The following is a 57671-nucleotide window of genomic DNA, read 5'->3' as shown; positions in this document are numbered from 1 at the left end:
GGTCCAAGATAAAATGATCATCGGGAAGAACGTAATCGTTAAACCTTCGGTCAGGCCGATTTTGAAGGCAACCACAGTGAACATTGAAATGATCAATATCACCGAGATGATCACCGCCGATATTCGAGCGACCAGCAATAAGTTTAGCTTGGAGAGGTAACTGCGAATGATTAATCCTGTGCCGACAATCAATAAAAATCCGATGATCCCAGTGGTTAATTGGGTCTGTACAAACGCGACGGCAATCAAAACGGGCATAAAAGTCCCCGAGGTTTTTAAGCCAATGATCACTCGTAAAAAGACCACAATCAGTGCACCGATAGGGATCAACATGATATTTTTGAACATCGCTTGTTCTTCAAGCGGTAAGCTATGAATAGACAGATTTAATAATCCATCGGCGCTGACTTTGCTGTTGGTCGCCTGTTGAGGCGAGACATCTTGCGCAATCATCGTGAAATGCACTTGGCTGTTTTGTCCACCCATCACATCAAGTAAAGAAACATTCGATTCATCCCACACCAATAAATTGGGTTGAGTCGGTTGAGTGCCAGTTTCTGGATTAAATAGCACCCACTTATTACCATCCCAGACTTGATTCATATGTTGGATCGATTGGCGACGACGCCCATCTTCAAGGCGAATGACGCCGACCACTTTATTGGGGATTTGTGCATAAGAGAGGAGTTTTTGCGCCGCATCCACTTTACTCATTTTATTAAGCAGCAATGCAGCATTTTGATTTTCTGCTTCGTTGAGCGCTTTAATCAGTTCGCGAGTAAAGGTTACGTCATTCGCGGAGCGGCGGTTAGCTTGCTCGATAAGTGCAATGGCTGAGGTTTCATCCGGACCGTCAAATGTCGGCCTAACAATAGGCGTACTCGGAGGGACGGGCAGCGCGTTAGCTTGTGGGTCTACTAAGAACTGAGTTTTGTAATAAATGGTCTGTGGACCTTTGGCCTGACGAATGGTCCACTCTGCACGTCGGCCACTTTCTGTAGTGACATAAGAGATACCGTAACCCGGAGAAGAGGCATTCTCTCCAATCAACGTAAAGCCATCTTGGGTATGAGGAGCGGCGAGAGAGACTTTGACTTCCCGACCTTGCGCGTTAAATTCAATTCGCGCTTCAATGTCCCAGACTTGGCGAGTTTCACCGGGTGTCCATGGTACACCATAGCTTTGATGACGCATGACACTTAAAGTAATCCCCACCACAATCAACAACAATATGGATAGATAAAACGGAATTCGTGACGTCATAATGGGCCTTATTTTTCTTTAGTTTCTGTCTGAATGTATTGACGGCTTACATCCACCACGGCGATATCGCGAATAAATTCCCGACCTAATAAAATAGGATGGGTCATTTGTGAACGATCAGCGAGGGTAAATTGAGATTTTTGATGAATAGGCCCCAATTTCACCCATAATTCGACCACAGCACGACGCTCTGTTTGCTCGTTGGTCGCTTGACGAATACGAACATAACGGAGAATAGGCGCTTCTATCCAATTGCTATCGTCTTTGACGCTATTATCACCGGTGAGGTGAAAACGTACCCAATTCTTGCCATTGCGTTCAAACTCTTCAACGTCGACGGCATTCAGTGAAGAAGTCGCTGCGCCAGTATCAATTCGAGCATCAAACGATTGTTTAATACTGTCGATGGTCACGCGTTCGATTTCACCTAATACCAGATCCTGACGAGGGATAGTTTGAGTGGCATTCACCGTGGCGAGGGAATCAGCAGATGGTGATGGTTCACTGATGATGATCGGTCGGTTGGCGAGGTCTTTTAGCTCGTACATTTCATTCTGTAAGCTAGAGACTTTACCTTCAAGGCTATCGATATAATCCATCTGATTGCTGATATGGAGTTCTAAATTAACGATTTTATTAGCAATGTTTGACTCGGATTGGTGAAGTGCGGCCAGCGTAGCCTGATGATATTCATCCCCCTTTAATAGTGTGCAGCCTGAGAGTAGGCTCAGTGCAACGATGGGAGCTATTCGCTTAAACATTGGCAACCTTATTGTTATGTGATGGTTTCATTTGTTATACCCTCGATGACTTAAAGGACGATCAGTGACTTTAAGTCATCGATCAGCGCACGAGGGCGCTAATCTCATCCGTTAGGGTAGACGTATCCGTAGCCTGACGAGTTAAGGCTGTGTCAATTATGGTTTCTGAGCAATTAAAATTGCTCGACGTGGTGCTGGATAACCTTCCACGGTTTTACTTGGATCGTTATTATCAAGGTAATCGGGGAGCGAATTATGAGTCATCCACTCGGTACTGCGTTGCTCATCTTGTGAGGTAATGTTCTCATCGACAATCCGTACATCCACAAATCCGACTTTTTCTAGCCAGCCTTTTAATGCCAGCGCTGATGGGAAAAAGTACACATTTCGCATCTGGGCATAGCGGTCAAAAGGCACAAGAACCGCATTTTCATCCCCTTCAATCACCAGAGTCTCTAAGACCAATTCACCCCCACTAACCAGTTGATTTTTTAATTGGATGAGGTGATCTAATGGTGAGCGACGATGATACAATACTCCCATACTAAATACAGTATCAAATGCTTGTAATTCAGGGAGTTGTTCAATACCAAGCGGGACTAAATGGATACGTTGATCGTTATCCATCAATTTTCGAACGGCTTCAAATTGGATTAAAAACAGTTCAGATGGATCGATACCCATCACCTGATACGCTCCTTCGCCGAGCATACGCCACATATGGTAACCATTACCACAGCCGACATCCAATATTGAACGCCCCTGAAGGGGTGAAATGTGAGGTAGAAGACGATCCCATTTCCAGTCGCTGCGCCACTCGGTATCGATATGAATGCCATGCAGTTGATAAGGACCTTTGCGCCATGGATGGAGCGTTTTTAATAGACTGGTTAGTTTTTTTTGCTCACCTTCAGGCAAGGGGTGTGTATTGCTCACCGACACCGACTCTTTTAAGTCAATATGATCAGGGCTGGCATCCGAGATTTTTTTTAAGGCGCGTAGCCAGCGTTCCATATCCCCATGAGGTTTCGCCTGCCATTCAGCAAGCTGCTTAGGTAACACTTCTAACCAAGGCTGTAAGCGGGTGTCTTGCGCAATGCGCTGATAAAGTGGACCAAAATTAAACATAATCGTCTATTCCTAACTAGTACAAACCCACGATGGTAGAGAACCCATATCTACCTTGCAGGAAAAAAGTGTGGTTATTATTTGAGGTAATCATGCCAAGTCAGCACACGATGAGATTATTTGATGGCGAACATCGACCCAAAATTAAAGCATTGGAACCACATTTCGTAGCTCGAAAAGCCTAAGGCTTTGAAGCGTGCTTTGTGGGCTTCTATTGAGTCTGGGCGCATCACATTTTCAATTGCACTGCGCTTTTGGCTAATCTCTAATTCGCTGTAGCCATTAGCACGTTTAAAGTCATGATGTAAATCGATCAGCAGCTCGTGAGCCGTTTGATTAGGGAAAATAAACTTTTCAGAAATAATCAATATTCCGCCACTACGTAATCCAGCATAAATATTTTCCAGTAGGCGATAACGATCGTCAGGGGACAAAAATTGCAGTGTGAAGTTAAGCACCACCACAGAGGCATTTTCGATCTGAATATCACGAATGTCCGCTTCGATAATCTCGACTGGCGTATCAGAACGGTAAGCATTCACGTGCAATTTACACCGTTCTACCATCGCCGATGAGTTATCGACGCCGATAATTTTGCACCCTTCTTGTTGAATATGACGACGCATGGATAAAGTGGCAGCGCCTAATGAACAGCCAAGATCATACAAATTAGAGTGTGGCTTAGCAAAACGTTCGGCAAGCATGCCAATCGCGGAAATAATATTACTGTAGCCCGGAACGGAACGCTGAATCATATCGGGGAACACTTCAACCACTCGCTCATCGAAGGTAAAATCACCGATTTTATCGATAGGAGCGGAGAATATGGTGTCTTTGTTGGCCATGAGTAACCCTTATACACACTTGATTTTACCTGTCCTTTTATCATCACGACGCGAATAGAAATGAGCGCTCGCTAACATCGAGGAATATAAAGGACGGGTTAGATAAAAAAGTGCCGTATTTTATGAAAAATTTACTGGTCTGTCATTATATACCCAGAGCTAGTGACAAAACATCGTCAAAATATCGACATTTGTTGACTGTTTTGGGCCGGAAATGGAGCTAAATCGGGTAACGTTGTTTGTTTGGCGATTCCATCGGCAATAAGCGCAAGTTGGACGCTGGTTTGTAATTGCCGATACAAATCAACCGCGAGTTCTGGGGCATAAAAGTTATCCGGCGTATGAATCATCAGATAGGGTTGTTTTCCGGCGGCGATCCATTGGGGTAACTTTTGTAGCCAAGGCTTAAAAAAAGCATCATTCGCGGTTAAATCAGGATGGCCGATAAAGCGAATCATGGGGTTATCGGCAGTGGCTAATGCGTGGACGGGCACTTTCGGCTTTTTCTTTTGTGCATCAATAATGGTTTCGTTGCTTGGCTCGGCGGCAAAAACAGGGCGGCTATCCATGATAATTCGATTGATCCCCTCTTCAATCAGCCATTGGTTAAAACGGCGCTCTTCTTCACCTTTAGCAAAATAGTCACGATGGCGCACTTCTACCGCTAATGGGAAATCTTTGGGGAAATAGCGGCAAAATTTTTGTAAATGACTCAACTGAGCGGTACTAAACGAAGCCGGCAGTTGTATGGTCCATAAACCAATTCGTTGATGCAGTGGAGCCATTAATTGTAAAAACTGTTTGAGTTCACCTTGGCATCCAACCAACTGATGTTGGTGGGTAATACTTTTCGGTAGCTTAAATGTGAACCTGAAATGGTCATGGGTTGCGGCTCGCCAATTATTCACCGTTTGTGGCGAGGGCGACGCATAAAACGTCGTATTGCCTTCGACGGTGTGAAAAACGGTTGCGTAGTGCGCTAAACGATCGGTCGCTGAACTACCCGAAGGATAAAAGCGCCCTTGCCAGCCGGTATGTGACCATAGGGTCAGTCCTAGACGTAGTGGTAAGTTTGTCATCGTCACGGTTTATTTGCTTCTTACTTCAAGTGGTTTGGTCATTGCTGCGATGATGAATTTTTTCTTGTTGGTAAGCATGAGTTCTTTGAAGAATACGTTATTTTAACGTTATAATCAGCGCCAATTTTATTACTGTTGATGCTTTGTACATATTTTGCTGAATTATTGTACGGAAAAAGCAGGGCAGAAGAAAACACAGCAAAATTGTATTCTGGAAGGTCGATTTTCAACTTTTTTCAGCGTATAAATGGAATCATGCGCCGTAGCTAACATTATCTGCGGCTAGGAATAAGATGAATTAAATAGAGGTTGGGAATTTCATTATGCGTAGCCATTATTGTGGTCACCTGAACAAGTCCCTTGTTGGACAAACAGTAGAACTTTGCGGTTGGGTTAACCGCCGTCGTGATTTAGGCGGTCTGATTTTTATTGATATGCGAGATCGTGAAGGTATCGTTCAGGTTGTTGTCGACCCCGATATGGTGGATGTGTTTAACATTGCCAACCAAGTGCGTAATGAGTTCTGCATTAAATTAACCGGTGAAGTCCGCGCTCGTCCAGACAGTCAAATCAATCAAGATATGGCAACGGGCGCAGTAGAAGTACTGGCTCAAGATTTGCAGATCATCAACCGTTCAGAAGCCTTACCTTTAGATTCCAACCAAAAGAACTCGGAAGAGCAGCGCCTAAAATACCGTTATTTAGATTTGCGCCGCCCAGAGATGAGCGATCGGATTAAGCTGCGAGCCAAAGCGTCAAGTTTTGTTCGCCGTTTCCTTGATGGACATGGCTTTTTGGACATTGAGACGCCAGTATTGACCAAAGCAACGCCAGAAGGTGCACGTGATTATCTCGTTCCAAGTCGGGTGCACAAAGGCAGTTTCTATGCTTTACCTCAGTCTCCTCAGTTATTCAAACAGTTACTGATGATGTCTGGCTTTGACCGCTATTATCAAATCGTTAAGTGTTTCCGTGATGAAGACTTACGTGCCGATCGCCAACCAGAATTTACTCAAATCGATATCGAAACCTCATTTATGACGGCGGATCAAGTTCGTGCGGTTACTGAGCAAATGATTCGTGAGATGTGGTTGGAGCTATTGGATGTTGATTTGGGTGAGTTCCCCGTCATGCCGTATAGCGAAGCGATTCGTCGTTTTGGTAGTGATAAGCCTGATTTGCGTAACCCAATGGAACTGGTTGATGTAGCGGATTTACTGAAAGACGTCGATTTTAAAGTTTTCTCTGGTCCTGCCAATGATGAAAAAGGTCGTGTTGCTGCGCTTCGCGTCCCTGGTGGTGCAGCGCTATCGCGTAAGCAAATTGACGAATACACCGCGTTTGTCGCTATTTATGGCGCGAAAGGTTTAGCGTGGTTGAAAGTCAATGATCGCGCTGCTGGTTTGGAGGGGATCCAATCGCCAGTCGCTAAATTCCTAAATGCAGAGATTGTGCAAACTATTATTGAGCGTACTCAAGCAGAGAATGGCGACATCATTCTTTTTGGCGCAGATAATGCCAATGTTGTCGCGGAAGCGATGGGTGCTTTACGTCTTAAAGTAGGCAAAGATTTGGCCATCACCAACGGGGCAACTTGGGCACCATTGTGGGTTGTTGATTTCCCTATGTTTGAAACCGACAGCGAAGGCAATGTTGCGGCAATGCATCACCCATTCACTGCACCATTGAATATGACGGCAGAAGAATTAAAAGCCAGCCCAAGTAATGCGTTGTCTAATGCTTACGATATGGTGTTAAACGGCTATGAAGTCGGTGGTGGCTCTGTTCGTATTCATGATGCGACCATGCAATCAGCGGTATTTGATTTGCTGGGTATTGATGAGCATGAGCAACGTTTGAAGTTTGGCTTCTTGTTGGATGCACTAAAATACGGCACACCACCACACGCTGGCCTTGCGTTTGGTTTAGACCGTTTAGTGATGCTGTTGTGTGGAACGGAAAACATCCGCGATGTGATTGCTTTCCCGAAAACGACCGCAGCGGCTTGTTTATTGACGGATGCTCCAAGTGTCGCTAACCCAGCCGCTCTTGAAGAATTAGCGATTGCCGTGAGGGCAGCTAAAGAAAAAGCACAGTAAACGATGGTTGTTTGATGATAAGAAGAGGGTGGCTTTGAGCCGCCCTTTTTTATCGTAGAAATGATCCGTTAAGCTCACGAACAAGCCTTATCGTCGCTAATAAGCATCCACATTTGATGAGGGTTTGCTACAATGGCGCGCTTTTTAGTTTTAATAGGAAACCTCCCCGTTGGCTCAGATGTATTTTTATTACTCCGCAATGAACGCGGGTAAATCAACCACCTTGCTGCAATCGTCGTTTAACTACCAAGAGCGGGGAATGACTCCGGTGATTTTTACTGCCGCGATTGATAACCGCTTTGGTGTTGGTAAGGTCAGCTCGCGTATTGGCCTTGAAGCGGATGCTCATCTGTTTGATGACACCACCGATTTATTGCACGCGATCACTCAATTAAATACCGAACAGAAACGCCATTGTGTACTGGTTGATGAATGCCAGTTTTTAACTCGCGAGCAAGTGTATCAGTTAACGGAAGTGGTCGATAAGTTAGATATTCCGGTACTTTGCTATGGTTTGCGTACCGACTTTTTGGGTGAGCTGTTCGAAGGAAGTAAATACCTGTTATCGTGGGCGGATAAATTGATTGAACTGAAAACCATTTGTCACTGTGGCCGCAAAGCGAATATGGTGATCCGTACCGATGAGCACGGTCAGGCTATTTGTGAGGGTGACCAAGTCGATATTGGTGGTAATGATCGCTACGTCTCGGTATGCCGTCAACATTATAAACAAGCGCTTGGGCGTTGAGTTCTGTTCGCGATATTCCTTGCCGTCAATCATCTCAGTAGACGAGGGGCAAGCCTTCATTTGCCCCTAATATACCCTTCCTACTTAAAGCTGCAGCGGTGTTGGCTACGTTCGTTCACTCCAATCACATAGTTTGCCTATGCTCATGGGGATTTACTCACTTGCCGCCTACCTGCAACTTCAACTCGTTTGGGTATAATGAATGTTTAAAACAACCGCTTAAGGGCTTGATAAGCTTGCTGTACTTCATCTGGGATCGATTGGGGAACCTGAAAACCCTGCGCAGGGTAATCCAACAAACGTTGAAAATCGTCCAGTAAGGCGTGGAGTACTACATCGAGCGTCAGGGATTCGGTCAAGTAACCAAAAAAATCTCCGCCAGAAGAGGTCACTTGCAAAGACGTTAACGTTGCTGGCCACTGTTTAGTAAAGGTCGCGAAAGCGCGTCGCTCCATATATGGTTTATGCACAATCAGTAAACGTTGAGCCTGAATACCTTTCTCACTGAGCAATTGATGACTCAAACACACATTCTCACCACTATGGGTGGCTCGGGTTTCTAATAAGATCGCAGAACTGGGTAAGCCGCACTCTTTAGCGACCATCGCGAATGTTTCAGCTTCACTGTACTCAAATAAATCTTCCGTAAAGCGCCCTTTATCCCCAGAAAAAAGCACCCACGGTGCTAGTCCTCTTTGGTATAAATCCGCGGCCACTTCGGCAACGCGTATATCATTACTACCAGGGACAACGATCACATCAGCAGGTTTTAACTCGTGTCCCATTTGCATAAACTGCCAGAGAGTTTCTAAATGTTGATAAAGACGTTTACTCATAACCGTGCAGCGCCTCTAATGTATTAGCGTAGTGAAAATGAAATCCCATCGTGATCAGCTTATCACTGACAATTCGTTTATCGGGTAAATGAACAATCGGTGGTAACGGATGAGGTGATTGAACCGCAGACAAAGCCGCTCGGTAAAACTCCGCTTTACTGACCGTTGTCGGCATAGTGACATTGATAATGTGGTTGTTAATCTCACTCAGCGAAAAAGTAATCGCTTGTAAAACATCATATTGATGGACCATATTGGCGGGCGCTTGATCGCTGACTTGAGAAAGACGAAGCGCAAAGCGAGCAGGGTGGCGATTGGGACCGATTAACCCACTGCAACGCAAAATAGCATACTCGATACCGCTATCGATAACGGCTTGTTCGGCGCAGAGCATGATTTTGGCTTTCTCTGAAAACATAGGGTTTTGTTCACACTGAACCAAAGAGGCATCTTCTTCACGCATCGTTTTTGCTTGGTCAGGATAAACACTGGTTGAGCTGATCATGATAATTTTGCGAATGCCCGCTTGTTGTGCTGCGTTAACTAACGTTTGCCAGCTTGCTTGGTAGTCGGTGCCGTGGCCTTTGCGAAAACCGGGAGGAAAACAGCCAATCAACGCATCGCAGCGAAAGTTTAAGAGCGCTTCGACAAGCTGGGGGGCATCTGGTAACTGACAAACAAACCCCTCCACACCTTGTGCGTGCAATTGCTCAACGCCTGATAGGCTGGTGCGGCTGGCACAAACGTAATAATTTTGTTGTTTGAGATGTTGAATCAGTGGTTGGCCCAGCCAACCTGCACCGATAATGGCGATACGTTGCATACAATTACCTGTTGGATAGTGGTTATTAGGAGCTTGTCACTGAGAGAGCAATAACGTTAACTCCAAAACCACCGTGAATGATGAGCCGAAAGTTAACGTTATTATCGCATGGTTTGATGGAAGAAGATTAAGCGTGAGTTAACACGTGCAAAAGACGTTGGGTAAGTTCGGCCATTTCAATCCCTTCGTGAGTCAAATAACCACCATCGGGTAAGCTGCATAAGCCTTTTTCATGAAGTCGCTGTGCAGCGGCTTGGAGTGCTTCTGGAGCATCGCTGTGTACTTTTATACCCGTTGCTGCGCTGCTGACATCAAATTGAATAAGCAGGTTTAATTCATCAAGGTGCTGTGGAGAAAATTTCATCGTAAACCCTTACTATGGTTGATTTAAATTCACCTTAATCGGCGAAAGAAAAAGACGCAATCACAAACATAGAGAACTGTTATCTTAATCCATTATGGGCTTTTTTTATGCAGTTAAAGGAAGGAGAAAGAAGCTGAGTGAGGTAGTCTTTAAAACATTTTTAGTAAACATCAATAATACCCCTTGAACAAAAAAGGAAATGGAGCGATTATCCGCCACTCTTTTACCTGTATCAAAATGTAACATTAATTATGGATCTGAACCAGTTCGACTCTCTGCTTCCTCCACAAATGGCGGAACGTGCTGCCGTCACCGGAGAAAGCAAAGCCACTAAACCTATGTATAAATCGTTTTTACTGGCGATTTCTGCAGGTATTCATATTGGTATCGCTTTTGTGTTTTACACCGTGGTTACTACGGGCGCACAAGATATTCCTTACGGTATTGCTAAGCTGATTGGCGGGATAGCCTTTAGTCTTGGATTGATTTTGGTGGTGATTACGGGGGGAGAGCTCTTTACCAGCTCTGTATTGACCTTGGTCGCCAAAGCGAGTGGGAAAATTTCTTGGCCACAGTTAGTCAAAAACTGGATCGTGGTCTATTTTGGTAACTTATGTGGTTCTGTTTTATTGGTTGGGATCATGTTATCAACCAAGCAGTTTATGGATGATGGCGGACAACTCGGTTTAAATGCAATGGCGATTGCCGAGCATAAGCTGCATCATGGTTTTCTGCAGGCTTTTTCTCTTGGTTTGATGTGCAATATTTTGGTTTGTTTAGCCGTATGGATGACTTTCAGTGCTCGCTCTTTAACAGACAAAGTCATGGTACTCATTTTACCCGTAGCGATGTTTGTTTCTTCTGGGTTTGAACACTGTATTGCTAACATGTATCAAGTGCCGTTAGCCATTGGTATCAAATACGTTGCCCCTGAGGCTTTTTGGCAGATGACTGGGGCGAATATCGCCCAGTATGCCGACTTAACCATGATGAACTTCATTGTCGATAACTTAATTCCTGTTACCTTGGGCAATATTGTCGGTGGTGGTGTGTTTGTGGGGATTTGGTATTGGTTAATTTATCTCAAAGAGTAGGTTTTTATCGTTGGGCTGGTTATCCACATTTTCTGTGGATAAGTGCTTTCAAACTCAGTGCGTAACATTAACTGAATGATTTTTCGTATAAATGATGCACGATATTCGTGCAGTGATAGCTCGGCTAAGGTGCAGCGGCAGCGATGAGTATGAATGTGATGTTGTCGTGGCGGCGCAAACGGAGCTGGCGTAATGATTAAATTACGGTATGATCTTGGGCTTAAAAAAAGCGGAGAATATTATGTCTAATTCACTTAGCGCGGAGCAAATCGCGGCCGTCAATCAGTATGATTCTGAACAGCGTTTAACGTATTGCATTAAGCACATTGTTGCTAATCAGCAAGTCTGGATTTTAAAAGACCAAGATGGCTGTGTGATGCTCAATACTGAAGACGAAGAGTGTGTGCCCGTTTGGCCGCATCGTGAGCTAGCCGAGGCGTGGGCCACTGGCGAGTGGGCAGAGTGTGAAGCTCAGTCTATTCCTCTTAATCAATGGCGCAGTCGCTGGACTCCTGGATTGGCAGATGATGATCTTTCGGTTGTAGTTTGTCCGAATGAGAATGAAGAAGGGGTGGTCTTATTTCCCGATGAATTTGATAGGGAATTGAATAAGCAAAAGTCCGCCCAATAAAGTGAGTTAGAGAACAAAGGCCCAATGATTTGGGCCTTTTGCTTATTCGAGTAGGCATTCAATCGTTGATCTTAACCGCTCAATGATACTTTATGTTACCGGCTAAGCCGTTACTTAAAGTTTGGCGCTTTTTGAAAATGGCTTTCAATCATCCGTTGAGTGATGGGGTGCTGGGGATCAGCTAAGACTTGTAAAGTGTTACCTGACTCAACAACTTCACCTTCATGCATGACCATGATTTTATCCGTGATATGTTTAACAATGCCAATATGTTGCGAAACATAAATAAAAGACACGCCCATTTCTTCTTGTAACTCTAAGAAAAGGTTGATGATTTGTGATCGCATGGCCATGTCTAAACCGTTTAATGCTTCATCGGCAATGATCACCGAAGGTTGCAAAATCAGCGCCCGAGCCAAACAAACCCGCTGTTTTTGCCCAGTGGCTAACATTTGTGGATAAAAGTAAGCATGTTCTGGAAGCAGTCCTACGCGCAGCAAGGTGTCTCTCACGCGATTCATCCGTGCTTCTGGTGTCATGCTGGTATTACGTTTCAGCGGGCCTTCTAAAATTCTACCTATTTGTAGGCGCGGATTTAGCGAGGTATTTGGATCTTGAAAAATCATCCGAATTAATTTGCAACGTGTACTGTAATCTTGATGTGCTAGACGCTCACCATTGACCAAAATTTCGCCGCTGGATGGCTCGACTACGCCCGCTAACATACGTGCAAGAGTCGATTTACCTGAGCCATTTTGACCGATGAAACCAATAGTCTGTCCAGCCTCTAAGCTAAAACTCACTGGCTTGACCGCATGGTGAATGGTTTTACGAAACAGACCAGAGCGATTCACAAAATCTTTGGATAACTGATGAACTTCTAGCAGTGAAGCACTCATGATTATGGCTCCATATTCAGTGGAAAATGACAAGCAAACTTATGGCTTTTAATGAATCGAGTGGCAGGCACTTCGACACATTGACGCTGAGCATAAGGACAACGAGGTCCTAAGCGACAGCCGATCGGGAGATGTTGCAATGGGGGAATGGAGCCTGGCAATGATTGCAGCTTCTGTTTGTGAGGTATCCAATCACTGAAATCGGGCATCGCTTTGAGAAGCGCAACGGTATAAGGGTGCTTAGGCTCAGTCATGATCTTAGGTGTATCGGCGGATTCCACGGATTGACCACAATACATAACAGTGATGCGCGTTGCCCATTGGGTAATGGTGGTTAAGTCATGGCCGACTAACAAAATAGAGGTATTATTGACTTGGTTCATCCGACTGAGTAAACGTAAAATTTGTGACTGAGTAATGGGGTCCAAGTCATTTGTCGGTTCATCGGCAATCAACAATTTCGGTTTTGCTGCAATCGCCATGGCGATCATCACTTTTTGGCATTCACCATCGGTTAGCTCATAAGGGTAGCTTGCCATGATTTTACGATGGTCTTTAATACCGACTTTATGCAGTAAAGCAATGGCTTGTTTTTTCCGCCAAGTAAAACGCTCCCACCAACGCCCTTCAAAGGTACGCGAGGGGATGGATTCAATCAACTGTTCACCGACTTTATCAGAGGGGTCAAGGCAGGTTGAGGGTTCTTGAAAAATCATGGCAATATCACGAGCAATGACTCGTCTGCGTTCACGGGGGGTCAGTTGGAGCAGATCAATATTGCCAAGACGCATCCTATCGGCAGTAATTCGCCAGTTATCTTTGCTCACCCCCACAATGGCTTTAGCGACTAAGCTTTTACCTGATCCAGACTCGCCAACTAAACCTCGAATCTCGCCTTCATTCATGGTTAAGCTCATACGGTCGACCGCTTTAACTAACCCTTGCGGCGTATCAATTTCAATCGTGAGATGGCGAATATCTAACAGCGGCATTATTCCACTCCTGCATTTAAGGCTTGACGGACGCCTTCACCGACTAAGTTAATCATCACCACAGTAAACATAATCGCGATGCCGGGTAGCGTCACCGTCCAAGGTGCTAAGTAAATCAGCTCCACAGAATCACCGAGCATGGCTCCCCATTCGGTACTGGGTGATTGAGCGCCTAAACCTAAAAAACCGAGGGCTGAAATATCTAAAATCGCCACCGACAGCCCTAATGTGATCTCGGCGGCAATGACCGGTAGTACGTTAGGTAATATGGAATACCACAAGAGATAAATATCACTCGCTCCATCAAGGCGAGCGGCCAAAATATAATCTTTCTCTACCTCGTTATGTACTGCGATATAGACTGAGCGAACAAAACGCGGGATCAGGGCTAAGCCGATAGCCAATAAGACATTAAATTCGCCAGGCCCTAAGAAAGCGACGAAGATTATTGCCAGTAGCAAGGAGGGAATGGACATGACCGTATCTAATAAATGATTGAGGGTGCTTGAGAGCAGCCCTTTGGTCATGCCCGCTAAAATACCAATTAAACATCCGATGAGCGCTGCGATAAAGGTGATCAATAATGCAGAACCCAAGGTTGAGCGAGATCCATCAATCAGACGAGATAAAATATCACGCCCGAAATCATCAGTGCCTAAAAAGAATTTGACGGTCCCACTGGGATCCCAAGATGGCGGCATTAATAATTCTCCTGACTGACTATGAGGATCGTGTGGTGTGATCCAATAAGAAGTCAGCGTGAGAAAAAGAACGATTAATAAACACCATAACCCAAACATAGCGAGATTATTGGCTTTAAAACTCCGCCAAAAACGCTCAAATTGGGTCGGGATGTGCTCTTCTTGGTAAATACTATTTGTTAGCATACCACTCTTTCCTTATCAGAGGGTTGACGAGGGTTCCGACGAGGTCTGATAAAATATTGGCGGTTAATACCAATACACCAATCACAATTACCCCGGCTTGCATAGATACGTAATCCTTGTTGGAGAGCGCTTCCAGCAGCCAGCGGCCGATGCCAGGCCAGTTAAAAATCGATTCGGTAATGATCGCCAGCGTCAGCATACTGGAGAGTTCAAAACCAAATTTAGGGATAATTGGTGGAATCGCGTTAGGCAGAACATGTTGGGTAATGATCCGATAATACGATAGCCCCTTAATACGAGCGGCACGAATATAGTTCTGAGCCATCACATCAGAGACAGATGCACGCATTAATCCGATCACTTGCGTGGTTGGCGCTAGAGCCAGCACTAAGCAAGGTAAAATCATATGCTCAATCACACTTTGTAGTGCATAGTGGCGATCCGGCCCTTGCGCAAGAAAGGCATCTATTAATGCAAAGCCAGTTATGGGTTGGATTTGATAAAGTAAATCATAACGTCCGGCAACAGGCAGTGCTTCATAATTGAGTGAGAATAACATGATCATCATCAGCGCGACCCAAAAAATCGGAGCCGAATAACCAGAGATTGAGGTAAAAGAAATTGCCGTATCCACCCATTTTCCTTGCTTCATACCAGCAATGGTGCCGACAGGAATTCCAATCACAAGCGCTAGGGTAAAGGCAATTAAACACAGTTCTAAGGTGGCTGGAAATACGAGCAATAGTTCGTCTATGATCGGCGTGCCATTTTTATTGACGCCAAAATTTAAACGAGCCAGTTCTTGCACATAAGACCACCAGCCTAGCCAGTAATTATCTTGTATCGTATGAGAGCTCGGATCTAATCTGAGTAAGCTATAACCGACTAAGGTTAAAATAAATAAAGTCACCACAAAGAGGTTAAAGCGACGAAACGTATAGTTAAACATTATTCACTTATCCTCTCGATGGTATTGAAAGGTTGCACATTAAATGGACTCAGTTGAAAACCCGATAGTGATGTCGTGTACGCTTTAAATTGTTTGCCATGCGCTAAAGGAATAATTGGAAACTCTTGATTCAGTATATTTTGCGCTTGGGTGTAGAGGTTAAGCCTATAGCGTGGTCGCTCGACTTCTCTTGCTAGATCAAGTAGGAAATCAAAGTCATCATTGCACCACATGGCGACATTAAGACCTGCCCGATTCGCACTACAAGAAAGTAAAGGACGTAAGAAATTGTCCGGATCGCTTGTGTGTCCAATCCAACCTGTCAGCAGTAAATCGACTTCTGTACGTTGTGGCAGTTCACCTCGTTGTAGGCGATCTTCAGCCACCAAGTGCAGTGTAATACCAACCTCGGCCAACTGAGTCTGGATTAATTCTGCGGTTTTTCTTGGACTAGGATTATAAGCCCGAGGTTCATTTGGAACCGACATGGTGAGCTCTAATCCTGAGGTAACGCCAGCTTCACGTAATAGAGCGAGCGCATAGTTACGATCATAGCGAATTTGTACCGTATCTTTTTGATAAGCCCATGAGCTTGGCGGTAGTAGGTTATAGGCGATGCTGCCGGTACCGTAGTACACCGAATCTAAGATATTTTGTCGATTGATCGCAAAATTAAGCGCTTTACGTACCCGAACATCATTCAGCGCTGGATGTGAGGTATTCACTGCAATAAAAGCAATATTCATCGCCGGCTTAGATTTGAGAGTGAGGTGTGGCTGATTTTCGATGATTGGCAGTTGACTGGCGATCGGTGACGTTAACACATCACACTCGTGACGCAGTAACTTAGCCAGCGTTCCGGTACCGCGTTGGGAAATATCAAACACCACTTGCTGCATTTTCGCCGGTCCATTCCAATAGTGTGGATGGCGACGTAAACGAATCAGATCAAGAGGTTGATACTCATCCAAATAGAACGGCCCAGTACCGACGGGATGGGTATCAATATTCGCTAATTGATTACTGGCTTGCAGTTGTTGTGCATATTCCGCCGAGAGGATGACCGCGTGCGCTGTAGAGATATTGGCTAAAAAGGTATTATCTGGTCGAGTCAGAGTAAACTTTACCGTATTAGCATCTAACGCCTCGACCTCTTTGAGAGTATTCGTGATGTTTAAGCTCGTAAACCAAGGATAACTTGCATTATTGATGCTATGAAATGGATGCGTAGGATCGATGATACGTTTGAAACTAAAGACCACGTCTTCTGCATTCAGTGCGCGGGTTGGAGTAAACCAGCGCGTGGTTTGAAACTCAACGCCGGAACGCAGGGTAAAAATATACTCGGTGCCTTGATTAGTCGCATACCACTCACTGGCTAAGCTAGGTTGAATAAAATGAGAATCAGGATCGATGGTGAGCAAGCTATTATACAATTGTGGACTTAAAGCTTCGGAAGTGATGCCACTATCAACCAACTGAGGGTTAAATGTACTAGGGCTACCTTGTCCACAATAGACAAATCCAGATTGGCGGATTTGATGATGTTCGATACTTTCACCACATCCAATTAGCAACATTAGGCCAGATAAGCCTATGGTGTATCGTAATAAACTATTCATAATAGAAGTGCGCATGTGAGCAACGAGGCTAAGCAATATCCCTTTATTCTACTTGAAGTTGTCGTACTATCATACCCAAGTAAAGCGAAGAGCCTCTTTTCTGTGAAAATTGCTGGGTTAGCGAAGAACGCTATAGTATTCGATATTAATCTTGAGCAATCGACATCGATGTTAAGCGCTAATAACATCATCGTGAAGGTTCATCACTCCTCTAGATTTGATTGCTTTTCGGTATCGGTCATCACAGTATAGCGGAATAATTTTATCCTTGAGCTAAACCAAACATCCAACGAGTAGGTAACAATGACGAGTAATTTAACCTGTCCATGGGCACTAAAGCATCCTCTTGAGCGTGAATATCACGATACGGAATGGGGCAGGCCAGCCTATCTGGATCGGGTTTTGTTTGAATTTATCACTTTAGAAGGCGCTCAGGCTGGGCTTAGTTGGTTAACGGTATTAAAAAAACGTCAGGCTTATCGACAAGCGTTTGCCAATTACGACTTGAGCGTGTTAGCTCAATACGATGATGCTGATGTTGAAGCGATCATGAGCCAGTTTGATGTGATTAAACATCGTGGAAAAATAGCGTCGGTGTTTACTAATGCTCGTGCTGCGATAGCGATACAGAAAGAATGTGGGTCATTGAGCGATAAATTATGGTCTTTTGTTGGCGGAGAGCCGAAGATCAACCACTGGCAAAGCGCAGATCAAGTTCCGGCTTACAGTGATGAGTCGAGTGCAATGAGCCACTATTTAAAGCAACACGGGTTTAAATTTGTCGGACCGACGACGTGCTATGCTTTTATGCAAGCGGTAGGTATGGTTAATGATCACCTTTTGAATTGCCCATGCCGATAACTAAAATGTTCAGTTATCGGCAAAACAAGCGTTCAGCAACGAGAGTCCAATACGGTTTGATAGCGTGCAAACCCTTGTTCAAGATCAGCAATTAAATCTTCTACCGCTTCTAAGCCAATATGTAAACGAATTAAAGTCCCGTCAAAATTGGGTCGAGAGACACTTCGTAACTGGGTAAAGCTTTTCGGTTCATTCGCTAAAATTAAGCTTTCAAAGCCACCCCAAGAATAACCCATACTAAAATGTTGCATGCCATCGAGCAGAGCGGTGGTTGCACGAGGATAGCTGGTTTTAAGAACAAACGAGAAAAGTCCGTTGCCACCAGTGAAATCACGTTGGAAAAATTCGTGTCCTGGACAACTGGCGAATGCCGGATGACGAACCTCATCCACTAAAGGATGAGTGGCTAACCAATTGGCCACCGCAAGGGCATTTTGTTGATGTTGCTGTAAACGGACCGCTAAGGTTCTTAATCCACGAAGACCTAAATAAGCATCATCAGGTGAAATGCATTGGCCCATTAAATAGCTATTTTCACGTAATTGGTCCCAATATTCCGCTTTAGCAACGGCAGTACCAAGCATCACATCGGAGTGGCCTACAATGTATTTGGTCGCCGCTTGAATCGATATGTCAACACCATGTTGTAACGCCGCAAACTGAATACCCGCAGCCCACGTGTTGTCCATCATCACAATGATATTTTGTTGATGAGCAATGCGAGCCAAGGTGGGAATATCTTGAACTTCCATGGTGATAGAGCCTGGTGACTCGGTAAATAAAATCTTGGTATTAGGTTGGATAAGAGCGCTGATCCCTTCACCAATCATCGGGTCATAATACGTCGTTTCAACCCCAAATTTTTTGAGTATGGTGTTACAAAAATCACGCGTTGGTTCATAACAGGTATCGACCATTAATAAGTGATCGCCGGATTGAACAAAGGCCAGAATTGCGTTACTGATCGCCGCAGCACCACAAGGGTAGAGGGCGCAACCTGCACCGTCTTCTAATTCACTCATCGCTTCTTGAAAGGCGAAATGAGTAGTGGTTCCTCGGCGACCATAAAAAAGAGTCTTATTGGCTCGATTCACAGTCGCGTGATGCTTATCGGCAACCGTATCAAAAACAATGGTTGATGCGCGTTGAACCGGAGGGTTGACACTACCTTGTGTCCATTTTTTATCTCGACCAGCAGTGATCAATTGAGTTTTTTTATTGTGTGACATGTCAGAGTCCTTGTCTAAAGTTTCCTAGTCGATTACAGAAGAGGATTGAACAGATAAAATACCCGCTCTAAAAAGCGATGCCCTAATGACCGCTTCTCCCACTCACTGGCTTGGACGGCTTGAGATTGGTCGATATAACTTTGTTGTTGCCAATACAATTGTTGAGTGAACTCTTGATCATCAACGGCTAGCGTGACTTCAAAATTAAGCCATAAGCTGCGCATATCAAGATTAACGGTGCCTACTAAACAGAATTTTTGGTCAATAACGACCGATTTAGTATGCAGTAATCCACCATGAAATTCGTAAATAGTGACGCCTGCTGCAAGCAACTCTTCGTAAAATGAACGAGAAGCCCATTGCACCATCATTGAGTCATTTTTTTGCGGAATAATCAATTCAACCGTGATCCCACGTTGTGCCGTCATTTTTAACGTGGCCAATAAATCAGCACTTGGCACAAAGTAAGGCGTGGTAATCCGTACGGATTGATTTGCTTGATGCATGGCAAGAATCAACACTTGTAAAATCAAATGCTCCGGCATTCCCGGTCCGGATGGCACGACTTGTATCGGGTGCTGGGGTTGGCTTGTATCGAGTTGGCATTCAGGAACATTAGGTAGCATCCGCGACCCAGTTTCTACCTCCCAATCCCAACAATGGATAGCTGAGAGGACATTAACGGTAGGCCCAGTGATACGTACCATAATATCAATCCATTGCCCGACGCCGGAGTCTTGCTTGAAAAACGCAGGGTCGACCATGTTCATTGAGCCAGTGTAAGCAATGCTATCATCGATAACGATAATTTTACGGTGCTGACGAAGATCTAAACGGCGAAATAGCATCCGCCAAGGACTGACTTGCAACGCTTCAACGACATGAATGCCAGAACTGCGCATTAATTTGTACCAATGACTACGGAAAAATTTCGGGCTTCCTGCGGAGTCGAGCAATAGTTTTACATCGACGCCGCGTTTAGCCGCCTGAATTAAAGCCGAGCCAACGGCATCAGCCAGACCGCCGGGATACCAGATATAAAACTCCATGCGAATATTATGTTGCGCTTTTTCGATATCAGCGATGATCGAATGGAGGATTTCATTAGGCGAGTTTTGCAGTGAGAGTGTATTGCCGCTTAACGCCGGAATTCCCATGCGACGGTTGCACAGCTCATCAATTTTATAAATATGAGCGCCCATGGTTTCAGGCATATGCGCTTGGCAATCATTGAGCGAACGAAACCATTCACCAAACGGTTTAAACATCTCTTTTGCTCGTTCGGCTCTGGTTCGGCCAAGGTTCAGCTCCCCGAACATGAAGTAACAGATCACGCCGACAATAGGAATGATGTAAATGATCATTAACCAAGCGAGAGAGACGCTCATGGCCTTACGTTTAAGAACAACGCGCAGAGTGACCCCGGCGACCAGTAGCCAATAAATCACGATGCTTGCTAACGTTAAAAAGTGATAAATCTTATCCATATACTCACGGTATTGATTGTTGTCTATGTGGATAGTAAAGGGAAAGCGTCAGAGAAGGAAGGATTGAAAGGTGATATGAAACAGAACTGTACAAAAAAGTGATCGTTAAAAGAAGAATGCGGTGGAGGAACCTAAGATGATCAATGGGTCGAACAAAAAAGCACCAAACAGACAAAAGAGGCTTTATCTTGGTGTTTATTTAGAGCGTTCGGACTTCCAATTTTATAATTAAACTGTTTTACTTGCTATATCCACGTTGATAGTCGTGCTTTGTTTTGGTGTATATTTTTTTGTACACACTAAGGGCGGTTAGCGCGTTTACAATAACATGATGGTATCTATTTATGGCGAGTAGTTCTCGAGGCCAATTCACCTCCCGATTTGGTTTTATTATGGCAGCAGCAGGTTCTGCAGTCGGTTTGGGTAATGTTTGGGGGTTTCCGACTCAAGCTGCGAGTAACGGCGGTGCAGTTTTTTTAATCGTCTATTTACTGATGGTGTTTTTATTGGCGTTTCCTATGCTGGTGGCCGAATTGACCGTAGGGCGTTATGGGCAATCTAACCCGATACGCTCGTTTCGTTCGGTATGGCCAAAAGGCAAGTTCGGTGCCATCTTACTTGGCGTTATCGGCATGGTCGTCGTCTCTTTAATTCTCAGTTTTTACGCGATTGTTGCTGGTTGGTTATTAGGGTCATTATTTGGCAGCAGTTTAGAATTGGTAGGCATAGAGAGTGCTAGCCAATGGTTAACCACTTTTAGTACCGAACGTAACTTAATTCTGATGATGGCTTTTATGGCTCTGACCATGTTTGTGGTCAGTAATGGCGTCGCAAATGGGATTGAAAAGTGGTCGACTCGTCTGATGCCTCTGCTATTTATCCTATTTGGTTTATTGACGGTGTATATTTTCACTCAGCCAGGCGCATGGGATGGGTTAACCATGTACTTAGTACCCGATTTCAGTCATCTGACACCGCAACTGATTGTCAGTGCGATGGGGCAAGCGTTCTTTTCTCTCTCATTGGGTGTGTGTGTGATGACCACTTATGGCTCTTATCTGAAGAAAGAGACCAACATCCCTAAAACGGCCGCTCAGGTAGCACTGATTGATACTGGTGTTGCTTTTATTGCTGGTTTGATGATCTTACCTGCGATGTTTGTGGCTAAACATAATGGCGTAGAAATTTTTTCTGCCTCGGGTGAGTTACTCAATTCAGATACCTTGGTGTTTACGGTTTTACCTGCCATGTTTGATACCATGGGCACCGTCGGGACATTAATCGGTTTAGTGTTCTTCTTATTGATGGTCATTGCTGCCCTGACTTCATCAATATCCATGCTTGAAGTGCCCGTGGCGTGTGCCACTGAAGAGTTGCAGCAGAGCCGCCGCTCGGCGGTGTTGTGGATTGGCGGTTTAGTTACGTTGTTTTCAGCGGTGATTGTCTTTAATTTCTCGGCGTTATTTGGTCTGGTGATTCAGTTTACTACCGTTTATTCACAACCAATTATTGCTCTCTTGATCACTTTAATGGTCGGGTGGATTTGGCATCGTAATCACATTCTCAATGAGTTAAAGCAAGGTTATCCAGAAATAGAACAAAGCTGGTTTTGGAAAATTTGGCCTACGTATGTGCGTATCGTCTGTCCGGTGTTGATGTTATTGGTCTTTTTTGCCTAATTAACCTGCTTAATTTTCGCCCCAAACACCGTCTGCCATGACGGTGTTTGCGTTTACGGGGCATTGAATAAGTGATTATGAACTTTCAGCATTTGCTGACGTCTAGCTACCACTCCACTTTGTTCGCGATAGAAGCCATCGGTTTCGCTTATTAACTAAACCTAGGTGAAACTTAGCCGTTGCTTTATGATCCTCGGTCTCAATTTATTTTTCATCTACAGTCTGAAGTCGCCGTAGGTGAATATCGTTTTTATTCGGAAAATACCATGTTTGATATAGTTGTGACGCATACGGATTTTTTAGTCGTTAATAAACACCCTAATGTTTCTGTTCATAAAGATGATGGGGAGACGATGTTGCTGCATGAAGTCGGGCAGCAAAGTGGCGATACACAACTGTATTTGGTGCATCGCTTAGATAAAATGACCTCTGGTTTGCTACTGCTCGCCCGCAATGCAGCGGCAGCCAGTGAATTGTCGCAGGCTTTTGCTAAGCGAAAGATTGAGAAATATTATCTCGCGATAGGTGCCAAAAAACCGAAGAAGAAACAAGGGTTGATCAGTGGTGATATGCAACGTTCACGTCGAGCCAGTTGGAAACTCGTACCAACTTATGATAACCCAGCCATCACACAATTTTTCTCTTTACCGGCTGAGCCAGGCGAGCGGCTGTTTTTATGTAAACCGCACACTGGCAAAACCCACCAAATTCGAGTAGCACTCAAATCGATAGGCTCGCCTATCGTCGGTGACCCTATTTATTTGCCGACTAGCCAAGCGGATCGTGGGTATCTGCATGCTTTTGCTTTGCGTTTTTCTTTTCAGGGCACACACTTTGAGTTTGTTTGTGATCCAAGAAATGCCCCTCTGCTGGGCGAAAAATGGTCTTCGCCTATGGTTAGTCAAGGTATTGATAACTGGATTAAACCTTGGAATATCCTCTGGCCGGAGATCAAAGCTCGCTGAGCGAAGTGTTGTGATTAGCCGCTATATTAACCGTTGAATAATTAACCGTTGAATAGTGTCGTTCTATTTCGACCAAAACGGATTGCCCATTAGTGACGCCGTCACCAATGGGTTGTGTCGGAACGTCTTAATGTGAGTTATTGGTTTTCTCTAATGTTGATAGTGTATGAAAACCAGAATAGAGCCGTGTTCCAGTCGTTATCCAACAAGCCGCTGCAAACAGATAGGCAATCAGTGAAAAATAGTCAGGAAAGAGACAAAATAGAACCAAACAAACGATCGTTTCTGTCCCTTCGGTTAATCCACTCATATAATACAAAGACTTATGCTGATAAACAGGGTTGATGATCCCGTGCTTGCTGGCCATGACGGCAAAAGCGAGAAAACTGCACCCAGTACCAATGAACGAAAAAATCAAAAAAGCGCCCGCAATGCTGTTGGCTTCTGGATTCACGAGAATAAAACCAAAAGGGATTAACGAATAAAACAGAAAATCTAAGCTAATATCGAGAAATCCCCCTGCATCAGTGAGTCCTTGAATTTGCGCTAATGCTCCGTCCAGCCCATCACAAAGCCGGTTAGCGAGGATCAGCCATAAAGCCAAAGTATACTGCTCTAATAATAACGCTGGAAAAGCCAAACACCCCAAAGCAAAACCGAAAAGTGTCACCTGATTTGCGGTCACGTTGAGTTCATCCAATTGTTCTGCCGCATAGGATAAGGGGCGGCGAATAACCGGGATAATGTAGCGATCAAGCATTGAGTTGCTCCTCAGGCCATTGGATTACACGATCACAGTGAAGCACATCTTCTTCATCATGAGTGACCATTAAGGTTGGAATTTGCGAGGCTTTTAACTGTTCAAATACCCACTGGCGAAATTGTATCCGTAGTGTTTTATCTAATTTACTGAATGGTTCATCAAGTAGCGCTAGGCGAGGTTGAGCGAGCAGCATACGCAGCAAACTGACTCTGGCTCTTTGTCCACCCGACAGTTGGTCTGGGAAAGACTCCGCTAACGCGAGTAATGATACGTTCTCTAAAGCTTGTTGTGCTTGTCGTTTGCGATGTTGGCCTTTGACTGCATTGGGTAAGGCAAAGGCTAAATTTTCCCACACATTCAGATGCGGAAATAGCAAATCATCTTGGAACAATAAACCAATTTGGCGTTGATGTGGGCGCAGCGTCGTTAGATCTTGTTGATTGAATGTCATCTCTCCACGATAACGAAAATCGGTGGGTAAATGTCCGGCAATAACATTGAGTAAGGTCGACTTACCACAGCCGCTTGGCCCCATTAGGCTGACGATCTCACTTCGATGAATGGTTAAATCAAAATGGCTTAGCAGTGGCTGGCCATCTGGCTTATATAGGGTAAGGTTTTTGAGATAAAAACTCATTAGTTAACGGCTTCTTGTTAAAGATTGAGGCTGAAAGGCGCGACTAAGAATAATCGCAAGCAAGAAAAAAATGAACGGTAACACGGCTTGCCAAAGAGCATAAATCGCCATTACCCGGCGGTCAAAACCACTGGATAGTGTCACCGCTTCGGTAGTAATGGTAGCGAAGCGACCGCCTCCAAGCATCAGCGTTGGTAAATATTGCGCTAAACTCACACTAACCCCTACCGCCCAAGCGTAGAGCATAGCCGGCCTTAATAAGGGGGCTTTAACTCTACAAAAGATAGACCAATCACTTTTACCTAAACTGGCGGCGATTTTATGGTAGTCAGCAGGGTAGCTTTTCCATGCCCCATCAAGCGCAAGATACACCAGCGGAAAGGCAAAGAAGAGATGCCCCCAAACGACCCATAAGACATAGTTTGAGCCTGAGATCAGTAAAGTGAGAATTTGTACGCCAAACAATAAAGAGAGTGCAGGGACTAGCATTGGCATGACAATCAAATAGGTCGGTACTGAGCGAGGCGAAGCTTGACGATACTCATGAGTGAGGACAGCAAAAAACAGTGCTAGGCTACCACTGACCAGCGCTAAACCAACACTTTGATAGAGAGCGGGGAGCATGGTTGGCCACTCCGCTAGCCAAAAACGCCAGCTGTATTCGCTGGGCCACAACTCAGGAAAACGCCAACGCTGAGCAATGCTCCATAGCATCATCAGAGGGAAAATACTCAAAGAAATAAAGCACACTAAACAGAGTAAGCTTTTTCCTGGTAAGAATAAGGCGTAACGGCCTGACCACATCCATTGACGGCATAAACCCAAGAGTATGCGTTCAATCAGTAACACCGATAGCAGCATGATACTCGCTAATCCTAAGAGCAGTAACGCGCCAGCGGCGGCGCGGGGAATTTGCTGCAGATCGGCATCACTGAACCATTGCCAGACTAAGACTGCGAAGGTCGGAGGGGTATTCGGACCTAAAATTAGACTGAGATCGACCACCGAAATACCGTAGCTAGTGACAGCAAATAAGGCAAAGCGCATTTTAGATAGCCATTGTGGAAAAACCAACTTACACCAAGCTTGACGAGGTGAGTAGCCGAGAGAGGCCGCAACGGTGAGTAAGGACGGAATGCGTAATTGTTGTACCACTGAGAGGCTCATCAAAAGTAGAAAAGGAACTTCTTTTAATGCTAAGGCGATAGTGAGTCCCAGCGCGTAGGGATCTTGAACTAGCCAAGTGGCACCTTGAGTGGAGGGTTGATAGCCCGACATGGCATGGATCAAACGCGAAACCATTCCTGTTGGTGCAAATAGGAAGGCAAAGCCAATCGCAAAAGCTACATGAGGAAGAGCAAGCAGCGCGGATAACGCATGTTCAACCCTTCGCCAATATGGAGAGTGCCAAAGCGAGGCTAAAATAGCAAAACTGATCGCTAAGGCAAGGTAGGTACTCAATAGGGTTGAGCTAAGCGAGAGCAGCAATGAACGTTCAATATTGGCATAGAGTATAACGAGCCATGATTAAGTTGTGTTAGCGGACTGTCATGCCTAAAGCGTATGCGATCATGAGCTAATCGCTAACCGAATTGTTTATGGGGTCAGATAGGGCATAAAACAATGGAGTGGTTATGGAGCAATTGGAGTTTTTCCAGATCCCAAGCCCTTGTGTGGGTGTCTGTAGCGTGGATGAAAAAGGCTATTGTCAGGGCTGTATGCGTAAAAGAGAGGAACGCTTTACGTGGTTAGATATGACGCCAGCTCAGCAACTGCATGTCATTCATCTTTGTCGGCAACGTTATCGGCGCAAACAACGATCGCAGCAAAGTCAAGCCAATAAGAGGATGGAAATGGCTAACGAGGATCGACAAAACGAACTGTTCTAGTCGCTCGGCTTCGTACTTTTAGGTGAATGACATTCGATGAACGGCGGTAAAAAGTGTCACATGAAATTCATTTCTAATCACACTATGGTTGGCAATACCCTAAGGACGACTATCTGCACATCCAATCGAGTTCGACGTTTGGCCTTCGCATCGGTAGGGTATCAGCAATAAAGTGGTTCGCGAGAGTCGGACTATTTATTATCCCAGTTATCGCTAACCCATCCACCGGCATGCTCATCAAAATGCAAACCTGAGAAAATCCGTTTCGGTTCTTGTTTCGGTTGACTGGTTTTGTTGTGAATTAATGTATTGATGTATTGCGCCATAGGATCGGCATTGGTGGGAGAGGTGTTGCGTTTTGCAACTTCTTTAATCATTTGCAGACGCGAAGTTGCGCTAGAGCGTTTCATGGAATAGCCTCCTAATGTGATGAAGATTACATTACAAGGTACGACCTGGTTAAATATTAGTCAACAAGTTCTGCGAGTATTTTAACTAAAGTATGATGATGATTGATCTTACCCCTTGATAAATAAGTCGCTTCTCCATCACCATAACACGCCCCTCTCCACCGATGAGATTCCAGTGGAGGGGAGGAGATGTCACCGAGACTTAATGGAGTAAGCGATAAAGCAAAGCAGAGACTGCCATCATGCCAATGGCAAATACAAAGTAAGTGCTTAGGTGTTTTTTATAACCAGTGAGAGCGTTAACACGATAGACGGCAATCATTGGCATGATAAATAAAATTAACGCGATAACGGGCCCAGATAACGCTTCCATCATACCTAAAATACTTGGATTGAGTATTGCCGCTACCCAAATAGTCACAAATAGAAATCCAATCCCTAATTTATTAGCCTGAGCGTAATTCAGAGAGCTGTGCTTAGTCAGTAATCCATTTAAGCTTTCACGAGCCCCTAAAAAATGCCCTAAGAAAGAGGAAGTAATCGCAATAAAAGCCACCAGTGGGCCGAGCGTTGCAATAAACGGATTATCAGTCGCGTTCGCTAAGTAAGACAAAATAGATAAGTTTTGCGTCTTAGCGTCAAGGAGTTGCTCTGGGGATAGCGTTAACACACATGAAAAAACAAACAGCAATACAAAAGCAATCAGCACTATGCTGGTGCGTTTTAGTATCTGTTCACTTTTCTTTAAGGCTTGTTGCCGATAATAGCGTCGCTGCTTATGAGCAAAACTCGAAATAGCCGCAGCATAACTGAATGAAAAAACAATCACCGGCACTGATAGCCAAGCGGTATGAATAAATTCCCCAGCACTCGGCAGAGCAAGAGAAGGCAGATGCCAGCGTGGAATTAAATAGAGTGATAGAGCGGCTAAAATGGCCGCGAGAGGATAAACCATGACGGCAAATGTGCGTAACATGATTTTTTCACCGCTGAGCATAATCGCAATCAAGCCACTGACAAGAACACCGGACAGTAACCAACGAGGCAGAGCGCTGAGCTGTGCTTGGTTAACCCAGAAACTATCAACAGTATTGGTCAGTCCCACGCCATAGATCAATAAGATAGGGAAAATAGACAGAAAGTATAACCAAGCAATGGCTCTGCCGGCCGTGACTCCAAAGTGTTCTTCAACCACATCCGTAAAGTCACTGTTAGGATGAGCAGAAGATAAAACGAATCTTGCTAGGCCGCGATGAGAGTAGTACGTCATTGGGTAGGCGAGAAGCGCCATAATCAATAACGGCCAAAACCCACCAAGCCCTAGATTAATGGGTAAAAAAAGAATGCCAGCACCGACGGCGGTACCAAATAAGCTGAGTGACCAATAAGTGTCATGTCGATTCCAGGCGGTCTTTTCTGGAGTGATGCTGAAATGCAATGTTTCTTGGGAGTCTTTCACTGAAATTAGAGCCATAAAGAAATGATAATGTGGTAAAACTTATCACATTTAGTGGATGAAGGCTTTTTGTGGTGGTGGTCACATTCACTGATTAATCCTAAGTTGCCGGCCCAATGGAACTATGTAAAAGTGAAAATATTGGTTTTTTATTCTAATTTAATTGTTTTTATTGGTTTTTAATTTCTATTTTAAGTTAATTTTTAGAGTTGTATGAATGTGAGAACGGCTGTTCTTGATGATTCAGATATCGAATCAATCTCTATTTATGTGTCGCTTGCAGATGGGTTGTTAACACGTTATAGCAAAGCTAAATCATTGATATTTAGTCGATGAAGAGTGGTTTTATTTTTACATTTGGCGCACAATCTGTTCACTCTTTCCTGCCTTTGTGTGACCTTACCATGATGGTTAAATTTCGCGCTGAATCGATTTTTGTATTAACAACATTGCTCGCCGCTGCGGGTTGGGTGTTTTCAAAACAAGCCATTGAAGAATTACCACCGTTTGGCTTTATTGGCTTGCGATTTATTACCGCTTCTCTGATTTTACTGCCGTTTTGTTTCCCTGCTTTAAAAAAAGCCTCTCGACAAGATTGTCTGCGCGCAATGGGGGTTGGCGTCTTTTTAGGGGGTTCGCTTTTTTGCTGGATACATGCGATTTCATTAAGTCCCACCTTGGGCGAAGGCGCATTCATCATGAGTTTGTCGATGCTATTTGTGCCTTTACTTGCTTGGCCGCTACACGGCAATCGACCGAATCGAGCTTTTTGGCTGGCTTTTCCAATTGCAGTATTAGGATTGTTTTTGCTCTCTTGGAATGGCGCTTGGCAAATTGCGGTCAATCAGTTGTGGTTTTTAGCGGCGGCGATGGGGCTGGCATTACATTTTAACTTCAACAGTCAATACTCCGCAAAATTGCCCGCAATGTTATTAACCACGTTACAGCTTTTTACTGTCGGTTGTTTGGGGGTATTGCTCTGTTGGCTCTTCGAGCGTTGGCCAGAATCGGTAAGTATTATGACTTGGAAGTGGTTTGCATTGAGTGTGTTATTGGCCACGAGCTTGCGATATCTGATGCAAACTATTGGTCAAAAGCATGCTAATCCGACCAATGCAGCTTTATTAATGTTATTGGAACCTGTGTGGACATTGATTCTTAGTATGCTGGTTTATGCGGAAACCATGCCTTTGAATAAGATCCTTGGTTGTGCTTTGTTACTTTCGGCGTTAGCACTGTATCGTTTAGGGATCCTGCGTTGGCGATAATTAACACGACAATTAAGTCATCATTGATAGAAAAAAGATACAAAAAAGCCGACTAATATACAGGTCGGCTTTTTAGTGTTTAAGCAATCGTTAATGATTAAGACGCTTGGGCACTTTGTGTTTCAGCTTCTGGCTCATGAGTTTGCTTCATGAGTCGACTGGTGATGGTACCCGCTGTCATTGATCCTGACACATTAAGTGCAGTACGTGCCATATCAATCAAAGGCTCAATCGAGATAAGCAGTGCTGCGATTGTCACAGGTAATCCCATCGCTGGAAGTACAATCAGCGCGGCAAACGTTGCGCCACCACCGATCCCAGCAATACCAAACGAGCTAATGGTGATCATGGCAATCAATGACAAGATGAAATGGATATCCAGAGGGTTGATCCCCATTGAGGGAGCAACCATCACCGCGAGCATTGCTGGATAAATTCCGGCACAGCCATTTTGTCCAATTGTCGCTCCAAACGAGGCTGACAAGTTAGCAATCACTGGTGGTACATTAAGCTTAGTGATCTGAGCTTCGACGTTTAATGGAATGGTGGCCGCCGAGCTACGTGAAGTAAACGCGAAAGTCAGTACTGGCCAAATTTTTTGGAAATAGGTTTTAGGGTTAACGCCAACCAAGGCAACCAGTAAACCATGTACAACAAACATCAAAGCAATCGCGAGGTAAGAAGCGACGATAAAGCCGAGCAAGTTTAAAATATCGCTCGCGCTTGATGTTGCAACCATTCTCGCCATCAGTGCGGCAATACCGTAAGGTGTGAGGGCGATGATCATTTTAACCAAGCGCATCACAATGGATTGCAGTGCATCAACAAAGAGGCGAATAGGCGCTTCAAGCTGTTCTTTCTCTTGCATCACTTTACGTGCAGCAATACCAACTAAGATACCGAAAATAACCACTGCGATAATTGAAGATGAACGGGCGCCAGTCAGATCAGCAAAAGGATTCGATGGAATAAAGCCGATCAGCATTTGCGGAATGGTTAAGTTAGCGACCGTTGATGCGCGGGATTCAAGTTGTCCCATCCGAGCAACTTCACGTGTCCCTTCGGTTAGCCCTTCTGCGGTTAAGCCAAACGCATGAGTGATCAAAATACCAATCAAAGCGGCAATCGCTGTTGTGAACAGCAAAATTGAGATGGTGAGAAAAGAGATTTTACCCAATGAACCGCTGTTATCCAGTTTCACCACGGCAGAAATCATCGATACTAATACTAATGGCATGATAACCATTTTCAGTAGTTCGACATAGCCGCTGCCAACAATGGAAATCCATGAAAGTACATCACGGATAATAGGGCTGCCTTCGTTAAAAATAAGCTGAAGGGCAAGTCCAAATACACTACCAAGCACTAGACCTAATAGAACTAAGCGCGATAACGAATGGCTTTTTTTCTGTTGACCAAACAGGAACAGCAAAATACCGACAAATACCGCGAGCATAGCGATAGCTGCAACTGACATAATAGACATCCTTAACAGGGATAAAACAACACTTAATTTAACCTTGCAGAAAGTTAAGTCCATTAACGTTATCTGGTAGCGTGATCCATTGCATTTAAGCTGCTACAGCTCTGCGCCGATAAATGGTGTAGGTATAGAGGTAATAAGACCGGCTGAGCATAGCGTGATCTAAATCAACCTTAAAAGACCAAAACGGCATAATGTAGAACAAATAGTTATTGAGCACTTTATTTGGCTGTATTAGCATCAGCATGGTGATTAGGTGATCTATTTATTGGTATTTTTTGACCAGGTCGTGCATCGCTACGGAGTGTAAAACGGTGACTCGTTTGGTTGATTGATCAAATAAAGCGTATAAAAGTGCTTGAGCGACCTTATCGGCGTCAATCGGGATCAGGTTTTTCAGACGACCAAATAGAAAAAATTGTCCTAATCTCATCACTCGTTGTAGCCAAATTTCATCATTTCGCGGCTGTTCACGTTGGCCGACTAATGGACCTGGACGAACAAACACTAGATGATCAAACCCAAGCCGACGAATGGTTTCTTCCATGCGTCCTTTGCAGCGTAAGTAATGAGAGCGGGCACTGGGATTGGCTCCGTAGCTAGAGACAATCGCAAGCCGAGTCACGCCCAAGATTTTCATACTGTGCGCCACCTGACAAACCAATTCAAAATCCACTTTCTCCAAAGCGTGTTTAGAGCCGGCTTGCTTAAGCGTTGTGCCGAGCGCGATAATGCCATACTGAGGGCGAGGCTGCTGCTCAGGCCAGTGGGTAATACTGAGTTCAGAATCAATCAACTCGGTTAATTTAGGATGAGGCAGCGATAAACTCCGTCGATTCAGTGCATAGATATGTTGGATGGCAGGTTCAGCTAATAAGCGTCGTAATACGCAAGAGCCGACTAAGCCGGTGGCGCCTGCAATCATGATCACCGGGTCTTGAGTTATGTTATTCATACTGATTCCTAAAATTCGTCGCTATCCAAAGTGTGTATCCCCTTCGTGCTTGAAACTGCAACGCCAAGTCGTTTGGGTGTATGCTGATCATATCAAGTGGTTGACTATCAGCACGAATAACCCAACTCTAGTGCATTAGCAATATTTAGTGTTAGAATTCGGGGAGTTAAATCCGTTTGTGATGCTTACTTGCAGGTTATTCAGCGTTCGGGTTTTGATAAGTGAGATCCTCTCTACATAAATTGGCTAAACAATTCTTTACCATACCCGCTGTGCAATAAAGGAGTAGCGCATGACGACATCCCTCTTTCGCCGATCTTTTCTTTTCGATAGTTTGGATATTGACCAGCCGATGGTCAGCGAAGAAATCACCACTCAAGCCGGCGTCCGACTTAAACTGTGGCAACGTGGTGTTCTTGAAGTATTACCAGCACACTATTCTGCGGATAGTAAAAATATCGTCATATCCTGTGGTGTGCATGGTGATGAAACGGCGCCAATGGAGCTGGTCGATAAAATTATTGATGATATCGTCAGCGGATTTCAACGTGTGCAGCAGCGCTGTTTATTTATTGTCGCTCATCCACAAGCCACTTTGCGCCATACCCGTTTTATAGAAGAAAATCTCAACCGATTATTTGATGATAAGCCTCATGCTGCGAGTTTAGAAGCGGATATCGCTACCAACTTAAAAGCGCAGGTCAGCCAGTTTTTTAATAAAACGGCACCAGAGACTCGCTGGCATCTCGATTTACACTGTGCGATTCGTTTGTCAAAGCATTATTCATTTGCTGTCAGCCCGAAAACTCGTCATCCAGTCCGTAGTCGTGCTTTGATGGCATTTATCGAGAGCGCACACATTGAAGCCGTCATGCTTTCTAATGCTCCTGCAAGTACCTTTAGCTGGTTCAGTGCCGAGCATTTTGCTGCGCAAGCGATGACTGTTGAACTCGGTCAAGTGGCAAAACTGGGTGAAAATGATTTGGCACGCCTTGCCGCATTTGATCTCGCATTACGCGATTTAATCGCGGCAGAGCAGTCGGAACATTTAGCCAAGAAAACCATTATGTATCGAGTGAGTCGAACGATTGTTCGCTTACACGAAGATTTTGATTTTCGCTTTGGTGACGATGTAGAAAACTTCACCTCTTTTATGCATGGGGAAGTATTTGGCCATGATGGCGATAAACCCTTAATGGCGAAGAATGAAGGGGAGGCGATCGTGTTTCCCAACCGCAAGGTGGCGATTGGTCAACGTGCTGCCTTAATGGTTTGTAAGGTGGATACTCGATATGAAGATGATCAATTGGTCTATGATTAAGTAAAGCACTTGAGCTTCAATGGGGTTAACGATAAGGTTAGCCCCATTATTTTTTTATGCTGTTAGGCCGATGAACTTCAACCAATTAATTGCCAACAAACAGCGCCGCTGGCGATGGGTGATTGGTAGTTTTACTTGCCTGTTATTCATATTAAGTGCGACTTATTTAATGGTCGGTGAGCGTTTTATTGGGCTGGGTTCAGGTTGGACGATTCTTGAACAACAATTAGTTTTAGAGTTACGCCTACCTCGTTTACTGGCTGCGATTGTTATCGGTAGCGCACTGGCCTTGTCGGGAGCTACGTTACAGGTGCTATTGGGTAATGTATTAGCCGAACCGGGAATCTTGGGGATTTCTGGTGGTGCCAGTGTGGCGATGGTGATTGTCTTATTCTTTTTTCCTACCTTTGCTACGCCATCGCTGTTTATGTTAGCTGCCGTGATGGGCGCGTTAGTTTTTACCTTTCTTTTGGTATCGATTGCCAAGCTGACGAGTTTAACCACTACGCGTCTTTTACTGGTTGGGGTTGCTTTAGGCATCCTGTCCGGCTCGATAGTGACATGGGCTTTTTATTTTAGTGATAACTTGAGTCTAAGGCAGCTGATGTATTGGCTGATGGGCAGTTTAAGTGGTGTCAGTTGGTATCAACATGCTCTGTCTCTTTTGGCGTTACCCGTTATTATTTGGTTACTGTTTCAAGGACGATCTCTTGATCAATTGATGCTAGGTGAAACTCATGCCAAACAACTCGGATTAGACGTAATAGCAATACGTTGGAAATTGATTGTTGCTATCTCATTATTAGTTGGTGTGAGTGTTGCTTTAGCTGGCATCATTGGCTTCATTGGTTTGGTTATTCCACATTTGTTGCGTCTTGTATTGGGGAGTGAGCATCGCATGTTGTTGCCTGCTTGCGCTGTGTGTGGTGCTCTGCTGCTGGTGGCGGCTGATATGTTGGCAAGGCTTGCTCTTACGTCCGCCGAATTGCCTGTTGGTGTGGTGACGACAACCATTGGAGCCCCCATCTTTATTTGGATGCTGGTGAGAAGTCATGATAAACGTTAGTCATTTACACGTTGGGCAACGTTTACTGCCGCTCTCTTTTCAATCGGTAGCCGGAGAAGTGCTGCATGTGATTGGTCCTAATGGAAGTGGTAAAAGTACTTTATTAGCAGCGATAGCTGGGATGATCACTAGCCAAGGTTCGGTGCAGTTAGACGATGTTGATTTATTGTCACTCTCATTACCCGCACAAGCTCAGGTTCGTGCCTACTTATCGCAAAGTGATAAACCTGCTTTTTATCTTGATGTGTTTCAATATTTAGAGTTATCCCTTCCCCAAGGGGTCAGTTATCAGGAACCTCGAGTCAGCGAAGTACTACAAGAATTGGTCACACTGCTGGGTTTACAAAATAAGCTCTATCGTTCTATCCACCATTTATCGGGTGGAGAGTGGCAGAGGGTACGTTTAGCGGGTAGCTGCCTACAAATTTGGCCGACATTAAATCCATTTGGCCGATTACTGATCCTCGATGAACCTGCGGCTCCGTTAGATATTGCGCAAGAGCGACTGTTGTACGATCTCATTCAGCGTATTGCCAGTGATGGCATCACGGTCATTATGGCTAACCATGATTTAAATCGTTCGTTGCGTTATGCCGATAGGGTATTGCTATTGGATAATGGGGTCATGCATTCATTGGGTGAACCTCGGCAAGTGTTAACAGCCGAGCATATCCAACACGTTTTTCATACCGCCGTTCAACAAGTGGAGATTGCAGGGCAGCCTTATTTAGTCTTTGATTGATGGTGGTGCATCAAGCACCATCGTGGTTCAATAATGATTAGCCTTTGGCAATGGCGCTTTATGAAAATCCTTTATAAACAATAAGATGGTTGATTGTAAAAACTTGGCATGCCAATCGCATTAAACGTATTGATACATTCTCGTTCTTGTTAGACTTTGATAGTCTTTAGCCACCTTGCCCTTAAGGTGGCTTTTTTTATGCTTTTCCCTGCCTATTCTTGCTTATTTCATCGATGGGGAGTCATTGATGAGAATGAATGATGTTGCAGTTCACATTTTGATACAAATTGTGAACTAAGTGTGAACAATGAAAATTGATCGCTTTTTGAATCAAGTTCATAATCTGTTTCCCATTCAAGTATGGTTTGATTATGACAACATCAGAAAGAAAGCTTCGTGAGCGACAAGAAAGAGAACAACTGTTCTTAATGACCGCTTGCGACATGATTGAGCAAGATGGATTCTTGAATTTACACATGGCGAAATTGGCTAAGCAATGTCAATACGCGACGGGGACGCTCTATCAACATTTTGCAAGCCGAGAGGATTTATTGGCCGCTATTGTCGGCTTAAAGGCAGCGGATAGAACCGAACGTTTTGAATGTATTGCTCAATTGGAGGTCAGTGGGCGCGATAAAATGTTGGCTTTAGCGATTGCCGATCGTTTATTTCAACTGCGTTATCCGCAACATGCCAAATTAGAACAATACGTTTTTACGGAAGCAGTATGGGAAAATGTCTCTGTCACTCATAAGCAGAAAATTTTCCAATCCTGTAAACCAATTGGCGAGATCGTCAGTAGAATAACCCAAGATGCGCTTGATTGCGGTGAGCTGCCTGATTATGGCTATCACGCAATGGATCTCTCTTTAGCGCCTTGGGCGCAGTGTCAAGGCCACCATGCTTTGGTTAATGCCGATGGCTTACTAGAGGCATTAGCGGTATCACCTAATTCGATGCAACTTTATCGTAACATCACGATGCTACTTAATGGGATGGAGTGGCAGCCCTTATTATCACTGGAGGATAACGTTATTTTACAAAAAGTAACGGCATTGAAAATCGAACTAGAAAAGTATCCTGCTTTTCACTAACCCTTTTTATTTTTTAGGATCAACCAGCAAGGAGTTTTCATGTTAAAGCGCATGATCCTGATGTTAATCGTCAGTACGCTGATTTTTGGTGGCATTTTTGCCTACAAAGCGGTCGGCAACCATTTTATGAATCAATTTTTCGATAACATGCCGATTCCACCGGTAACCGTGACGGCTAGCGAAGTCACCACCGATGAATGGCAGCCCTTTGTCAGTGCAATTGGTAGTTTTGTCGCCGTTAATAGCACCGATTTAACCACTGAAGCGAGTGGTATCATCAACGGTATCCATTTTGCTAACGGTAGTAATATCAAAAAAGGGACGCTACTTGTCACTTTGGATGATTCGGTCGATAGAGCGGAGCTAAAAAGATTACAAGCCGTTGAAGAGTTAGCCAATATCGAGTTAACGCGTTATCAGCGTCTGTTCCGCGAGAAAAATGTCTCTGAGTCAGAGCTGCGTCGCAGTGAGAGTGAAGCCAAGCAAGCGTCTGCCGCAGTAGAAAGCCAACGAGCTCGGATTGCACAAAAGACCATTCTTGCCCCTTTTGATGGTATTGCTGGATTGCGCCAAGTCAGCTTGGGGCAGCTACTGTCTCCGGGTAGTGTCGTTGTCTCGTTACAATCATTTGCCCCAATTTATCTCAACTTCACTTTACCCGAGCAGCAGTTGGCTAATATTCGTCTAGGAGAAAGCGTGCAAGTCAACGTTGATTCCGTTGCTGGCCGAGTTTTCACCGGAAAAATTACTGCTATAGCGCCTTCAGTTCGCGAAGCAAGTCGAAGTATTGAAGTGCAAGCCACTCTGGATAACCAAGATCTCGCATTGCGTCCAGGTATGTTTGCTCGCGTGCAATTGGATACGGGGAAACCACGTTCAGTTAGCTTAATTCCGCAAACCGCGATTCAGTTTAACCCTTATGGTAACTCAGTATTTGTGATTGAAGAGCAAGATGACAAGTTAGTGGTACAACAACGGTTTGTGCAAACGGGTGAGCGCCGTGGCGATCTAATTGCGGTAGAACAAGGCTTAGAGGTTGGCGATCGGATTGTCACTTCCGGCTTACTCAAGTTACGTAATGGGTCACAAATCATAATTAGTGACAATCCGCGTGTTCAACCGAGTGCGGAAGTGAACCCATCACCCGCGAATCAGTAGGAGTATTCATGCGTTTTACTGATGTTTTTATTAAAAAACCGATCTTAGCGTCGGTGGTGAGCTTATTCATTATCTTACTTGGTTTACGAGCCATTATGGATATGAATGTTCGCCAATTCCCTGAGATCCAAAATGCGGTGATCAGTGTCAGTACCACTTATGTCGGAGCTGATGCGGATCTTATCCAAGGTTTTATCACCACACCATTAGAGCGGGAAATTGCCGCAGCAGAAGGGATTGATTATTTAGTCTCTACCTCGGTCGCGGGTAATAGTACCATCGAAGCGTATTTACGCCTCGATTACGATCCTAACCAAGCGTTGACGCAAATTGCTGCTCAGGTGAATAAGGTTCGCTCAGAGTTACCGGAAAACGCTCGTGAACCGGTGGTGACCTTAAAAGTCGGCGAAAGTGTCGCGGCGATGTATTTGGCGTTCTACTCAGAAGTATTGGGTGATAACCAAATCACCGATTACTTAGTTCGAGTTGTAGAACCTCAGCTATCGACCATTCCTGGCGTGCAACGAGCGGAAATTCTTGGTGCACGTACGTTTGCTATGCGAGTCTGGCTAGATTCAGTCAAAATGGCCGCGTATGGTTTAACGGGGAGCGATGTCGCGACGGCGTTACGCAGTAACAACGTATTAGCGGCGTTAGGTCGTACTAAAGGGCAGATGGTCGCTATTGACTTAACGGCGGCGACTGATTTACGCGATGTTGAAGAGTTTAAACAACTGGTGGTCAGCAGTGACGGTCAAAGCGTTGTTCGTTTAGCCGATGTTGCAGAGGTTGAATTAGGCGCTGAGAACTACGAGAGTTCGGTGAGCTTTAATGGCTTAGCTGCAACCTTTATTGGTATCGAAGTCTCTCCGGATGCGAATGCGTTGGATGTGATCGCTGATGTTCGTCAAGTGTGGGATCAAGATATTATTCCTCAATTGCCTCAAGGACTTTCTGCGTACATCGCTTATGACTCGACTGAATATATCGAAAATGCCATTGATGAAGTAGTGATGTCGATTATTTTGGCGTTGGCAATCGTTGTTTTCGTTATTTATGCGTTTTTAGGCTCATTTCGCTCGGTTATCATCCCTGCGGTGGCGATACCTGTATCGTTGATTGGTACTTTTTTCTTGATGTGGTTGTTGGGTTTCTCTATCAACTTACTGACGCTACTGGCGATGGTACTGGCGATTGGGGTTGTGGTCGATGATGCGATCATCATGCTCGAAAACATTCACCGTCATATTGAAGAAGGTAAAAGTCGTATTGATGCGGCGATCCAAGGGGCGCGTGAGCTTGCATGGCCAATCATTACCATGTCAACGACCTTGGTTGCGGTTTTTCTACCGATCGGTTTTGTTGGTGGTTTGACGGGCGTATTATTCGTTGAATTTGCGTTTACTCTTGCAGCATCGGTTATTCTATCGGGTATTGTTGCGTTAACGTTATCGCCAGTAATGTGTGCTTATATTCTTAAGCCACACAGCAGCGATAACAAAAAAGAGAAATCGCTTGAGCAGTGGTTAGATAAGCAGTTTGACCGATTACATCATTCGTACCAACGCACGCTGCACAGCTTACTGGATAGTAAGAGTGTCGTGTTAACCTTTGGTGCGATTGTACTGGTTTCTTGTTACTTCTTGTTTATCACCAGCCCTTCAGAGTTAGAGCCACCAGAAGACCAAGGTTTCGTGTTCTCTATTTTGGAAAGCGATAGCTATCATACGCTGGATGCACTGACAAAAAGTACTCGAGAACTGGATAGATTGGTTGATGATGTGGAAGAAATTGAGAACGTCTTCATCATTAATGGGTTGGGTGGAACCAACACGGCCATTGCTGGGATCGTGTTAGCGCCTTGGGAGCGTCGTGATAGGCTCACTCACGATGTGCTGGCTAAAGACATTCAGCCTTTTCTTGCTCAGCAACCCGGGCTCAATAGTTTTGCTTTAGTGCCACCGTCACTGCCCTCTCCGGGTGGGGGCACGCCGGTTGAATTTATCATCGGCTCAACTCAACCTTTTGAAGCACTGCAAGAGGTGGTACAAGAGATCTTAGGCCGAGCAATGGCGAGCGGACGTTTTATCTTTGTTGACAGCGATTTGAAAATTAATCGTCCTCGACAAACCGTCGAAGTGGATCGTGAAAAAGCGGCGCTGATGGGCGTGTCGATGCAGCAAATTGCCGCTGACTTAGGCAGTCTGCTGTCTGGCGCTGATACTGGACGCTTCTCACTGGATAACCGCTCTTATCGCGTGATTCCACAGGTTGAGCGCAGCGAACGTCTTAATCCAGAGCAGTTGACTAACTATTATACCCGCAACCAACAAGGGGAGTTAGTGCCACTGTCTGCCTTAGTGACGCTGAGTGAATCCGTTCAGCCACAAGCTCTACGTGGATTCCAACAGCTTAATGCGGTGAAAATTTCTGGTGTGCCACGTCCGGGTGTTCCGCTCGGTGAAGCGTTAGCCGTACTTGATAATATTGCGGCAGAAGTGATGCCTGCTGGGTTTAGCGTCGATTATTCCGGACAATCTCGTCAATATAAGAGTGAGGGGCAGCAACTGGTTGTGACGTTCTTCTTTGCATTGATTGTGATTTTCTTGATCCTTGCCGCTCAGTTTGAGTCATTTAAGAACGCGATCATTATCATGGTTACCGTACCGATGAGTGTGTGTGGCGCATTGATTTTTACCAGCCTCGGTTTCACCAGCATCAACATCTATACCCAAGTGGGTTTGTTGACGCTGGTCGGATTGATCGCTAAACACGGTATCTTGATTGTGGAATTTGCCAATCAATTACAAATGGATGGTAAGAGTAAGCGCGATGCGATTGAAGAAGCCACCGCGATTCGTCTACGACCTATTTTGATGACGACCGCGGCAACCGTATTGGCAATGATCCCACTATTAATTGCGACCGGTGCTGGTGCTGGCTCTCGTTACGCGATGGGCTTAGTGATTGCTAGTGGCATGTCGATTGGTACGCTGTTTACCTTGTTTGTTGTTCCGGCCATGTATTTACTGTTGGCTAAAGATTTACACCAAGGTCAAGTTGAGTCAGAGGCCTCAGCATAAGGCGATGGTGATTAATTCAGTCTAATAAAATGGCCGTCTCGTTAAAGAGACGGCCATTTTTATATTGGATAGCCTTAGACAACACAATGATCGAATCAGTTTACGATTGGGTTAGCGCTGCTAAGTTCGCGGGACGATAATACACCGATTTTAGCACCTTACCTTGACGAATGGTTTTGCCTTCCATCACGACATCCTTAGCACATTTAGCAATGATGTAATCGCCTTTTTGTACTGCCGTCAGCGGGATATTTTGTTTGGCGTAAAACGCTTCAGTATCGATAAACTCTTGCTCGTTACGACAGACTTTGCTCATGTTTGAGGCATGCACTTCATCCCAGCAGGGAAGAAAATCTATCCCACGATTAACGGCAACATTTAACAGCAAATCAATAAGATAACTGATTGTTAGGTTGTCGGTAATCTGAGTGTGCCCCAAATGCACCAGGCGTCCCATTAAGACATAGACGCTATCAACAATCGCATCGGCTTGCTCGGTTTTACAGTCAGCTTCTGCCAGCTCAGTCAGCTCTTCAATAATTAAAGACGTATGCAGGGTATCGGCTTGGCTATCTAAGCTCGATGGATCAGCGACAGGGAGATCAAACGTATGACGAAATTCGCTAATATCACGATAGAGGTGTTGGTAGATATCTTCAGTCAACTTAGATAAATGCATGGTTTAGTCCGTGGTTGAAATAGTTTAAAGAGTGTATAGATAGGCGTTAATGGCAGCCGTTTAATCACCCACTTGGTTAATACCGTGGTGATTGTTGCTTCTCGTAAACGAACGACAATATCGGTCGATAGGAGAGCGAATAGTATTGGTTTAGCGCTTAGCGTTGAGGCATAAAAAGAGACAAGACGCGATCAGCGCCTTGTCTATGATCACTGGGATTATAGGTATAGCTTAGCCAGTTCAGAAGATTCCATCTCTTTACCGTCTAGTGTGGCATTCCAGTTTGGCCCAATTAGCACGCCGTCTTCGGCTAAAGTGATTAACCAATCTTCGACAAAGATATCCAGAGGGATCTCAAGCACTTCAAAATCAGACCACTCTTCAACGTTATGCAGTTGAGCATCTTCTTTTGAAGACCAAAAAGGCATCACTTCACTGTCTTCAAACTCAGTCGATTCACAAGAAAGCCAGCCTTCTTCATTGCGTAGTCCCCATACCAATTTGTTTTCTTGGGACTCTTTGATGAAAAGATCCAGGTTCGCTTGAATATCTGCTGTTAATTTGCTCATTTTATTCTCTCACTAAGAATGATGCGACTAGAGTAGCATTTTCAAGGCATAAATCCCATTAAGATTTCGATAATATCCGGTCACTGGCGAAGAGTCATTCGTCGCTTTTCTCGCGCCTATTGATTAAATAAATAAGGGAAAAGCGCCTTGCGTTCAGCGGGAGAGAGCTGACTAACACGTTGAATATTTATCTCAGGAATCGCTTCTGGGTTCGGATAATGTTTCAGTACTCTTTCCATGCTCTGTTCACGGATTAAATGAAAGATAGGATAGGGTGAACGGTTGGTTAAGTTCTCATCATCTTCTGGGCAGGTTCCAGCAAAACAATAATGAGGATGAAAGGTCGCGACTTGGAAAATGCCTTCCCAGTCTTGCTGACGAATCAAGGCTTCAACCCAATCGATAAAAAAGTTGTAGTCCATAAAGTCATCTAACATATTAGGGACCACTACTAAGGTTGTCTCTAGCTCTTGTGCTTCTTTCGTATCCAGTTCGAGTAATTGATCAAGAATATCTTGTAGCAGCGCTTCTTCACGGCTCGCTTGACTAACGAAAATTTTAATCTGCTGATTGCGTTGAGGTTTTGCAGCAAATGGACATAAGTTTAAACCAATCACGACGTCATTGAGCCATTGATTGACATGTTCGGTAATCGTTGAGGGACTAAGTGTTGACATAATGGTTGAGCACATTGATTAATATCCCTTTACCACTTGAAGTCGCAGTAATGTTGGCGAGCTTCGTCAATTCCCATCAGCATCGCTGATTGATGCTGACTGGAATTGATTCACTGATCGCCTACCTATTGTTCCAAGTCGTTTGGGTATAGTGATGAATAAGCGTCTTAGCAGCGTAATACTACTCAGACATAGAGTAATATCAGATTGTATCGGTTACTTACTGTTGATCGCCACTTTTTCTTGCTTTGGGTATAGCTGCCAGCAAAGTAAGAACAAAATCAAATAACACACCGTGCCACCAAGAGTAACCATTACCCAGCCTCCCTGTTGCCAGCAATAGAGCAGGTAAAATCCGCCCAGACTACCCCCTACGTAGTAATGTACTAGGTACAGTGCGGTCGCGGTTGCTTTGGCTTGAACCGCTTTTTGACTGACCCAAGCATAAGCTAAGGTATGAGTGAAAAAAGCGCCGAAGCTTATCAAAAGTAAACCAAACACCATAAACCATAATGATTCGACGGCGGCTAGCCACATTCCGGCCATACTGACCATGGCACCAAGAATCATCCCGGCGACAGGATGATAATGCGATGTCCAGCGGTTTGTGAGTCGAGAGCTGATGGTGCCCGCGAGATAACAAAGAAAGATTAATGAGGCAATGCCAACGGGTAGCGCATACGGATCTGCGACTAAGCGAAAACCCATTACCGAATAGAGATTAACGAACAAAGCAAAGTTGGTGCCACCGATGAGCATGGCTAACCATAAGTTACGTTGTCTTAGATGAGATATGAGTGCTTGATTATGTTGTAAAAAACGCCCACGTTGTGGCGTAAAATGGTGTTGTACGGGCAAAGAAAAATAAACAATCAATGCGCCAAATAAAGTAAAGATAGCCATAGCAACGACGGCCGTTTGCCAGCCAAAAGCATCCGTTAACAACCCGCCAGCAATACGACCACTGATCCCCCCAAGTGAATTGGCGGCGATATATCCACCAATCGCTTTGTTAAACGCTTGTGGCGATAATTCTTCGACCATATAAGCCACCGCAACAGACGCAAAAGCGGCTAGGGCAATCCCCATCAAAGCTCGACTGATGATCAGTACCCATAATTGATCGCTCAATAGAGTGAGTAATCCAAACCATGGCATGGCAAACAGCCCGAGCAGCATCACCCCGCGACGGCCAAAAACTTCAGAACTGATCGCCCAAGGCACTAAGCTTACCGATAATGCTAACGTTGAGGCAGCAAACAGCCAGTTAATTTGTGTTTCTGACACCGCAAAGTGTTGAGCCAGATAAGGCAGCATTGGTTGGAAAAGATACAAGTTACAGAAGATCAAAAAAGATCCAAGTGCAAGAGCAAACGTAACTCGGCGATAGGCTGGGCTGTGTTGTTCAATCATACGTTTTATTGACCAGGTGAAGTCGTTAGGGAAGCTTAATGTGATCAAACTAGCAGCGTTATCCGGATTAATAAAATATATTATAAATATCGAAGCAATAACTTTAATTAATAGCTAATGGATAGTCGTCAATTACGATATTTTCTTGCGGTGGCAGAGCATGAGAACTTCACTCATGCCGCACAGCAACTGCACATCGCTCAGCCAGCATTAAGTATTGCTATTAAAAAATTTGAGCAGCAGCTGGGTGTAAACCTATTTAAGCGTGGTGATCGTAAAGTAAGTTTAACGCATGAAGGTTCGGTATTAATCGACCATGCTCGACGAATTTTGCAGCAAATCGACAATGCTCAATTAGCCATGGATGAACTCAAAGGACTGGTAAAAGGGGAAGTGCGCTTAGGTGCACCAAGTATGATGGGTAGTTATTTTTTTCCACCGATCGTAATGGCGTTTAAAACCCAGTTTCCGAATTTAAAAATGACGGTCATTGATGCGGGAACCCAATCGATACGCAAAATGTTATTAGCAGGAGAGCTCGATGTCGGCGTGATTTTAAATCAAGATGTGCCTGCTGATTTAGAAACTGACCCGTTACTCTCTTCCCCGATGGTGGCCGTTGTAGGCCAGCATCATCCACTGGCTGCTCAAACACAGATCGATTTTAAGCAATTTTTTGAGCATCAACTGGTGATGTTTAAAACGGGTTATTTTCACCGTGAGTTCATTGATAAGGTTTGTAAAACACATCAACATGAAGCAAAAATTGCTTTTGAGACTAATCTGTTACCGATGATCCTCAGCATTGTTAAACAAGAACACGCGATTACTGCTTTATTGAAGCTGGTCGCAGATAATGAACCGGAAGTGAGAGCAATACCGTTCACACCTCCCGTCTCCATTGATCTCGCGTTAGCGTGGCGTAAAGAAGGCTATTTATCTAATGCCGATAGAACGTTTATCGAATTTGTAAAGCAATACGTTTAATCCGCCGCGCTTAGCTTTTTTGGGTATAGAGTCGTTCAAAATTACTGACGTTCCAGCCAATCAAGAGCTGATCGCCAATTTTGAGGACAGGGAGACTTCTTGCTCCTAGCGCATCTAGCTCTTTGCGGCCGCGCGCCATTTTGGCATTACACAAACGGTACTGAATACCTTTCGCATCCAAATAACGCTGGGCATCTTTACAGTGAGGGCACTTGTCTTTCACATAAAGGACAACACGTTTCATTCTTAGGCTCACTTTAACTAAAAGGGCGAATTCTAACGCTGGCTGAGCCGATGCACAAGCCGCCTTGTATTGGCAATGGGCATTACTTCTTGATCTATTTAAGTTACACTGCCACGTCAAAAATCGATGCGACAGAGTGAATTTATGCATCCTGTATTGAAGTATATTCAAGGTTATCCCACCTCGCTAATAGAACAAATTCAACAATTAATCACTCAAGATAAGTTGATCTCTTGGTTTGAGCAGCGTTACCCAGAGCGGCACGCTATCCAGAGTGAAAAAGCGCTGTTTAACTTCACGATGGCGATTAAAAATCAGTATATGAAGAAGACGTCACCGCTGAGTAAAGTGGTGTACGATGGCAAAATTCATCTTATTAATAATGCGCTCGGTCTACACAGTTATGTTTCTCGGGTGCACGGCAACAAGATAAAAGCCAAAAATGAGATTCGTATTGCTAGTGCATTCAAACAAGCACCAGAGCCTTTATTACGTATGCTCGTTGTGCACGAGTTGGCCCATTTACGTGAAAAAGACCACAATAAAGCTTTTTACCAACTGTGTTGTCATATGGAGCCTAATTATCATCAGTTAGAGTTTGATGCTCGGCTATACATGATGGTACTAGAATTGAGAGCTCAACAAGGTTAAGTCGTTCTGAAAGCGAAAATTTTAGATAAATTACGTGTATAATGACATCAGAGTCAAGAATATGGCTTATCTGCCGATAAATCAGTAAGAGGTATAAATAGCGCCTAAATCTAAGGAGGCCACAAATGGACATCGACTTCTATCTGCCATGTCAACCTGAGTGGCTTTGCGTGCCCTTTATGACCGTCTTTGGGTTACTACTCTTAGCTGGGCTGATTAAGTTTATTCGTATTGCTTATCGTGAATATAAGAAAATTGAACGTGCCAAAGCCGTTAAAAAGCAGCGCCGTGTCAATTATCGCGAGCGCAAAGGCGGCAGAGATGGCCGCCCAACTAACATCAAAAAATAGTTAGACCAGCTCTGCTAATAATGCCTGATATTTGTTTTTTAAAGCAGGATTGCCGCTGCGTTTTTCTAGTTCAATCAATAGCTCTAAGGATGTCTTTTGATAACCATATTGTTGATGGAACTTCATTAAACGCAGCCGTGCTGGAATAAATTGGTCATCATCAATCTCCAACTTAGCCAGTTGTAGGATTGATCGAGCACGGTTAGGGTCATGATCTAACGAACGTTCGAAATAATAGTGCGCTTTTTGTTTATCGCCCGATTTTAAAGCGCAAAATCCTGCATTCTCATAGCTGGCGGGGATCAGATAATAGTAAGGCTGCTCAACGGCACGCATAAAATATTGATCGGCTCGGCTATATTCCCCTTGTTTACACAAAAAGGCACCGTAGTTATTAAGCACATTACCATTTCTGGGGTGCTCCCTTAATGCGGTTTGATAAAGCTGCTGCGCCGTTTCATTCTCTCCCACTATTTCAAAGTAGTGCGCCATGGAGAGCTGAGCGCGATAGTAGTGTGGCGCATGTTGGAGCGCTTTTTGTAGGCTTTGCCGAGCTTTTACCCGGTTACCTTGTTCGAGATAACCTAACCCTAACGCAATTCTTGATTCTGCCATTTCAATTGGAGTACTTCGTAATTCTGCTTGTCCCTGTTCAGTCATAGTAACGCAGCCACTTAGCCACAAGACACTGATCCCTAATCCCAATGCGGATCCCCATTTCATGCCATTTCTCCATTCAGCGACGTTGTGATGTTTGTTTACTCGAATTTTCAGTAGTGTCATCGCACTGATTCACTGGCATCACATTATCGATAGGACTCATCAGAGTGATTGAAGGATCTTGGCGAAGCCCAAATACAGCCGTAAATTCAAGTTGTTGTGGAGCCTATAATAGAATGATTGGGCGTTTGAAAAATGGCTAACCGACAAGGATGCGAGTCAGTTAGCAAACTCAGTTAGCCTAAGGTAAGAGGGGAAGTAGTGTTAATCGTCTTTAGTGAATTTATCTTCACTAAAGTGCTCAAGATCATAGGGCGTTTGTTGATAAACACAGTAATTAAGCCAGTTGGCAAATAATAAGTGTCCATGGCTTCGCCAGCTCGCCCGTGGTGGCTGATCTGGATTATTGTCAGGATAATAATTGAGTGGAATTGGCGGTTGCAAACCCTCGGCAAGATCTCGCACATATTCTTGATGTAGGGTATCAGCATCATACTCAGGGTGGCCAGTCACAAATACATTTCGTTTATCTTTCGTTGCCGCTAAATAAACGCCCGCAATGCTTGATGTTGCAAGCAGATCGAGATCGGTATGTTGCTCTAGATAATCAGCGGCGAAATCAGCATAACGAGAGTGTGGAGCGAGGAAGGTATCATCGAATCCTCTTAGTAAAGGATGAAAAGGCTGATGAATCTCATGCTGATAAACCCCAGAGAGTTTTTCTTCTCGAGTGCGTTTGGGAAGGTTATATAGCAGTTTTAACCCAGCTTGCGCAGCCCAACAAATGTATAACGTTGAAGTGACATGATGTTTGGCCCAATTCATGACGCGCTGTAGATGATCCCAGTAAGCGACATTTTCAAATTGAACCAATCCAAGCGGCGCGCCAGTAATGATAAGGCCATCGAAATTGCGTTGACTGACTTTATCAAATTGACGATAGAAAGCATTAAGATGGGCTTCCGGTGTATTTTTACTCGGACGATCATCGATGCGTAATAACTCAATATCAACTTGCAAAGGGGAATTAGACAGCAGTCGTAAGAACTGTGTCTCGGTTTCAATTTTTTTGGGCATTAAGTTTAAAATTAATACCTTAAGAGGTCGAATACCTTGTGTCGATGCACGAGATTCAGACATAACAAAGATGTTTTCTTGGCGTAGCACATCGGTTGCAGGTAGTTGATCGGGGATCTTAATTGGCACGGCTTGCTCCCTAAGCTAATGGACGTCTATACTTCTAGACTTATAACCTATGCAACATTAAAAGTCGATAGCTAAGTGATATCTATCATGGTTATTTATTTAACTTCGATAAGGAATAAGATAGAGGAAGGATCTCGTATTAATAGCGATAACAGATGCATGTATACCCAAATGACTTGGAGTTGCAGGTCGGCGGCAAGTGAGTGAGTCCCCATAGACTCTATGATTGGGGTGAATAAACGTAGCCAACACTCCTGCAGCTTCAAATAGGAAGGGTATAGCAGGGGAGCGATGGCGATAATACAAGGGCTGGTGGGCTGTTCAAGCCACCGAAGTCATTCTTTGGTTCTTATGATTTCATGCCAACTCAGGATAAGAAAGTTTGTAGAACTTTCATTATCCTGAGTAGAGATTAGTTAGTCATGATGAGCGAGTTTTCCTTTGCCGGTTCGACGGTATTGCCACCACGCTAGCCAACCCCAACCTAAGGTTTGTAACCAAAGCAGTGTCCATTGTGGTGCAATTTGCCACCATTCCGCGCCCATTTGATTAAGAGCAAGAAAACCTTGTATCCCTGGGGTACTTGGAAATAGGCTGGCCAGCCAAGTGATAGGGGGCGGAATCGCTTCTAGTGGCCAAATAAAACCAGAAGAGAAAACTAAAGGCATCGAGCTGATTAAGACGACAACGGTGACGAGCTCTCGCCTTGGGGCGAGCGCACCAAGCCAGATACCGAGAAAACAAGCACTCAATAAAAAGGGCAATAAAAGTGTCAGTAATTGCCCCATATTGGCGAGAGTACTGATACCTAAACGACTAAAACTGGCTCCAAAGTAATACATACTGAGGAGGTAATAACAGGCGACAAACAGCAGTGTTCTTATTGCAATCAGTCGAAGTGGAGAGACGCGCTGCCAGTAGCCTTTACCCTGTTTTTGAGTACCGACCATTAATCCCACCGCCATAATCAGTGTTTGATGCAAAATCAACACAAATACACCGGGCACAACGTAATCGATATAACCCATTTTAGGGTTAAAAGTCGGCTTCATATTCGATTGTAGTGCCGACCAGTGTTCCGTCGCGAGATCTAAAGGCTCTCCATCGACGACCAAGCGCGCGACTTTCGCTTTCGCTGATAAGGTGCCACCAGCTTGAACCAATCCCTCTACCACCGTGCCATAGACCAGAAAGTACGCCGCGTCTCCGGCATAGGCTAGCGTTGGGCTTTTACCGAGCAGTAAATCTTTATAGAAATGTTCAGGGATCACCAAAATACCACTCACTTCGCCAGCTAAAAAGGCTGCTTTGGCATCCACGATCGAGTGATTTCGCTGGATGATTTTTATCTGTGGGGTAGCATCAACCATTCGCTCAAGTTGATAGCTAGTCTGGCTTTTATCTAAATTCACTACAGTAATGGGTAATTCACGAGGGGTTTGTTGGCTATACGGTAATGGATAGAGAAAAGAATAAAAAACCACACCACCGATCATGGTTAACATCACGACAGGATTAGTTATCAGCGCTTTTAACTCGGCTTTGAACAGATTAAACAGAGTCATGATTACTCCTTAGCGCGGTTTCTTTGCTTTGATGTTTATTAATAAGCACGAGCGTGATCACTAAAGGGAGTAGGTAACCGAGCATTGGCCATAAATGCTGAAGTGACTGCTGAGCGTTCAGTCCATAATTGACTTGGCTGATCTGCACTTCAATATAATGACTGATGGGTAACAAACTTCGCCAAGCGAGCGCGACGCTACTCATATCTGAGGCAGGGAAAGTGACGCCCATAAACGCAAAGCTCGGTGCGGTAAATGCACCCGCAAAACTCATAGCTCGAGCAGGGTCAAGGGTTAAAAAGTAAAAAAAACAGCCCATAATCATACAAGCTAAAATAGTCACCATCTGAGCAACAATGATGATTGAGAATCTACCGTGCATCGGCCATTGCATGGCTTGATAGAACCAAATTAAAAATCCAATTCCCTGAAGTAGGAAAATGACAAAATAGGGAGCCAGTGTTTTACTCAGGTTTCGGAAAGGGTGAGCCGCTAACCAACGTTGTAGACCATATTCACGATAATTTGCCGTTAAAATTAAAATTGTCGCGACCACGATAAAAATTTGCCACAGTGCAGGAACCGCCGCAGAGACTAAAAATTGAGCATAGTGATTGTTTTTATTAAACAGTGGAGTCACTTGAGTTCGAACAGGTACCGCTTGTCCCAAAGCACTCAACAGGGTCTGATCGCCTTTTGCTAAGGTTCGGGCTCCATCCAGTTGAGCGTTAAATGTTCCTTGGGCTTGAAGAACCGCTGAATTGATTAATCGTCCAATCAAAATATATTGGCTATTATAAAAAGTACTGACTTGAGGCTGCTCCCCACGATAAATACTTTTATCAAACTGAGTAGGAATAACGACGTAAGCATAAATATCACTTGAGATTAATGCTTGTTTCGCTTCCGAGGCACTTTGATAGTGGCGTGTTACCGATAAGGTTGATGTAGCATCCAGTTGACGAACCATTTGCCGCGATAATTGGCTGTGTGATAGGTCGACCACACCTATCGGTAAATTATGGAGGATACCTTGGGAAAATATCCACCATAATAGAGCCGCGAGCGCAATGGGCACCCAGGTTAGGCATGAGAGTAGCCAATGATCGTGACGTAATAACTGCCACTGTGAAGGTAGATGATTTGGCATCGTCTTATAACTCAACAGCAACACTCATGCCCATTCTTAACCCATCAATAGGTTGTGTGGGGCGGGCTTCAACTTCAAAGGTCCTTAAATCAAAACCTTGTGAAGTATCGGTTGATCGCCAAGTAGCAAAATCGCCCATTACTGCGATGTGGGTCACGGTAAATTCAACATACTTATCCAACGCAGGTAAGAATGCTTTGAAGGTTGATCCTTGTTCAAAGTGGCGCAGTAGATCTTCTCGGACATTAAATACAGCCCAAGAGTCGGCGCGATCAACAACCGTAACAACCGGAAAGCCTTGTGGTGCGAGTTCACCGGCTTGCATTAACACCTGAGACACTTCACCATCAAACCAGCTTTCGATGCGAGTATCAGCGGCATAAGCTTCTACTTCAGCCACTGCACCTGCGGCCATGCGTTCATTTTCAGAAGCGGCGAGTATGGTCTCTTTACGAGCCCCTTCTTTAGCCATTTCATACATTTGTAGAGCGGCATTTTCACTGTATCTGGCTGCACGCCATTGAGTATTGGCTTCATCTCGTCTTTGCTCAGCAACAACGCCTTGCTCGAAGAGATTATTCACTCGTAAATAGGTTTTTTCAGCCAGATCAGCCGCCGCTTTTGCGGTTAGCCATTGGTCTCTTGCTGCTTGTATTTGTTGGCTACGTGAACCCGTTTCCGCTTCTTGAGCTAATGCGCCAGCCGCTCTTTGCCCCGCCATCGCTTGTTCTAACTTAGCTTCGATTTCCGGACTATGAATGGTGAAAATTAGCTGACCTTTGCTGACGAGATCCCCTTTGCGAACAAAGACTTGATCAATACGTCCCGGCACTTTGGATGAGATACTGTATTGTTGAGACTCAATTTGTCCTTGGAGACGAATGGGTTGAGGCTGATAAGCTTGATAAAAGCTATAACCTATCCAAGCGACGGCGGCGACGACAGAAATTACAATAACAGAAGATTTAACCGCTTTCATGAAGGTTCCCTTTGTGAATCGACAAGGTGATTGGGCAGCATCGTTAAAGGAACTGCCATCTGCTTATAATGAGAGAAAGTTTGCATCTCACTCGATAAGGCTAAAAGCTTACTCAGAGAAATGAGATAGTTAAAACCAGCCACGGCTTGTTGAGTTTTAATGCTGGCTAAATAAAGTTCGGCATCGACAACGTCAAGCGAAGTGGCCAGACCTTGATTAAAGGCTTTCTGACGTAATGATAAGTTTTCTTGTGCCAAGCGTAAGCTTGAATTAAGCCCTTGTGCTTCTTCTAGAGCTTGTTCGGCTTCTTTATAGGTTTTTTCAACCAATACCGTCAAATCTTGTTCTGCTTGGGCGCGCAAAGAACGGACTTGAGAGACTAAACTGTTTGCGGCTCGGACTTGGTGACTGCGCCCAGTGTTCTCTATCAGCGGAATACTTACTCCAACACCGACCATCCAATCGGGTGTGAGTTGACTGAGAAGTGAATCATCTTCGTACAAACTGTAATGGCCAAACAGATATACGTCGGGATAGTACTTACCTTTTTCAGCCTTAATCAGGCTATTAGCTTGTTTCTCTTTAGCACTCAAGAGATCTAAACCTGGGTAGGTGGCTAATGTTTGCTCAATAAAAGCAGTTAACGGGGGGAGGTTTTTATTAATAAACAATTGACCACTGGGGGCGACTGGCTGAGTTTGGTTCAGAATCTGTGTCAACGCACTTTGAGCTATGTCTAATGTTTTTTCTGATTTTTTACGCTCAATAGTGGCTTTATCTAAAGATGCTTCGGCCTGTAAACGTTCAACTAAGGCAATTTGTCCTTGTTGTTCAAGTTTTAATGCATTATCGCGATGTTTGGTTAGGCCCTGTTCGACAGCAATATGTGTTTGTAATACTTCTTGAGCAAGTACCACGCTAAAATAGTATTTGGCTAAATCCTCATAACGAGCTTGCACTACCATGGCAAATTGACTTTCAGCCTCTTGTTTTTGTCCTTCTGCGGCTGTCTGTGCTGCGGTGATTCGTCCACCGGTAAAGATAGGCCAGATAGCGCGAATGGATGAACTATAAGCATTTTTATCGGCTAAAGTTATACCGATTGTATTGGGGATCGGCAGTGGTAATTCTAGATGAGGTGTAGGAAGCGTGATATCTCGTTCAGCAATTCTAGCATAAGTTGCGCTAACGGATAGAGAAGGGTAGTTAAGATGACTCGTTGCGCTTTGCAAATGCTGGTAATGTTCGACATTGGCTCGTTCGGCGGCTAATGAGTGGTTGCTTTGCTGCAAAATATCCCAAGCTTGCTGAAACGAAATAGGCATGCTGTGGACAGAAGCACTACCCAGCAACGAGCACAACGTCAAAGTAATGGTTTTTAGCTTCATGTTACCGTTCAGAGTTCGATTTAGAGTGATTGCTCTATAGTAGCGAGTTTTTTTTCGAGAGAGTAGTATTTTGTTGTAACAAGAGTTCAAAGCTGATTCGTTACTACGAATCAGCTTTGATTTATCGATGAGGGAAATGGGGACAGAAGAAATCTGCTCGCCAAATCAATTTTTTCGTGCCTTGCATCGTAGTGAGCACATCCTTGCCCGACATTTGTGGAAAAGCGAATAATACGCGGACTTGTTCATCGTTTTCTACCGCCAGTTCGTAAGCCCGAACATGAGTAAACGTTGACAGAAGATGCTCGCTTAGCATGTCTCGTGAAAGGCATATACCTAAAGCATCTTTTTCCATAATGACTTTCCTCCTGACGATGTAAAATGAGATAAGTCAATCGTTCCTAATCTATTTAAATGATTATGATGAGTAGGGAATGATTGATGATTTAACACCTCACTGCACTTATCAGTATATAGAAGAATGTACCTGTTGAGTAAAAAATAAGCGATATTATAAGTGATCGATGTCACATATTGATATGCAAAAGAGTTTCTATTGAGGTGTGATTTTTCCCATTTTAGTGGGTTAATCATTGGTTCTGTGGTGCTTCTTTTACAACTACTCATCTATATTCATAGACTTGCTGGCAATAGCACGGTTTAAGGGAGCCATGGCGGATTAACGAGAGACTTTTTTCTTGGTAATTGGGTATAGATAACAAATTAAATAAACAATCTACCCCATTATCATTTTCTTTGGACGACTTGCGTATATACTACAAAAAGGAACGAACTTAACGCTTTGCCGAAAAGATGTGAATGATTATGAGCAATCCAAATAATACAATTTTATTAGAAAGTGGTACTAATGAGCTGGAAATTATTGAATTCCATCTAGAAAAACTATTACCTAGTGGTGAGACGAAAACCTGTTACTACGGGATTAACGTTGCCAAAGTACGAGAAGTCATTCGTGTACCTGAAACCACCGATTATCCCAATGCACAGCCTCACATGATAGGGGTCTTTTCTTCTCGGGAAATATTAACACCCTTAGTCGATCTTGCTGGTTGGCTTGGTGTTCCCACTCGCCCAGATATTAAGAACAAATACGTTATAGTGACCGATTTTAACCGTATGACAAACGGATTTTTAATTGACAGTATTAGTCGAATTCACCGTATTTCGTGGAATGATGTTGAGTCACCGAGTCAATTTTTAGAAGCTGGTGAGCAAGACTGTGTCGTTGCCGTCGTCCGTAAAGACAAAAAGCTGATCATGATTTTAGATTTTGAGAAAATCATTGCTGACATCAACCCAGAATTAAGTATGGGTAAATACGATGTTAAAATGGATCGTTCGATTGATTTAAATCAGAAAATGGTCAGCAAACGCAATGCTAAAACGATCATGGTAGTCGATGATTCGGCATTTATTCGTAGTATGATTCAAGAAACGCTGAGTTCAGCTGGTTATAACGTGATTGCTTGTAAAGATGGGGGAGAAGCGTACGAAAAGCTAATGGATATTCAGCGTGTGGCCAAAGAAGAGAATACCTCCGTTAGTGAGTTGGTAAATGCCATCGTGACTGATGTAGAAATGCCGCGTATGGATGGGATGCATTTAGTCAAACGGTTACGTGAGAATGAAGCATATAACCAAACACCAATCATCATGTTCTCATCATTAATGAGCGATGATAACCGAGCTAAAGCGCTTGCTCTAGGTGCCAACGACACTATCACTAAACCTGAAATTGGTAAGATGGTCGGTTTGATGGATAGTTTTATTTTTTAATAATAATCAATATAGCGATAAGCTTCTCTTTAGCGTTGTATAGATAAAGAATAGGTACTATGGCGAACGTCTTTATTATAGTTGCTCTTTTGGTTGGTTTTTTTCTATTCATTCAAAAATATTTAATTCGTAATGATGATAGTAAAGATTACACTTACAAAAAAAGTGGCCCGTTACTGAATGCCGCAGAAAGTACCTTTTTTAATGCATTAAGAGCCGCCGTCGGTGAGCACGGTATTGTGCTGGCAAAAGTAAGCATGACCCATGCTGTTATGCCCAAACCATTGAAGAACAAAAAACAATGGTTCATTGCTCATAGCCGGATTGCTAAGCATTATTTTAGTTTTGTGGTTTGCGATGCAAGAACGTTAGAACCACGAGTCATCATGGAACTCGATGATGGAAAACCGTTAAACAAAGGAAAAATAGAGCGACAAAAGTTGTTACTGCAAGTATGTCAGTCAGCTAATATTCCATTAATTGGCGCCAATATTAAATACAGTTATCAAGTGGGTAAACTACGCCGATTGCTTGCCGCACACATTGATCTTATTGAGCCGGATAAAGAAGTTCGTTTTTGTAAGCGTTGTGGTAGCCCAATGGTCATCAAGACGGCCAGCCAAGGTGAGTTTAAAGGCCGACGATTTTTCACTTGTAGTCGTTTACCTCATTGTACCTATACTGAGAATTATAACGTTGTTTTTGAAACTGATGAAGCTGAGGTACCGGTGTCCGAAATAAAACGGCTAAATTGAATCAGCTTGTGAAAGTTCAGTATAATCTTTGCTGGCTGATGATTGACAAATACAGACTTGATTTCGGCCATTTTTTTTCGCTTTATACAGTTCCATATCCGCTAATTTAATTAACTCATTCAAGTTATCCCCGCTGCGATACTCACAAATACCGACACTGAGTGTTAACTGGATAGCTTGTTGTTTAGAAAATGAGTAATTAGCAACAAGATTGCGTAGCCTTTCGCCGATTTGCTCTGCCTGTAACAGTGAATGATCAAAGAGAGTAATACAAAACTCTTCCCCACCAATTCGAAATAAGTTTTTCTCCCCAACATGTTGAGCAAATAATCGACATGTTTCTACTAGCACTTTATCGCCAGTATCATGGCCAAACTGATCGTTGATTTGTTTGAAGTAATCTAAATCAATAATCAATAAGCAAAGCGAGGTATTTGGGCTCTTGTTTTGCTCAAAATAGTCAAATGCAGAATGCAGCGAAAGTCGATTATGAGCTCCAGTTAATGGGTCTCGAGTGGCTAAATGAGTCAGCGTAAATTCAATTTTATGGCGATTAGATTCATAAAGATGAGCAATAAACCAAAGGCCGCTATAGCAAAAACTAAAATTAATCAGTATAGGTATGGCATTAGGATACGATGAGTAGGGGAGCTGAATAAACAAAAGGCAACTGATGATCACGACGATCATACCGGTTACTACTCCGCCTAGTTTCTGACCCAGAAAGACGTAAAGTACCACCGGAGCCAATAAGCCCCATATAAAGGTCCCATTGCTAATCGGTTGTAGATAAGTTGCTAGCACTATGATCGTTAATAGGACACAAACGTAAGACTGAGCAAGGCGCTCAGAGTAGTCATTCTGTTTAGCGTATTGATGAACATAGAAAGAGTAGCCTGAAAACAGAACTTCAATACTCGCTAGGCCGAGTGCTTGATGGTAGACAACGTTGAAGATGGCCATAGAGAGAGCAATAAAACACAAGAATAAGCTCAGCCCGCGAAGTACGGACGCTCTTAGCGTTTGTGAATGATTAAACAGTTTTGCATCCATGTTCTACCGACTCAATTGCATATTCGTTCGAATAGCCGTTATAGTACCCATTTGCCTTCACCAATCAACGTTATTTTTGAATCCAAATCACAAAAAGAGGAGCTAGTTCTAATTAACGGCCTTTTTGATTTTTGATGTGATCCACTTTTTCTCTTTTTTATGACTTACTTACGGCCTACTATAAAAGGGAGATGACTGTGAACTTAGACAGAAAGATTGGATGATAACGGTTATTTTAGAGCAAAAAACCAGCAAGTTGATCATGTAAGAGTCAGTTGAGTCAAAAATAGTAAAAATCCACTTGCACTGAGTAAAATCAATCGCTAATATCCACCCCGTTCTCAAGTGATGCGTCCGTAGCTCAGCTGGTTAGAGTATCGCCTTGACATGGCGGGGGTCGGTGGTTCGAGTCCACTCGGACGCACCAATGTGAACAAGAAAAATTTGGGTCTATAGCTCAGTTGGTTAGAGTACTACCTTGACATGGTGGGGGTCGGTGATTCGAGTTCACTCGGACGCACCATCCGATTTGAATACATATGTAAATTTGGGTCCGTAGCTCAGTTGGTTAGAGTACCGCCTTGACATGGCGGGGGTCGGCGATTCGAGTTCGCCCGGACCCACCAAATTTATCAATAAAACCCGCATGTTAGCGGGTTTTGTTGTTTCTGAAGCCTGTAAATCCTACTGATTCATTCCCTGTTAATTCTCTTCTTTTACTCAAATATTTATTCTGTTTTATTCACATAAATTTTATTGACTCATATCTTGTTGGGCACGGATGGTCACAATTGTGTAAGCGTTCACCGAGGTATCTTGACTTACCATGCCTGAAGAAGCATGTGCAGTTTATAGATCAAAAACGTTCGGGTACGGTTTCTTCTCAACGACTGACGTGATGATTTCACTCAGAACTGACATT

Annotated in this window: 54 protein-coding genes, 3 tRNA genes and 1 pseudogene (1 of these 58 running past the window's edge); 23 read left to right on the top strand and 35 right to left on the bottom strand. The window is 44.1% G+C overall.

Annotated elements, in window-relative coordinates; all coding sequences use genetic code 11:
* From FKN93_RS04810 to FKN93_RS04790, 5 genes are all read right to left on the bottom strand, one after another.
* Positions 1-1263 carry the 5' portion of an inactive transglutaminase family protein gene (locus FKN93_RS04810; protein ID WP_170904593.1) on the bottom strand. Its footprint begins 246 nt before the window's first position, so only the first 1263 of its 1509 coding nucleotides appear in the window; its start codon is at positions 1261-1263; the stop codon falls past the left edge of the window.
* A gap of 8 nt (positions 1264-1271) precedes the next feature.
* The gene (locus FKN93_RS04805) at positions 1272-2024 is read right to left on the bottom strand and encodes an ATP-dependent zinc protease (protein ID WP_170904592.1); all 753 of its coding nucleotides are present in this window, start codon (positions 2022-2024) and stop codon (positions 1272-1274) included.
* 156 nt (positions 2025-2180) lie between these two features.
* Positions 2181-3152 carry a tRNA 5-methoxyuridine(34)/uridine 5-oxyacetic acid(34) synthase CmoB gene (cmoB, locus tag FKN93_RS04800; RefSeq protein WP_004395101.1) on the bottom strand — a complete coding sequence of 324 codons (972 nt, stop codon included), beginning with the start codon at positions 3150-3152 and terminating at the stop codon, positions 2181-2183.
* A gap of 116 nt (positions 3153-3268) precedes the next feature.
* The gene (gene cmoA / locus FKN93_RS04795; protein WP_004395102.1) at positions 3269-3997 is read right to left on the bottom strand and encodes a carboxy-S-adenosyl-L-methionine synthase CmoA; all 729 of its coding nucleotides are present in this window, start codon (positions 3995-3997) and stop codon (positions 3269-3271) included.
* A 176-nt stretch (positions 3998-4173) separates the two neighbouring features.
* Positions 4174-5076, bottom strand: a complete 903-nt coding sequence (locus FKN93_RS04790) for a DUF72 domain-containing protein (protein ID WP_170904626.1) — start codon at positions 5074-5076, stop codon at positions 4174-4176.
* 323 nt (positions 5077-5399) lie between these two features.
* On the opposite strand from FKN93_RS04790, the gene aspS reads away from it, so the two are divergent.
* Both aspS and FKN93_RS04780 read left to right on the top strand, forming a co-directional pair.
* Positions 5400-7175 (top strand): aspartate--tRNA ligase, encoded by a 1776-nt coding sequence (aspS, locus tag FKN93_RS04785; RefSeq protein WP_170904591.1) that lies wholly within the window; start codon positions 5400-5402, stop codon positions 7173-7175.
* Positions 7176-7344: 169 nt separating this feature from the next.
* Positions 7345-7923, top strand: coding sequence for a thymidine kinase (locus FKN93_RS04780; RefSeq protein WP_161425134.1), 579 nt, complete (start codon positions 7345-7347; stop codon positions 7921-7923).
* A gap of 206 nt (positions 7924-8129) precedes the next feature.
* On the opposite strand, the gene FKN93_RS04775 is transcribed toward FKN93_RS04780, so the two are convergent.
* The 3 genes from FKN93_RS04775 to FKN93_RS04765 all read right to left on the bottom strand — a co-directional run bounded on the left by FKN93_RS04775 (position 8130) and on the right by FKN93_RS04765 (position 9946).
* On the bottom strand, positions 8130-8759 hold the full coding sequence (locus FKN93_RS04775) for a YdcF family protein (RefSeq protein WP_170904590.1): 630 nt from the start codon (positions 8757-8759) through the stop codon (positions 8130-8132).
* A complete protein-coding gene (locus tag FKN93_RS04770; RefSeq protein WP_004395107.1) occupies positions 8752-9582 on the bottom strand; it encodes an NAD(P)H-binding protein in 831 nt (276 codons plus the stop codon). Before FKN93_RS04770 ends, FKN93_RS04775 begins: the two co-directional genes overlap by 8 nt.
* A gap of 127 nt (positions 9583-9709) precedes the next feature.
* Positions 9710-9946 carry a TIGR02647 family protein gene (locus tag FKN93_RS04765; RefSeq protein ID WP_004395108.1) on the bottom strand — a complete coding sequence of 79 codons (237 nt, stop codon included), beginning with the start codon at positions 9944-9946 and terminating at the stop codon, positions 9710-9712.
* 251 nt (positions 9947-10197) lie between these two features.
* On the opposite strand from FKN93_RS04765, the gene focA reads away from it, so the two are divergent.
* A complete protein-coding gene (gene focA, locus FKN93_RS04760; protein WP_004395109.1) occupies positions 10198-11040 on the top strand; it encodes a formate transporter FocA in 843 nt (280 codons plus the stop codon).
* A 241-nt stretch (positions 11041-11281) separates the two neighbouring features.
* Positions 11282-11671: a DUF2750 domain-containing protein gene (locus FKN93_RS04755; protein WP_040904785.1), complete on the top strand. Its 390-nt coding sequence runs from the start codon at positions 11282-11284 to the stop codon at positions 11669-11671.
* Positions 11672-11781: 110 nt separating this feature from the next.
* On the opposite strand, the gene FKN93_RS04750 is transcribed toward FKN93_RS04755, so the two are convergent.
* From FKN93_RS04750 to sapA, 5 genes are read right to left on the bottom strand one after another with little or no spacing between them, the layout of a single operon-like run.
* Positions 11782-12570: an ATP-binding cassette domain-containing protein gene (locus FKN93_RS04750; RefSeq protein ID WP_004395111.1), complete on the bottom strand. Its 789-nt coding sequence runs from the start codon at positions 12568-12570 to the stop codon at positions 11782-11784.
* A gap of 2 nt (positions 12571-12572) precedes the next feature.
* Positions 12573-13562: an oligopeptide/dipeptide ABC transporter ATP-binding protein gene (locus FKN93_RS04745; RefSeq protein ID WP_004395112.1), complete on the bottom strand. Its 990-nt coding sequence runs from the start codon at positions 13560-13562 to the stop codon at positions 12573-12575.
* Positions 13562-14449, bottom strand: a complete 888-nt coding sequence (sapC, locus tag FKN93_RS04740) for a putrescine export ABC transporter permease SapC (protein WP_154167955.1) — start codon at positions 14447-14449, stop codon at positions 13562-13564. Before sapC ends, FKN93_RS04745 begins: the two co-directional genes overlap by 1 nt.
* Positions 14436-15398, bottom strand: a complete 963-nt coding sequence (locus tag FKN93_RS04735) for an ABC transporter permease subunit (protein WP_004395114.1) — start codon at positions 15396-15398, stop codon at positions 14436-14438. Before FKN93_RS04735 ends, sapC begins: the two co-directional genes overlap by 14 nt.
* Positions 15398-17020 carry an ABC transporter substrate-binding protein SapA gene (sapA, locus tag FKN93_RS04730; RefSeq protein WP_170904589.1) on the bottom strand — a complete coding sequence of 541 codons (1623 nt, stop codon included), beginning with the start codon at positions 17018-17020 and terminating at the stop codon, positions 15398-15400. The genes FKN93_RS04735 and sapA overlap by 1 nt, the downstream gene beginning before the upstream one ends.
* Positions 17021-17323: 303 nt before the next feature.
* On the opposite strand from sapA, the gene FKN93_RS04725 reads away from it, so the two are divergent.
* Positions 17324-17881 (top strand): DNA-3-methyladenine glycosylase I, encoded by a 558-nt coding sequence (locus FKN93_RS04725; RefSeq protein WP_040904250.1) that lies wholly within the window; start codon positions 17324-17326, stop codon positions 17879-17881.
* Between the two features lie 32 nt (positions 17882-17913).
* On the opposite strand, the gene FKN93_RS04720 is transcribed toward FKN93_RS04725, so the two are convergent.
* Entirely contained in the window at positions 17914-19110 is a 1197-nt protein-coding gene (locus tag FKN93_RS04720) for a cystathionine beta-lyase (protein ID WP_004395116.1), read from the bottom strand.
* 32 nt (positions 19111-19142) lie between these two features.
* On the bottom strand, positions 19143-20597 hold the full coding sequence (gene cls / locus FKN93_RS04715) for a cardiolipin synthase (protein ID WP_170904588.1): 1455 nt from the start codon (positions 20595-20597) through the stop codon (positions 19143-19145).
* 344 nt (positions 20598-20941) lie between these two features.
* On the opposite strand from cls, the gene FKN93_RS04710 reads away from it, so the two are divergent.
* Together FKN93_RS04710 and FKN93_RS04705 are read left to right on the top strand one after the other, a co-directional pair.
* On the top strand, positions 20942-22276 hold the full coding sequence (locus FKN93_RS04710; RefSeq protein ID WP_004395118.1) for a sodium-dependent transporter: 1335 nt from the start codon (positions 20942-20944) through the stop codon (positions 22274-22276).
* A 266-nt stretch (positions 22277-22542) separates the two neighbouring features.
* Positions 22543-23241 (top strand): TIGR01621 family pseudouridine synthase, encoded by a 699-nt coding sequence (locus tag FKN93_RS04705; protein WP_161425556.1) that lies wholly within the window; start codon positions 22543-22545, stop codon positions 23239-23241.
* 127 nt (positions 23242-23368) lie between these two features.
* Here FKN93_RS04705 and FKN93_RS04700 read toward each other — a convergent pair whose 3' ends face one another.
* The 3 genes and pseudogenes from FKN93_RS04700 to FKN93_RS04690 form a co-directional block, all read right to left on the bottom strand.
* Positions 23369-24001 (bottom strand): CDP-alcohol phosphatidyltransferase family protein, encoded by a 633-nt coding sequence (locus FKN93_RS04700; RefSeq protein ID WP_170904587.1) that lies wholly within the window; start codon positions 23999-24001, stop codon positions 23369-23371.
* Entirely contained in the window at positions 23994-24641 is a 648-nt protein-coding gene (locus tag FKN93_RS04695) for an ATP-binding cassette domain-containing protein (protein WP_170904586.1), read from the bottom strand. Before FKN93_RS04695 ends, FKN93_RS04700 begins: the two co-directional genes overlap by 8 nt.
* Before the next feature lie 3 nt (positions 24642-24644).
* Positions 24645-26141: pseudogene (locus tag FKN93_RS04690) on the bottom strand (thiamine ABC transporter permease); the annotation flags it as partial.
* A gap of 134 nt (positions 26142-26275) precedes the next feature.
* Here FKN93_RS04690 and FKN93_RS04685 point away from each other — a divergent pair.
* On the top strand, positions 26276-26530 hold the full coding sequence (locus FKN93_RS04685) for a DUF1289 domain-containing protein (protein ID WP_040904252.1): 255 nt from the start codon (positions 26276-26278) through the stop codon (positions 26528-26530).
* Positions 26531-26721: 191 nt separating this feature from the next.
* On the opposite strand, the gene FKN93_RS04680 is transcribed toward FKN93_RS04685, so the two are convergent.
* Together FKN93_RS04680 and FKN93_RS04675 are read right to left on the bottom strand one after the other, a co-directional pair.
* Complete coding sequence (locus FKN93_RS04680) at positions 26722-26940, bottom strand: hypothetical protein (RefSeq protein WP_004395125.1); 219 nt, start codon at positions 26938-26940, stop codon at positions 26722-26724.
* 202 nt (positions 26941-27142) lie between these two features.
* Entirely contained in the window at positions 27143-28399 is a 1257-nt protein-coding gene (locus FKN93_RS04675) for an aromatic amino acid transport family protein (RefSeq protein ID WP_004395126.1), read from the bottom strand.
* A 401-nt stretch (positions 28400-28800) separates the two neighbouring features.
* Here FKN93_RS04675 and FKN93_RS04670 point away from each other — a divergent pair, with 401 nt between their 5' ends.
* Positions 28801-29664 carry a DMT family transporter gene (locus FKN93_RS04670; protein WP_040904794.1) on the top strand — a complete coding sequence of 288 codons (864 nt, stop codon included), beginning with the start codon at positions 28801-28803 and terminating at the stop codon, positions 29662-29664.
* A gap of 97 nt (positions 29665-29761) precedes the next feature.
* On the opposite strand, the gene FKN93_RS04665 is transcribed toward FKN93_RS04670, so the two are convergent.
* Both FKN93_RS04665 and FKN93_RS04660 read right to left on the bottom strand, forming a co-directional pair.
* Positions 29762-31141: an L-cystine transporter gene (locus FKN93_RS04665; protein WP_004395128.1), complete on the bottom strand. Its 1380-nt coding sequence runs from the start codon at positions 31139-31141 to the stop codon at positions 29762-29764.
* Between the two features lie 271 nt (positions 31142-31412).
* Positions 31413-32102, bottom strand: a complete 690-nt coding sequence (locus FKN93_RS04660; protein ID WP_170904585.1) for an NAD(P)H-binding protein — start codon at positions 32100-32102, stop codon at positions 31413-31415.
* A 292-nt stretch (positions 32103-32394) separates the two neighbouring features.
* On the opposite strand from FKN93_RS04660, the gene FKN93_RS04655 reads away from it, so the two are divergent.
* The 6 genes from FKN93_RS04655 (at position 32395) to FKN93_RS04630 (ending at position 40566) form a co-directional block, all read left to right on the top strand.
* On the top strand, positions 32395-33423 hold the full coding sequence (locus FKN93_RS04655) for a succinylglutamate desuccinylase (protein WP_170904584.1): 1029 nt from the start codon (positions 32395-32397) through the stop codon (positions 33421-33423).
* Between the two features lie 70 nt (positions 33424-33493).
* Positions 33494-34489: a vitamin B12 ABC transporter permease BtuC gene (gene btuC, locus FKN93_RS04650; RefSeq protein WP_040904257.1), complete on the top strand. Its 996-nt coding sequence runs from the start codon at positions 33494-33496 to the stop codon at positions 34487-34489.
* The gene (gene btuD, locus FKN93_RS04645; protein ID WP_004395132.1) at positions 34476-35231 is read left to right on the top strand and encodes a vitamin B12 ABC transporter ATP-binding protein BtuD; all 756 of its coding nucleotides are present in this window, start codon (positions 34476-34478) and stop codon (positions 35229-35231) included. Before btuC ends, btuD begins: the two co-directional genes overlap by 14 nt.
* Before the next feature lie 371 nt (positions 35232-35602).
* Positions 35603-36325 (top strand): TetR/AcrR family transcriptional regulator, encoded by a 723-nt coding sequence (locus FKN93_RS04640; protein ID WP_004395133.1) that lies wholly within the window; start codon positions 35603-35605, stop codon positions 36323-36325.
* Between the two features lie 39 nt (positions 36326-36364).
* A complete protein-coding gene (locus FKN93_RS04635; protein ID WP_154167986.1) occupies positions 36365-37483 on the top strand; it encodes an efflux RND transporter periplasmic adaptor subunit in 1119 nt (372 codons plus the stop codon).
* A gap of 8 nt (positions 37484-37491) precedes the next feature.
* Positions 37492-40566 carry an efflux RND transporter permease subunit gene (locus FKN93_RS04630; RefSeq protein WP_170904583.1) on the top strand — a complete coding sequence of 1025 codons (3075 nt, stop codon included), beginning with the start codon at positions 37492-37494 and terminating at the stop codon, positions 40564-40566.
* 100 nt (positions 40567-40666) lie between these two features.
* On the opposite strand, the gene FKN93_RS04625 is transcribed toward FKN93_RS04630, so the two are convergent.
* The 4 genes from FKN93_RS04625 to FKN93_RS04610 all read right to left on the bottom strand — a co-directional run bounded on the left by FKN93_RS04625 (position 40667) and on the right by FKN93_RS04610 (position 43904).
* Complete coding sequence (locus FKN93_RS04625; protein WP_154167990.1) at positions 40667-41245, bottom strand: nucleoside triphosphate pyrophosphohydrolase family protein; 579 nt, start codon at positions 41243-41245, stop codon at positions 40667-40669.
* Between the two features lie 218 nt (positions 41246-41463).
* Positions 41464-41814, bottom strand: coding sequence for a DUF2750 domain-containing protein (locus FKN93_RS04620; RefSeq protein ID WP_004395137.1), 351 nt, complete (start codon positions 41812-41814; stop codon positions 41464-41466).
* A 116-nt stretch (positions 41815-41930) separates the two neighbouring features.
* Positions 41931-42491, bottom strand: a complete 561-nt coding sequence (locus FKN93_RS04615) for a DUF1415 family protein (protein WP_115342677.1) — start codon at positions 42489-42491, stop codon at positions 41931-41933.
* A gap of 216 nt (positions 42492-42707) precedes the next feature.
* Entirely contained in the window at positions 42708-43904 is a 1197-nt protein-coding gene (locus FKN93_RS04610; protein ID WP_158138529.1) for an MFS transporter, read from the bottom strand.
* Between the two features lie 117 nt (positions 43905-44021).
* On the opposite strand from FKN93_RS04610, the gene FKN93_RS04605 reads away from it, so the two are divergent.
* Entirely contained in the window at positions 44022-44891 is an 870-nt protein-coding gene (locus tag FKN93_RS04605; RefSeq protein ID WP_154167992.1) for a LysR substrate-binding domain-containing protein, read from the top strand.
* A 10-nt stretch (positions 44892-44901) separates the two neighbouring features.
* Here FKN93_RS04605 and FKN93_RS04600 read toward each other — a convergent pair whose 3' ends face one another.
* Entirely contained in the window at positions 44902-45135 is a 234-nt protein-coding gene (locus FKN93_RS04600; protein WP_040904261.1) for a glutaredoxin family protein, read from the bottom strand.
* A 144-nt stretch (positions 45136-45279) separates the two neighbouring features.
* On the opposite strand from FKN93_RS04600, the gene FKN93_RS04595 reads away from it, so the two are divergent.
* Complete coding sequence (locus FKN93_RS04595; protein WP_170904582.1) at positions 45280-45786, top strand: M48 family metallopeptidase; 507 nt, start codon at positions 45280-45282, stop codon at positions 45784-45786.
* Positions 45787-45911: 125 nt separating this feature from the next.
* Positions 45912-46136, top strand: a complete 225-nt coding sequence (locus tag FKN93_RS04590) for a hypothetical protein (protein ID WP_004395142.1) — start codon at positions 45912-45914, stop codon at positions 46134-46136.
* Here FKN93_RS04590 and pilW read toward each other — a convergent pair whose 3' ends face one another.
* From pilW to FKN93_RS04555, 7 genes are all read right to left on the bottom strand, one after another.
* Entirely contained in the window at positions 46137-46859 is a 723-nt protein-coding gene (pilW, locus tag FKN93_RS04585) for a type IV pilus biogenesis/stability protein PilW (protein ID WP_170904581.1), read from the bottom strand.
* A gap of 261 nt (positions 46860-47120) precedes the next feature.
* Positions 47121-48062, bottom strand: coding sequence for a homoserine O-succinyltransferase (gene metA, locus FKN93_RS04580; protein ID WP_154167997.1), 942 nt, complete (start codon positions 48060-48062; stop codon positions 47121-47123).
* A gap of 416 nt (positions 48063-48478) precedes the next feature.
* On the bottom strand, positions 48479-49627 hold the full coding sequence (locus FKN93_RS04575; RefSeq protein WP_170904580.1) for an ABC transporter permease: 1149 nt from the start codon (positions 49625-49627) through the stop codon (positions 48479-48481).
* The gene (locus FKN93_RS04570) at positions 49614-50777 is read right to left on the bottom strand and encodes an ABC transporter permease (protein ID WP_170904579.1); all 1164 of its coding nucleotides are present in this window, start codon (positions 50775-50777) and stop codon (positions 49614-49616) included. The genes FKN93_RS04575 and FKN93_RS04570 overlap by 14 nt, the downstream gene beginning before the upstream one ends.
* A 4-nt stretch (positions 50778-50781) precedes the next feature.
* Positions 50782-51756: a biotin/lipoyl-binding protein gene (locus tag FKN93_RS04565; protein ID WP_170904578.1), complete on the bottom strand. Its 975-nt coding sequence runs from the start codon at positions 51754-51756 to the stop codon at positions 50782-50784.
* The gene (locus FKN93_RS04560; RefSeq protein ID WP_154168002.1) at positions 51753-53144 is read right to left on the bottom strand and encodes a TolC family protein; all 1392 of its coding nucleotides are present in this window, start codon (positions 53142-53144) and stop codon (positions 51753-51755) included. The genes FKN93_RS04565 and FKN93_RS04560 overlap by 4 nt, the downstream gene beginning before the upstream one ends.
* A 121-nt stretch (positions 53145-53265) precedes the next feature.
* Positions 53266-53499: a hypothetical protein gene (locus FKN93_RS04555; protein ID WP_040904267.1), complete on the bottom strand. Its 234-nt coding sequence runs from the start codon at positions 53497-53499 to the stop codon at positions 53266-53268.
* 470 nt (positions 53500-53969) lie between these two features.
* Here FKN93_RS04555 and FKN93_RS04550 point away from each other — a divergent pair, with 470 nt between their 5' ends.
* On the top strand, positions 53970-54941 hold the full coding sequence (locus tag FKN93_RS04550) for a chemotaxis protein (RefSeq protein WP_040904797.1): 972 nt from the start codon (positions 53970-53972) through the stop codon (positions 54939-54941).
* A 59-nt stretch (positions 54942-55000) separates the two neighbouring features.
* Positions 55001-55696 (top strand): DUF2726 domain-containing protein, encoded by a 696-nt coding sequence (locus tag FKN93_RS04545; protein ID WP_154168004.1) that lies wholly within the window; start codon positions 55001-55003, stop codon positions 55694-55696.
* Here the strand turns inward: FKN93_RS04545 and FKN93_RS04540 are convergent.
* Positions 55688-56749, bottom strand: coding sequence for a GGDEF domain-containing protein (locus tag FKN93_RS04540; RefSeq protein WP_170904577.1), 1062 nt, complete (start codon positions 56747-56749; stop codon positions 55688-55690). The genes FKN93_RS04545 and FKN93_RS04540 overlap by 9 nt on opposite strands.
* A gap of 350 nt (positions 56750-57099) precedes the next feature.
* Between FKN93_RS04540 and FKN93_RS04535 the strand changes: the two genes are divergently transcribed.
* The 3 genes from FKN93_RS04535 (at position 57100) to FKN93_RS04525 (ending at position 57375) form a co-directional block, all read left to right on the top strand.
* Positions 57100-57176, top strand: a tRNA-Val gene (locus FKN93_RS04535).
* Between the two features lie 19 nt (positions 57177-57195).
* Positions 57196-57272, top strand: a tRNA-Val gene (locus FKN93_RS04530).
* Between the two features lie 26 nt (positions 57273-57298).
* Positions 57299-57375, top strand: a tRNA-Val gene (locus FKN93_RS04525).
* The last annotated feature ends 296 nt before the right edge of the window (positions 57376-57671 follow it).

The organism is Vibrio sp. A8-1, assembly GCF_013048685.1.
GTDB classification, from domain to species: Bacteria; Pseudomonadota; Gammaproteobacteria; order Enterobacterales; family Vibrionaceae; genus Vibrio; species Vibrio metschnikovii.
This window is presented reverse-complemented; position numbering and strand designations above follow the sequence as displayed.

Coding starts and splice junctions, on each gene's coding strand:
- FKN93_RS04805 (WP_170904592.1), bottom strand. CDS start 2,024: ATGTTTAAGCGAATAGCTCCCATCGTTGCACTGAGCCTACTCTCAGGC.
- cmoB (WP_004395101.1), bottom strand. CDS start 3,152: ATGTTTAATTTTGGTCCACTTTATCAGCGCATTGCGCAAGACACCCGC.
- cmoA (WP_004395102.1), bottom strand. CDS start 3,997: ATGGCCAACAAAGACACCATATTCTCCGCTCCTATCGATAAAATCGGT.
- FKN93_RS04790 (WP_170904626.1), bottom strand. CDS start 5,076: ATGACAAACTTACCACTACGTCTAGGACTGACCCTATGGTCACATACC.
- aspS (WP_170904591.1), top strand. CDS start 5,400: ATGCGTAGCCATTATTGTGGTCACCTGAACAAGTCCCTTGTTGGACAA.
- FKN93_RS04775 (WP_170904590.1), bottom strand. CDS start 8,759: ATGAGTAAACGTCTTTATCAACATTTAGAAACTCTCTGGCAGTTTATG.
- FKN93_RS04770 (WP_004395107.1), bottom strand. CDS start 9,582: ATGCAACGTATCGCCATTATCGGTGCAGGTTGGCTGGGCCAACCACTG.
- FKN93_RS04765 (WP_004395108.1), bottom strand. CDS start 9,946: ATGAAATTTTCTCCACAGCACCTTGATGAATTAAACCTGCTTATTCAA.
- focA (WP_004395109.1), top strand. CDS start 10,198: ATGGATCTGAACCAGTTCGACTCTCTGCTTCCTCCACAAATGGCGGAA.
- FKN93_RS04755 (WP_040904785.1), top strand. CDS start 11,282: ATGTCTAATTCACTTAGCGCGGAGCAAATCGCGGCCGTCAATCAGTAT.
- FKN93_RS04750 (WP_004395111.1), bottom strand. CDS start 12,570: ATGAGTGCTTCACTGCTAGAAGTTCATCAGTTATCCAAAGATTTTGTG.
- FKN93_RS04745 (WP_004395112.1), bottom strand. CDS start 13,562: ATGCCGCTGTTAGATATTCGCCATCTCACGATTGAAATTGATACGCCG.
- sapC (WP_154167955.1), bottom strand. CDS start 14,449: ATGCTAACAAATAGTATTTACCAAGAAGAGCACATCCCGACCCAATTT.
- FKN93_RS04735 (WP_004395114.1), bottom strand. CDS start 15,398: ATGTTTAACTATACGTTTCGTCGCTTTAACCTCTTTGTGGTGACTTTA.
- sapA (WP_170904589.1), bottom strand. CDS start 17,020: ATGAATAGTTTATTACGATACACCATAGGCTTATCTGGCCTAATGTTG.
- FKN93_RS04725 (WP_040904250.1), top strand. CDS start 17,324: ATGACGAGTAATTTAACCTGTCCATGGGCACTAAAGCATCCTCTTGAG.
- FKN93_RS04720 (WP_004395116.1), bottom strand. CDS start 19,110: ATGTCACACAATAAAAAAACTCAATTGATCACTGCTGGTCGAGATAAA.
- cls (WP_170904588.1), bottom strand. CDS start 20,597: ATGGATAAGATTTATCACTTTTTAACGTTAGCAAGCATCGTGATTTAT.
- FKN93_RS04710 (WP_004395118.1), top strand. CDS start 20,942: ATGGCGAGTAGTTCTCGAGGCCAATTCACCTCCCGATTTGGTTTTATT.
- FKN93_RS04705 (WP_161425556.1), top strand. CDS start 22,543: ATGTTTGATATAGTTGTGACGCATACGGATTTTTTAGTCGTTAATAAA.
- FKN93_RS04700 (WP_170904587.1), bottom strand. CDS start 24,001: ATGCTTGATCGCTACATTATCCCGGTTATTCGCCGCCCCTTATCCTAT.
- FKN93_RS04695 (WP_170904586.1), bottom strand. CDS start 24,641: ATGAGTTTTTATCTCAAAAACCTTACCCTATATAAGCCAGATGGCCAG.
- FKN93_RS04685 (WP_040904252.1), top strand. CDS start 26,276: ATGGAGCAATTGGAGTTTTTCCAGATCCCAAGCCCTTGTGTGGGTGTC.
- FKN93_RS04680 (WP_004395125.1), bottom strand. CDS start 26,940: ATGAAACGCTCTAGCGCAACTTCGCGTCTGCAAATGATTAAAGAAGTT.
- FKN93_RS04670 (WP_040904794.1), top strand. CDS start 28,801: ATGATGGTTAAATTTCGCGCTGAATCGATTTTTGTATTAACAACATTG.
- FKN93_RS04665 (WP_004395128.1), bottom strand. CDS start 31,141: ATGTCAGTTGCAGCTATCGCTATGCTCGCGGTATTTGTCGGTATTTTG.
- FKN93_RS04660 (WP_170904585.1), bottom strand. CDS start 32,102: ATGAATAACATAACTCAAGACCCGGTGATCATGATTGCAGGCGCCACC.
- FKN93_RS04655 (WP_170904584.1), top strand. CDS start 32,395: ATGACGACATCCCTCTTTCGCCGATCTTTTCTTTTCGATAGTTTGGAT.
- btuC (WP_040904257.1), top strand. CDS start 33,494: ATGAACTTCAACCAATTAATTGCCAACAAACAGCGCCGCTGGCGATGG.
- btuD (WP_004395132.1), top strand. CDS start 34,476: ATGATAAACGTTAGTCATTTACACGTTGGGCAACGTTTACTGCCGCTC.
- FKN93_RS04640 (WP_004395133.1), top strand. CDS start 35,603: ATGACAACATCAGAAAGAAAGCTTCGTGAGCGACAAGAAAGAGAACAA.
- FKN93_RS04635 (WP_154167986.1), top strand. CDS start 36,365: ATGTTAAAGCGCATGATCCTGATGTTAATCGTCAGTACGCTGATTTTT.
- FKN93_RS04630 (WP_170904583.1), top strand. CDS start 37,492: ATGCGTTTTACTGATGTTTTTATTAAAAAACCGATCTTAGCGTCGGTG.
- FKN93_RS04625 (WP_154167990.1), bottom strand. CDS start 41,245: ATGCATTTATCTAAGTTGACTGAAGATATCTACCAACACCTCTATCGT.
- FKN93_RS04620 (WP_004395137.1), bottom strand. CDS start 41,814: ATGAGCAAATTAACAGCAGATATTCAAGCGAACCTGGATCTTTTCATC.
- FKN93_RS04615 (WP_115342677.1), bottom strand. CDS start 42,491: ATGTCAACACTTAGTCCCTCAACGATTACCGAACATGTCAATCAATGG.
- FKN93_RS04610 (WP_158138529.1), bottom strand. CDS start 43,904: ATGATTGAACAACACAGCCCAGCCTATCGCCGAGTTACGTTTGCTCTT.
- FKN93_RS04605 (WP_154167992.1), top strand. CDS start 44,022: ATGGATAGTCGTCAATTACGATATTTTCTTGCGGTGGCAGAGCATGAG.
- FKN93_RS04600 (WP_040904261.1), bottom strand. CDS start 45,135: ATGAAACGTGTTGTCCTTTATGTGAAAGACAAGTGCCCTCACTGTAAA.
- FKN93_RS04595 (WP_170904582.1), top strand. CDS start 45,280: ATGCATCCTGTATTGAAGTATATTCAAGGTTATCCCACCTCGCTAATA.
- FKN93_RS04590 (WP_004395142.1), top strand. CDS start 45,912: ATGGACATCGACTTCTATCTGCCATGTCAACCTGAGTGGCTTTGCGTG.
- pilW (WP_170904581.1), bottom strand. CDS start 46,859: ATGAAATGGGGATCCGCATTGGGATTAGGGATCAGTGTCTTGTGGCTA.
- FKN93_RS04575 (WP_170904580.1), bottom strand. CDS start 49,627: ATGACTCTGTTTAATCTGTTCAAAGCCGAGTTAAAAGCGCTGATAACT.
- FKN93_RS04570 (WP_170904579.1), bottom strand. CDS start 50,777: ATGCCAAATCATCTACCTTCACAGTGGCAGTTATTACGTCACGATCAT.
- FKN93_RS04565 (WP_170904578.1), bottom strand. CDS start 51,756: ATGAAAGCGGTTAAATCTTCTGTTATTGTAATTTCTGTCGTCGCCGCC.
- FKN93_RS04560 (WP_154168002.1), bottom strand. CDS start 53,144: ATGAAGCTAAAAACCATTACTTTGACGTTGTGCTCGTTGCTGGGTAGT.
- FKN93_RS04555 (WP_040904267.1), bottom strand. CDS start 53,499: ATGGAAAAAGATGCTTTAGGTATATGCCTTTCACGAGACATGCTAAGC.
- FKN93_RS04550 (WP_040904797.1), top strand. CDS start 53,970: ATGAGCAATCCAAATAATACAATTTTATTAGAAAGTGGTACTAATGAG.
- FKN93_RS04545 (WP_154168004.1), top strand. CDS start 55,001: ATGGCGAACGTCTTTATTATAGTTGCTCTTTTGGTTGGTTTTTTTCTA.
- FKN93_RS04540 (WP_170904577.1), bottom strand. CDS start 56,749: ATGGATGCAAAACTGTTTAATCATTCACAAACGCTAAGAGCGTCCGTA.